This window comes from Pseudomonas flavocrustae, from assembly GCF_029872515.1.
In the GTDB taxonomy this organism is placed as follows: Bacteria; Pseudomonadota; Gammaproteobacteria; order Pseudomonadales; family Pseudomonadaceae; genus Chryseomonas; species Chryseomonas aestiva.
In genome coordinates, this window is record NZ_JAPDIQ010000007.1 from 54,702 (window position 1) to 111,831 (window position 57,130).

Here is a 57,130-nt window from a genome sequence, read left to right on the forward strand (position 1 = left end):
ACGGAGTCCGGTCATGGCACCCACAGTCACGCCACGGGCATCGGCCACGACAGCGGACAGGGCACCTTGGGCAGCCTCGTTGACTTCAGCGACGATAGCCTTCTTGTCTTCGAGTTTGATTGCCACGGGTTTAACTCCTGGATGTTACCGTTTCGCCCGATGGACTGGGCGGCGTTTTGGTGTCTGACTCGGTAACCGAATCGGGAGCACCATCTGCGTAGGCTAGGGTTTCCCCGGTTTAAGACCTGCGTCCCCTACGGTCTTGGACAGCCCCCGCCAGGCAGGGACCCCAATCTTGGCGCCGCGCCCGAAGGCACGGCGACTTGTATCCTGCTTAGGCTTCCAGGGAAGCCTGGTCGATCTGCAGACCCGGGCCCATGGTGGAGCTCAGGGTGATGCGCTTGACGTAGATGCCCTTGGAGGTCGAGGGCTTCAGGCGCTTCAGGTCGGCCAGCAGAGCTTCAACGTTCTGCTTCAGCTTCACGGGCTCGAAATCGATCTTGCCAACGGAAGCGTGGATGATGCCGTTCTTGTCAGTACGGAAACGCACCTGACCAGCCTTGGCATTCTTGACGGCGGTAGCGACGTCCGGGGTCACGGTGCCAACCTTGGGGTTGGGCATCAGACCGCGCGGGCCGAGCAGCTGGCCCAGCTGACCGACAACACGCATGGCGTCCGGCGAGGCGATGACCACGTCATAGTTCAGGTCGCCGCCCTTCATCTCGGCGGCCAGGTCGTCCATGCCGACTCGTTCGGCACCGGCAGCCAGCGCAGCTTCGGCGTTGGCACCCTGGGTGAACACGGCAACGCGAACCGACTTGCCAGTGCCATTGGGCAGCACGGTGGCGCCACGAACGACCTGGTCGGATTTACGCGGATCCACACCCAGGTTCACGGAGACGTCGATGGACTCCTTGAACTTGATGGTGGACAGCTCGGCCAGCAGGGCTGCAGCTTCTTCGAAGCCGTACTGCTTGCCAGCCTGGATTTTTTCGGCGAAAGCCTTTTGACGCTTAGTGAGCTTGGCCATTACACGCCCTCCACATTCAGACCCATGCTACGAGCGGAACCGGCGATGGTACGCACGGCGGCGTCCATATCGGCGGCGGTGAGATCGGCATTCTTGGCTTTGGCGATCTCTTCCAGCTGGGCGCGGGTGACGGTACCGACCTTCTGGCTGTTGGGACGAGCGGAACCGCTCTTGATGCCGGCAGCCTTCTTGAGCAGCACGGAGGCCGGGGTGCTCTTGATTTCGAAGGTGAAGCTACGGTCGCTGTACACGGTGATGATCACCGGGGTGGGCAGACCGGGCTCCATGCCCTGGGTGCGGGCGTTGAACGCCTTGCAGAATTCCATGATGTTGACGCCGTGCTGACCCAGCGCCGGACCGACTGGCGGGCTCGGGTTGGCTTGAGCGGCCTTAACCTGCAGCTTGATGTAAGCCTGAATTTTCTTAGCCATGTGCTACTCCAATGATGGGTTCGACGCCCCGCAGGGCTCCCCAATTACTTGCTATATCCCAGTGACGACAAAACCCCGCAGCCTGGGCTACGGGGTGAGGGATGCGAACAACCTAGACCTTTTCGACCTGGCTGAACTCGAGCTCCACAGGGGTCGACCGACCAAAGATCAGTACCGCCACGTGGATGCGGCTCTTTTCGTAGTTGACTTCTTCGACAACGCCGTTGAAGTCGGCGAACGGACCGTCCACCACCCGAACCGTCTCGCCTGCTTCGAACAGGGTCTTGGGCTTGGGCTTGTCGCTGCTGTCGGAGACACGACGCAGAATCGCGTCCGCTTCACGATCAGTGATGGGTGCCGGCTTGTCGGCAGTACCACCGATGAAGCCCATGACGCGAGGAGTGTCCTTGACCAGGTGCCAGGTCCCTTCGTTCATCTCCATCTGCACCAGAACGTATCCCGGGAAAAACTTACGCTCGCTCTTGCGCTTCTGGCCATTGCGCATTTCCACCACTTCTTCGGTGGGCACGAGAATGTCGCCGAACTCGTCTTCCATTTCGTGCAGCTTGACGCGCTCGATCAACGAACGCATGACATGCTTCTCGTAACCCGAGTAGGCATGCACGACGTACCAACGCTTAGCCACGGCGAACCCTTTCAACCAACAATCGTGGAAACCAGCCAACCGAGCAGGGAGTCGAGCCCCCACAACAACAAAGCCATCACGAGCACCACGGCAACCACGATCAGCGTGGTCTGAGTGGTCTCTTGCCGGGTAGGCCAGACAACTTTGCGAATCTCGGTACGGGCGTCTTTCAGCAAGCCAAAGAAGGCTTTCCCCTTGGCGGTCTGCAGGGCAATAAAGGCAGCGACAGCTGCCAGCACCAACAGACCTACCACTCGATACAGGATGGACTGAGCAGCGAAGTAGTGATTGGCAACAACACCAATCGCCACCAGAACGACAACCACCAGCCACTTCAGCGCATCGAAGCGCGACTCTTTGGCTTCCGCCTTGATGCTCATTGCATGAATCCTGTAAGGAGTGCCAGATGGGAATCTGGCAGGCCAGGAGGGAATCGAACCCCCAACCTGCGGTTTTGGAGACCGCCGCTCTGCCAATTGAGCTACTGGCCTGTAACTTGAATCAGGCCGACCATTATGCCGACCTGACAGACCAAGATCAATCGATTACTCGATGATCTTGGCAACCACGCCGGCGCCGACGGTACGACCGCCTTCACGGATGGCGAAACGCAGACCGTCTTCCATCGCGATCGGAGCGATCAGGGTGACAACCATCTTGATGTTGTCGCCCGGCATCACCATCTCGACGCCTTCCGGCAGCTCGCAGTTACCGGTCACATCGGTGGTGCGGAAGTAGAACTGCGGACGGTAGCCCTTGAAGAACGGGGTGTGACGACCGCCTTCTTCCTTGGACAGCACGTACACTTCGCACTCGAACTTGGTGTGCGGCTTGATGGTGTTCGGCTTGGCCAGAACCTGGCCACGCTCCACGTCTTCACGCTTGGTGCCACGCAGCAGCACGCCGACGTTCTCGCCAGCACGGCCTTCGTCCAGCAGCTTGCGGAACATTTCAACGCCGGTGCAGGTGGTCTTGACGGTGGCCTTGATGCCCACGATCTCGACTTCTTCCTGGATGCGGACGATGCCACGCTCGACACGACCGGTTACCACGGTGCCGCGACCGGAGATCGAGAACACGTCTTCGATCGGCATCAGGAACGGCTTGTCGATGGCACGCTCGGGCTCGGGGATGTACGAGTCCAGGGTCTCGACCAGCTTGCGCACGGCAGAGGTACCCATTTCGTTGTCGTCGTTGCCGTTCAGCGCCATCAGCGCGGAGCCGATCACGATCGGGGTGTCGTCGCCCGGGAAGTCGTAGGTGTTCAGCAGATCGCGAACTTCCATCTCGACCAGTTCCAGCAGCTCGGCGTCGTCAACCATGTCGGCCTTGTTCAGGAACACGACGATGTAGGGAACGCCTACCTGACGGGACAGCAGGATGTGCTCGCGGGTCTGCGGCATGGGGCCGTCAGCAGCCGAGCAAACCAGGATCGCGCCGTCCATCTGGGCAGCACCGGTGATCATGTTCTTCACGTAGTCGGCGTGGCCGGGGCAGTCGACGTGCGCGTAGTGACGGATCGCCGAGTCGTACTCAACGTGGGAGGTGTTGATGGTGATACCACGAGCCTTTTCTTCCGGCGCGTTGTCGATCTGGTCGAAACCACGAGCGGAACCGCCCCAGGTGTCGGCACAGACTTTGGTCAGCGCAGCGGTCAGAGTGGTCTTGCCATGGTCGACGTGACCGATGGTGCCCACGTTCAGGTGCGGCTTGTTACGTTCAAACTTTTCTTTAGCCATCGACACTCTCTCCCTTCACGAATTGAGCAAAGCAATGCCGCCATTAAAACAAAGGCAGATATTTGCATATCTGCCTTTTTAAGATGGAGCTCATGAGCGGATTTGAACCGCTGACCTCACCCTTACCAAGGGTGTGCTCTACCAACTGAGCTACATGAGCAAAACATTTGCCAGTCAAACTGGAGCGGGTAGCGGGAATCGAACCCGCATCATCAGCTTGGAAGGCTGAGGTTCTACCACTGAACTATACCCGCAGAGCCTAAGCGCTCTAACAATCTGGTGGAGGGGGAAGGATTCGAACCTTCGAAGTCTGCGACGTCAGATTTACAGTCTGATCCCTTTGGCCACTCGGGAACCCCTCCAAAGTGAGGCGGCATTTTCTTCATCTGCCCTCCTCTTGTCAAGGATCTTTTTAAAATCTCCTTAACAATCAATGCTTTCGCATCGCTCGCTAGCGTTATCAGCGAAAGCGGGCGCAGTTTATGCAATCGCAGCGGACCATGCAACCCCAAGACGTAAAAAAAGCTTAAAAAACAAAGGCCGCCCTAGCGGCGGCCTTTGTTTGCAGACAACCAGCCCTGCTTACAGCTGGGGACCGGCGGCCAGGATGCCTTCGGATACGCCGGAGAACTTCTTGAAGTTCTCGACGAACTTGCCAGCCAGCTCGCGCGCCGCCGCGTCATAGGCAGCACCATCCTGCCAGGTGTCGCGAGGATTGAGCAGGACGCTGTCCACGCCGGGAACGGCAACCGGGACGTCGAGGTTGATGACCGGGACGTGGCGCGTCTCGGTACCGATGAGGGCACCGCTCTGAATAGCTGCGATGACCGCACGGGTAGTCGGGATGTTGAAGCGCTTGCCGACGCCGTAACCGCCACCGGTCCAACCGGTGTTGACCAGGTACACCTTGGAGCCAAAGCCCTGGATGCGCTTGATCAGCAGATCGGCGTATTCAGCCGCCGGACGCGGGAAGAAGGGTGCGCCGAAGCAGGTGGAGAAGGTCGACTTGATGCCAGGACCGGAACCCATCTCGGTCGAGCCGACCAGGGCGGTGTAGCCGGACAGGAAGTGGTAGGCCGCCTGCTCATTATTAAGGATGGATACCGGGGGCAGGACACCGGTGAGGTCGCAGGTCAGGAAGATGACCGCGTTGGGCTCGCCACCCAGGTTGTGCTCGGCGCGCTTGTCGATCAGTTCGCGCGGATAGGCCGCCCGGCTGTTCTGGGTCAGGCTGTCGTTGGCATAGTCAGGGTGACGGGTCTGGGGATCCAGAACCACGTTTTCCAGAACGGCGCCGAACTGGATGGCCTTCCAGATGACCGGCTCGTTCTTCTCGGACAGGTCGATGCACTTGGCGTAGCAACCACCTTCCATGTTGAAGACGGTGCCCACACCCCAGCCGTGCTCGTCGTCACCGATAAGGTAGCGGCTCTGGTCGGCAGACAGGGTGGTCTTGCCGGTACCGGACAGACCGAAGAACAGGGTGACATCACCCTCCTCGCCTACGTTGGCCGCGCAGTGCATCGGCAGCACGTCCTTTTCCGGCAGCAGGAAGTTCTGCACCGAGAACATGGCCTTCTTCATCTCGCCGGCGTAGCGCATACCGGCGATCAGCACCTTGCGCGCCGCGAAGTTGATGATGACGGTACCGTCGGAATTGGTGCCGTCACGCGCGGGCTCACAGACGAACTCGGGCGCGTTGATGATCTCCCAGGCCGGCTTGGACTGGGGATTGTATTCGGCCGGATTGATGAACAGGCAGCGGCCGAACAGGTTGTGCCAGGCGGTCTCGGTACGCATGACGACGGGCAGGTAGTGCTCTACATCAGCGCCTACATGAACATGGGAGACGAATTGATCACGCTCGTCCAGGTAGGCGCTCACGCGCTCCCACAGCGGTGCGAACTTCTCCTCCGGAAAGGCACGGTTGATCGGCCCCCAGTGGATGGCATCGCGCGTGGAAGCTTCCTCGACGATAAAGCGATCTACCGGCGAACGCCCCGTGCGATGCCCCGTCTTGACGACCAGCGAGCCATTGGCGGCCAGCTCTCCTTCGCCACGTCGCAGGGACTCTTCCACTAACTGCGCGACGCTGATATCGGTATACACGTTGGCTTTCGTCATTTCGTTCCCCATGGCCCTGGGCCGTTCCTCATGCTTGTAGCTCTTACACGGCAGAACTACACGTTGCGGGATTATGCCAGAAAGCCTTCGGGCTTTTGCAACGGCTAGTGCCGGGTATTTCCCGGGGTTTGCGTGCCGCCGCCCGCAAAAATCTGCGCGATATCGGCAGCGTCGAATACCTGCTGTTCATTGCAAAACTGACAATCGACCCGAATTTGTCCGTCCTGTTCGTCGAGCAAGCTCTCGACGTCCGGCTGACCCATGCTGATCAGGGCATTGGCCGCGCGGTCACGGGAACAGCTGCAGCTGAAGGCCACCGGCTGCTCGTCGAACAGGCGTACCTTTTCCTCGTGGAACAGGCGGTGCAGGATCACTTCGTTGTCGAGACCCAGCAGCTCTTCGGCCGTGAGGGTATCGGCCAGGGTGACCACATGCTCCCAGCTGTCCTGGCGGGCCTGGGCATCCTTGATCCGCGACGGCGGCAATTGCTGGAGCAGCAGGCCGCGGGCGCGGCGGCCATCGGCGTTCAGCCAGAAACGGGTGGGCAGCTGCTCGGAGGTGGCGAAATAGCTGGACAGGCACTCAGCCAGATTCGCGCCCTCCAGCGGGACGATACCCTGGTAGCGCTGACCATGGCGCGGGTCGATGGTCAGGGCCAGAACGCCATCGGGCATGAGCTCGCTCAAGGAGGCGGACGTGGTGATCTCGGCCTCTTCGTAGCGTGCGATGCCGCGCACCTCGCGCTCACTGGAGCACTCGACCATGAGTAGCGGGATGGGACCGCTGGAGCGCGCCTGTAGCACCAGCAGCCCTTCGAACTTGAGGGTTCCACACAGCAGCGCGGCCGCCGCGAGCAGCTCCCCCAGTAGCTGGGCCACGGGCTCCGGATAGGCATGCTTGGCGAGGACCTCGACATAGCTGCGATCCAGGGTGGCCAGTTCGCCGCGGACATCGGTTTCGTCAAACAGGAAACGTTGGGTGAAATCGTGGGAAGTCATGAACTACCTATATAAGGAAGGAGGCCGCGAAGCGTGGCGTTCACGGCGCAGGCCAGAACCGGCGAGCGGACCTGGCCATTGAGAGGCTCCGGCGAGCCGCGACGAACTCAGTCGTCGAACGGATGGACGTACTCGCGGAACTGGTGGATCTGGCGCCGCTGCTTCTTGGTGGGACGGCCATCGGTCTGCACGCCGAGGTTGCCGGCCTTGCGGGCGGCCGCGGCCTGTTCGCGCGCCTTGAGGCTTTCCGGCGTCTCGGTGTAGAGCTGCTGAGCTTCGGGCGCACCCCGGCGGTTCTGCGACAGGGCGACGATCACCACCGTCTTTTCGTCATAGCCCTGACGGATGGTGAGAACGTCACCAATGCGCGGCTCCTTGCTCGGCTTGCAGCGCTCGCCACGGCACTGGATCTTGCCGCCTTCCAGGGCCGCCTTGGCCAGCGCGCGGGTCTTGAAAAAACGCGCAGCCCATAGCCATTTATCGAGGCGCATCCGTTCTTCAGTGTGATCTACTGCATACATCGAATAAAAAGCCCCCTGTTGGGTCTTAGACTCTTCTCAAGAACTCTAAACCATCGGACCGACGCTGCAAGCGCGCCTCTGGAGAGCCATGACCACATTCTTTCCTTCCGATCTGACTGGCCAGACCCGCTGCACGGGATGCCAGCAGTCGGAACCCCTGGGCTTCGACTTCGACTTCGCCTATCAGCCCATCGTGGATCTGGGCCAAGGCGCGGTCTTCGCCCGGGAAGCACTGGTGCGCGGACCAGGCGGCGAAGGCGCGCTGTCGGTGCTCAATCAGGTGACCGACAGCAACCGCTATCGCTTCGACCAGCTTTGCCGCACCAAGGCCATCGCCACCGCAGCAGCCCTGGGCATGCAGGAGAGTCTGTCGATCAACTTCCTGCCCAACGCCGTCTACCGCCCGGAACTGTGCATTCGCAGTACGCTGGCTGCCGCGCGCGAGCATGGCTTTCCGCTGGAACGGCTGATCTTCGAGACAGTGGAAACCGAACACGTCGCGAGTGACCATCTGACGCACATCCTGCGCGAGTATCAGCAATTCGGCTTCAAGACTGCCATCGACGACTTCGGCGCCGGTCATTCCGGCCTGACGCTGCTGGCCGAATTCCAGCCGGACCTGGTCAAGCTCGACATGGCGCTCATCCGCCACATCGACCGGGATCAGGTGCGGCGAACCATCGTGCGCAACCTGATCGTCATGTGCCGCGAACTGGGTACCCAGGTGATCGCCGAAGGGGTGGAGACCGTGGCCGAACGCGATTGCCTGCGTGACCTCGGCATCGAGCTGATGCAGGGGTATCTGTTCGCCAAACCAGCCTTCAAACAGCTCATTGATCCGCAACATTTAGGCGGAGGCCACTGATTTCAAGGAGCAGCGATGAGCAATTCCACCGAACCGGTCATTATCGGCCTGAGTGAATGGGTGGCCCTGCCCGATCTGGGCGTGGTGGGCCTGAGAGCCAAGATCGATACCGGCGCCAGTACCTCGGCGCTGCATGCAACGGAAGTCCAGCCGTTCATGCGCGGCAAGGAACGCTGGGTGAGATTCACCGTGCACCTGGGGACGCTGGTTCAGTCCCGTCATCGCCATTGCGAAGCCCCTCTGGTGGCGAAGAAGACCATTCGCAGTTCCAATGGCATCGCTCAGACGCGTTATGTCATCCGTACCCTGCTGGCCCTGGGCGAGTGCCAGTGGCCGGTGGAATTCACCCTGGCCTGCCGCAAGAGCATGCGCTATCGCATGCTGCTCGGGTCCAAGGCTTTGATCGATGGTGGCCTGCTGGTGAATCCGGCCGTCTCCTATGCGCAAGACAAACCCCAGTTGTCCCTTACTCCGGCTTCCGGTGCCCCATGAAAATCGCCGTCCTCTCGCGTAATCCCAATCTGTATTCCACCCGGCGCCTGGTCGAAGCCGGCGTCAGCCGCGGCCATGAGGTGGTCGTGGTCGACACCCTGCGCGCGTACATGAACATCGCCAGCCACAAGCCGCAGATCCATTACCGCGGCAAACCCCTGGAAGGCTTCGATGCGGTCATCCCGCGCATCGGTGCCTCGGTGACCTTCTATGGCTGCGCGGTGCTGCGCCAATTCGAGATGCAGGGTGTCTTTCCGCTCAACGAGAGCGTGGCCATCAGCCGTTCGCGCGACAAGCTGCGTTCCCTGCAGCTGCTCGCGCGCAAGGGCATCGGCCTGCCGGTGACCGGTTTCGCCCACTCGCCGGACGACGTGCCGGACCTGATCCAGATGGTCAACGGCGCCCCTCTGGTGATCAAGGTGCTGGAAGGCACCCAGGGTATCGGGGTGGTGCTGTGCGAGACCGAGAAGGCGGCCGAATCGGTGATCGAGGCCTTCATGGGGCTCAAGCAGAACATCATGGTGCAGGAATACATCCGCGAGGCGGGTGGCGCGGACATCCGCTGCTTCGTGGTCGGCGACAAGGTGATCGCCGCGATGAAGCGCCAGGCGGCGCCGGGGGAATTTCGTTCGAATCTGCATCGCGGCGGCACCGCCAGCCTGATCAAGATCACCCCCGAGGAACGCATGACCGCCCTGCGCGCGGCCCGGGCCATGGGTCTGAGCGTGGCCGGGGTGGATATTCTCAGATCCAATCACGGCCCGCTGGTGATGGAGGTCAATTCCTCGCCCGGCCTGGAAGGCATCGAGCAGACCACCGGCAAGGACGTGGCCGGGATCATCATCGAGTACCTGGAAAAGAACGCCGAGCCGGGGCTGACGCGGACCAAGGGCAAGGGCTGAGGCTTCTGTCTTGAGGAGCTGTTGGGCTTCGCTAGCGCTTAGCCCAACCTACCCCTCGGTCGATGGGCCGCACGTCAGGCGGATGCCGCTATCGCGGCCATGGGCCGCTCCTACAGGCCACAGCAGCAGGATCCGGTATCAGCTGGCGCTGCGCGGGAGCAGCAGGCCCAGGGGCAACAGTACCCGGGCTTCCACCCCACCACCTTCGCGATTGCGCAGTTCGGCGCTGCCGCCGTGCTGCGCGGCGATGCGCTTGACGATCGCCAGGCCCAGCCCGGAACCGCTGACGGTGCGGGCACGATTGCCGCGGGTGAAGGGATTGAAGATGTCCTGCAGGTCCTTGGGATCTATGCCGGGACCGCGATCCATCACGCTCAGGGCGACATAGGGCGCCGTGGCGGAGCCCGCCACCTGCCCGACCACCTCGATACCGCCACCGCCGCCGTGGCGCAGGGCGTTTTCCACCAGGTTGGTCAGCAGCCGCTTGAAGGAGATGCGCCGCACCGGCAAGGGTGGCAGCACGTCCAGCATCAGCCGTACCCGCTCCTCCTCCTGGTTGTAGGGCGCCACCACCTGGCGGGCCAGCTCGTTGATATTGGTGAGCTCTTGCGGTTCGTCGCGGCCATCGCGGACGAAGGCGAGGAACTGGTCGAGGATGGCGTTCATGTCCTCGATGTCGCGGATCATGTCCTCGGCCTCTTCGCGCTCGGCCGGTGGCATCAGCTCCACCGCCAGGCGCAGCCGGGTCAGGGGCGTGCGCAGGTCATGGGAGACCCCGGCCAACATCAGCTCGCGCTCGCGGCCGGCCTGCTCGACGTCCTCGGCCATCTGGTTGAAGGCGTGGTAGACGTCCTGAATCTCGCTGGGTGCATCGGTTTCCGGCAAGCGCACGCTGCGGCCCTTGCCCAGCTCGCGCGCCGCGTTCACCAGGCGGCGCAGCGGTTGGTTGAGCTGCCGGACGAAGACCCAGGCGGCGCCGGTGGACAGCAGGCCGATGGCGAAAAACCAGCCCAGCACGCTCCAGATGTGCTGCCCGCGCAAGGGATGGGCCATGAGCGGGATCTTGATCCAGTCCGGCCCCAGGGAGGGCGCCAGGACCCACATGGCCGGACCATGCTGGACCCGCACCCGCACCTCGGTCTCCTCGCCCAGTTCCTGCTTCATCTGGCGCTCGAAGATCTCGCTGTAGGGCCAGTGGTATTCCCCGGCCGGCACGGTCTCGGGTGATTCGTAGCGCAGGCCGGCGGCCTGGGCGATGCGCGGCCGCTCGGTTTCCGGGGTGGCCCAGTAGGCACGGAGGGTCAGGGCCGCGCCGTGGCTGTACTGACGATCGACCAGAACGTCCTCATTGAGCAGCAGATAGACCAGGGTCAGCGCCTTGGAAAACAGCACCGCGAGCAGGACCATCCACAGCGAGCGGGCGAAGAAACTCTGGGGAAACCAGCCGGGCGCCTTCATTGCCCGGACTTTCCGCGCAAAACGGCGCGAAAGCCATCACAACCTCCGGGGTTGCGGGGTCCAGATAGGCCACCCGAGACAGACACATTCGGATACATTTGCTCGTCCATTTCTTCCCTTCGACCTGGAGTTCTCTCGTGTCCGACATCTGCCAGACCGGCCTGGACATCGGCTTCGCTTCGCTCAGCTACGCGCAGATCGCCTTTCTCGGCGTGGTGCAGGGTATCACCGAGCTGCTTCCCATTTCGTCCACGGCGCACATGCGGGTGGTCCCTGCCCTGCTCGGCTGGCACGATCCCGGCTCGGCCTTTTCCGCCGCCATGCAGATGGCGGCCCTGGCAGCGGTGATCAGCTATTTCTGGCGCGATGTCAGCGGCGTGACCCGCGGCAGCCTGGCCGCCGTGCGCCAGCGCAACTTCGACAGCCCGGACTTCCTGCTGGCGGTGATGATCGTGCTGGCGACCATTCCCATCTGCATCGCCGGCCTGCTGCTGGCGCCCCTGCTCAATGCCTGCGGCTCGCCGCTGCGGGGCCTCAGCGTCATCGGCTATGCCTGCCTGGCCATGGCCGCCCTGCTGGCCCTGGCGGAGCGCATCTGTCGGCACAACAGAGACATCTCGCAGATGCGCCTGCGCGATGCGCTGATCGTGGGGATCGCCCAGGTCGGCGCGCTGATTCCGGGCGTGTCCCGCTCGGGCTCGACCCTGACCGCCGCCATGTTCCTCAATCTGCGTCGCGAGGAAGCCGCGCGCTTCTCCTTCCTGCTCGGCCTGCCGGCCATCGCCCTGGCCGGACTCAAGGAGCTGGTGGTGCTCTGGCACGCGCACATCCCGGCCGAGGCCTGGTCGCTGCTGCTGGTGGGATTGCTGGTGGCGAGCCTGTCGGCCTTTGCGGCGATCTGGGGGCTCATGCGCTTCCTGGAGCGCTTCTCGACCTGGCCCTTCATCATCTATCGCGCGCTGCTGGGGATCTTCCTGCTGGTCGGCGTGCATCAAGGCCTGTTCGCCTGAGCCACCCCCTAGCCGGGGCGCGATGCCCCGGCTACCCGCCTTACTTGCCGGCGCCGTCCGGCACGAAGACGTAGCCCACGCCCCAGACGGTCTGGATATAGCGCGGCTTGGACGGATCGGGTTCGATCATCCGGCGCAGGCGCGAGATCTGCACGTCGATGGAGCGCTCCAAGGCATCCCATTCGCGACCGCGGGCCAGATTCATCAGCTTGTCGCGGGTCAGCGGCTCGCGGGCGTGGTCGACCAGTGCCTTGAGCACGGCGAATTCGCCGGTGGTGAGCATGTGGGTCTCTTCGCCGCGCTTGAGTTCGCGGGTGGCCAGGTGCAGGGCGTAGTCGCCAAAGGTCACCACCTCGTCGGTACCGGCAGGAGCGCCGGGTACCACCGGGGCCTGACGGCGCAGCACGGCCTTGATCCGGGCTACCAGCTCCAGCGGGTTGAAGGGTTTGGCCAGGTAATCGTCGGCGCCCTGGTCGAGACCCTGGATGCGGCTGCCTTCGTCGCCCTTGGCGGTCAGCATGATGATGGGGATGCGGTTGCCGCTCTCGCGCAGTCGACCGCAGGCGGACAGGCCGTCTTCGCCAGGCATCATCAGGTCCAGCACGACCAGGTTGAAGACCTCGCGGGCCAGCAGGCGGTCCATCTGTTCGGCACTTTCGACCGTGCGTACGCGATAACCCTGTTCGGCCAGAAAACGCTCCAAGAGGCGGCGCAGCCGGGCGTCGTCGTCGACGACCAGAATCTTTTCACCTTCCGGGGCAACGGGGGTGCTCATAATATCTCCTTGTGATCTAGCACTGGATTATGCCGTAGGCCATCCGACCGCGGCATTGGGCCATTGTTAGCAGATTTTGCCCACGCTGGGGCGGCGGTGCCGGCACGGGAGGCAGGGCTCCGGCGGGCTCGGGTATACTGCGGCCCGCTTTTTCTCGTGCAAGCCAGGTAGCCCGATGGATATCAATAGCCGCATCGCCGAAGAGCTCGGCGCCCGCCCGCAACAGGTCGCCGCCGCCGTGGCCCTGCTCGACGAAGGGTCGACCGTGCCCTTCATCGCCCGTTATCGCAAGGAAGTCACCGGCAGCCTGGACGACACCCAGCTGCGTCATCTCGAAGAGCGGCTGCGCTATCTGCGCGAGCTGGAAGACCGCCGCGGCGCGGTGCTGGCCTCCATCGAGGAGCAGGGCAAGCTGACTCCCGAACTGGCCCGCGAGATCAATCTGGCCGACACCAAGACGCGCCTGGAAGACCTCTACCTGCCCTACAAGCAGAAGCGCCGCACCAAGGGCCAGATCGCTCTGGAAGCCGGCCTGGGCCCGCTGGCCGACGCCCTGCTGCAGGATCCGACGCTGACCCCGGAGACCGAGGCGGCCGCCTACGTCGATGCGGACAAGGGCGTGGCGGACAGCAAGGCTGCCCTGGAAGGCGCCAAGTACATCCTCATGGAACGCTTCGCCGAGGACGCCAACCTGCTGGCGCGACTGCGCGGCGTCCTGCAACAGGACGCCATCCTCAGCGCGCGCCTGGTGCCGGGCAAGGAGACCGAAGGCGCCAAGTTCAGCGACTACTTCGAGCATGACGAGTCCTTCAAGGCGGTGCCGTCGCATCGCGCCCTGGCGATCTTCCGGGGTCGCAACGAAGGCATCCTCAGCGCCGCGCTCAAACTCGGCGAAGAAGGCCCGGGCATCGCCCATCCCTGCGAAGGGCTGATCGCCGCGCACTTCGGCCTGAAGAACCAGGGCCGCGCCGCGGACAAATGGCTGGCCGAGGTGGTGCGCTGGACCTGGAAGGTCAAGCTCTATACCTCCCTGGAAACCGATCTGCTCGGCGAGTTGCGCGAAAAGGCCGAGGAAGAGGCTATCGCGGTCTTCGCCCGCAACCTGCACGATCTGCTGCTCGCCGCGCCGGCCGGCCCGCGCACCACCCTGGCACTGGACCCGGGTCTGCGCACCGGCTGCAAGGTCGCCGTGGTGGATGCCACCGGCAAGCTGCTGGCCACCGACACGGTCTATCCCCATGCGCCGCGCAATCAGTGGGACCAGACCCTGGCCACCCTCGGCGTGCTCTGCACCAAGCATGGCGTGGACCTGATCGCCATCGGCAACGGCACCGCCAGCCGCGAGAGCGACAAGCTGGCCGGCGAGCTGATCAGCAAGTACCCGGGCCTGGGCCTGACCAAGGTGATGGTCAGCGAAGCCGGTGCCTCGGTGTACTCGGCATCGGAACTCGCCGCCCGGGAATTCCCCGACCTGGACGTCTCCCTGCGTGGCGCCGTGTCCATTGCCCGCCGCCTGCAGGATCCGCTGGCCGAGCTGGTGAAGATCGAGCCCAAGTCCATCGGCGTCGGCCAGTACCAGCACGATGTTTCCCAGCTCAAGCTGGCGCGCAGCCTGGATGCCGTGGTGGAAGACTGCGTGAACGCCGTGGGCGTGGACGTGAATACCGCCTCCGCCGCCCTGCTGGCGCGGATCTCCGGTCTCAACGCGACCCTGGCGCAGAACATCGTGCAGTTCCGCGACGCCAATGGTGCCTTCGCCACCCGCGAGGCGCTGAAGAAGGTGCCGCGCCTGGGCGAGAAGACCTTCGAGCAGGCCGCCGGCTTCCTGCGCGTCATGAGCGGCGCCAATCCGCTGGATGCCTCGGCGGTGCACCCGGAGACCTATCCGCTGGTGCAGCGCATCGCGGCCGACACCGGCCGTGACATCCGCTCGCTGATCGGCGACTCGGCCTTTCTCAAGCGCCTGGATCCGAAGAAATTCACCGACGAGAGCTTCGGCCTGCCGACGGTGACCGACATCCTCCAGGAACTGGACAAGCCCGGTCGCGACCCGCGCCCGGAATTCAAGACCGCGGTGTTCCAGGACGGCGTGGAGAAACTCTCCGACCTCAAGCCCGGCATGGTGCTGGAGGGCGTCATCACCAACGTCACCAACTTTGGCGCCTTCGTCGACATCGGCGTGCACCAGGACGGCCTGGTGCACATCAGTGCGCTGTCGGAGAAATTCGTCAAGGACCCCTATGAGGTGGTCAAGGCGGGCGACATCGTCAAGGTCAAGGTGATGGAGGTGGACGTGCCGCGCAATCGCGTGGGCCTGTCCATGCGCATGGGCGACACTCCCGGCGAGAAGGTCGACGGCAAGCCCGGCGGTCAGGCCCGCGGCAACGGTGGCAAGCCCCGCGCCGACAAGGGCGCACCGCGTCAGAATCAACCGGCTCCGGCCAACCAGGCCATGGCGTCGCTGTTCGCCAATGCCAAGCAACTGAGGAAATAGCTATGAGCGGATCTCTCGCAGGCAAGGACAGCGCCTTCAGCACCCTGCTGGGCATGACCATCCACAAGGCGGAGGGTGGCGAGTCCGAGGTGCGCATGAGCGTGCAGGACAGGCTCATCAACCTGCACGGCAAGCTCCACGGCGGTGCCATCTTCTCGCTGATCGACACGGCCCTGGGCCAGGCCAGTCACAGTCTGTTCGACGGCCAGGCCGGCAGCGTGACCCTGGAGTGCAAGGTCAACTACGTGCGTGGCGTCAGCGACGGCGAGCTGGTCTGCCGCGCCCGGGTGATCCACCCGGGCCGCAAGACCCATGTGCTGGAAGCCCAGGTGCATCAGGGCGACAAGCTGATCGCCCTGGCCCAGGCGACCTTTGCCTGTCTGTGACCGGCCAGAGCGGGCAGCAGCGAAGCGGCGCATATCGCCCTTTGCCGCTGCCTGAGCTACGCTGGGAGACAACTGAGCGGGTTGCGGTCTGAGGCTTGAACCCGGACCGCAGCAGTGACTGCTGCCCCCGCGTCGGCCCTGGCCGGCAACCCTCATTTCAGTCGGTTTCTTCTACCCTGCCCGGGGCGAGTACCGCCAAAGGAAGTCAACTTGAGCGATATCCTGTCCCGCCGCCTGGCCCTGCTCGGCGCTGATCCCTCCCTCCTGACCGAATGCCTGCACGGCATCGAGCGCGAGACCCTGCGGGTGGACGCCCGTGGCGACCTGTCCCGACGTCCCCATCCCCAGGCGCTGGGCTCGGCCCTGACCCACCCGCAGATCACCACGGACTATTCCGAGGCGCTGCTGGAATTCATTACCCCCACCGGCACCCGCACACCCGAGGTGCTGGACGCGCTGGATCGGGTGCACCGAGCCGCGGTCGCCGAACTCGATGGCGAGCGCCTCTGGAGCGGTTCCATGCCCTGCGCGCTGCCGGCCGAGGACGAGATCCCCATCGCCGACTATGGCAGCTCCAACATCGGCCGGCTCAAGCACGTCTATCGCCGCGGCCTGGCCCTGCGCTACAGCCGTACCATGCAGTGCATCGCCGGCATCCACTACAACTTCTCGCTGCCGGAAGCGGCCTGGGAACTGCTGCGCCAGCAGGAGGGTGACGCCCGCGATGCCCGCGACTACCAGTCGGCTCGCTACATCGCCCTGATCCGCAATTTCCGCCGCTACAGCTGGCTGCTGATGTACCTGTTCGGCGCCTCGCCAGCGCTGGACGCGGGCTTCCTGCGTGGCCGGCCGCATCTGTTGCAGACCCTCGACGAGCGGACCCTGTACCTGCCCCATGCCACCAGCCTGCGCATGAGCGACCTGGGCTACCAGAGCAACGCCCAGGCCAGCCTGACGCCGGACTACAACGACCTGACCACCTACACCGAGAGTCTGAGACGCGCGGTGGGCACGCCCTACCCGCCCTACGCGGAGATCGGTACCCACCAGAACGGCGAGTGGGTGCAGCTCAACACCAACATCCTGCAGATCGAGAACGAGTATTACGCCACCATCCGCCCGAAGCGCGTCACCCGCAGCGGCGAGCGGCCGGTGCAGGCGCTGATGGCCCGTGGCGTGCAGTACATCGAGGTGCGCTGCCTGGACATCGATCCCTTCCTGCCGCTGGGCATCGATACCACCACCGCGCTGTTCCTCGACGCCTTCCTGCTCTATTGCGCCCTGGAAGGCAGCCCGCCACTCAACGGCGAGTGTCGCGAATGCACCGACAACTTCGCCAGCGTGGTGCGTGAAGGCCGCAAGCCCGGTCTGCGTCTGCAGCGCCATGGCGCCTCGGTGACCATGATCGACTGGGCGGCGGAGATGCTCGACCAGATCGAACGCTGCGCCGAGACCCTGGACGCCAGCCTGGGCGGCGATGCCCATCGCCGGGCCGTGGCGGTACAGCGGCAGAAGGTCGCCGACGTCCGCCTCACGCCTTCGGCGCGGGTGCTGCAGGAGTTGCGCGAACGCGGCGAGAGCTTTGCCGAATTCGGCCTGCGCCAGAGCGAGGCCCATGCGGCCTATTTCGCCAGCCATCCGCTGAACGAAGGCGAGCGCGAGGGCTATGCACAGATGGCGCGCCAGTCGCTGGAGGAACAGGCGGAGATCGAGGCGGCGCCCCAGGGGGATTTCGACACCTTCGTGGCGGCGTATCAGGCGAGTATCCTGGCGACGATCGGGGTGTAGGTAGGTTGGGTTGAGACGGCTCCATCGTCGAAGCCCAACGTTGTGGTGCCAAAGAGCTTGTTGGTGTCCTAGCTGTTCATTGAGCTCTGCTGGTGTTTCTTGTTTCGCCCACCCGGGCGACTCACTTTTGCCAGTCGCGGCCGCGCCGTTCCGGGGTCGCCTACACGGGCCTTCCATGGCCCGTTAGGCTTCTCGCCGCATCCCTGCGGCTCGACCCACTACACAGCACTGGCGTTCGCGGCGATTCGCCAGCCTGGAAGTTCTGGTTGCAGAGCCGTGAACCGCCCGTAGCCCGTAGCCCGTAGCGTGGACAACGGCGAAGCCTTGTCCACGAATAGCTGCGATGCCCACCAGTGGAAAACGCTGCGCGGTTTTCCACGCTACATCTTCAGACGCCAGCGGACGAATCGATGGTTGATGAGGGCGCCTTCCGGTATCGATGCAGGAAGGGCCAGCTACACCTTGGAGCGGCTTCGGTTCGGACTGGAGCTATCGCGGCCATGGGCCGCTCCTACAGGTGTGCCTAGAAGGTGTAGGAGCGGCCCATGGCCGCGATGACGAGCGGCTTGGTAGCGTTGGGCCTCGACGATGCAGCCGTCTCAGCCCAACCTACGAGCGCGCCCTTACAGGCCCTTCTCGAAGATCTTCGAGTTGCGCTGGAAGTTGTACAGCGACGCCCGTGCTGCCGGCAGACGTTCCACGCCGCTCGGTTCGAAGCCGCGCTCGCGGAACCAGTGGGCGGTCTTGGTGGTGAGCACGAACAGGGTGCCGAGGCCACGCTCGCGGGCGCGTTGCTCGATGCGCGCCAGCAGGGCGTCGCCGCGGCCGCCGTGGCGGTAGTCGGGGTTGACCGCGAGGCAGGCCAGCTCGCCCGCCGCCGAATCGGCGATGGGATAGAGCGCCGCGCAGGCAATGATCAGGCCTTCGCGTTCGACGATGCTGAATTGCTCGATCTCGCGCTCCAGCACCTCGCGGGAACGCCGCACCAGGATGCCCTGCTCTTCCAGCGGGCGGATCAGCTCCATCAGGCCGCCGACGTCGGCGATGGTCGCCTCGCGCAGGGTCTCGAAGGGTTCCTGGGCCACCAGGGTGCCGCTGCCGGCGCGGGTGAAGAGTTCGGTGAGCAGGGCGCCGTCTTCGGCGTAGCCGACGATGTGGCAGCGCCGCACACCGCCGCGGGTGGCCTGGGCGGCGGCGTCGAGCAGCTCGGCCTGGTAGGAGCTGCCCAGGCGCGCCAGATGGGTGGGGATCTGCTGCGGGCCGATCTCGCGGATCAGGGCGCCGTGTTCGTCCAGCAGGCCCGGTTCGGCACCGTAGAGCACCAGCTTGTCGGCACCCAGGTCGATGGCGGCGCGCATGGCGACGTCTTCGCAAGCCAGGTTGAAGGTCTCGCCGGTGGGGGAATAACCCAGGGGCGAGAGCAGCACGATGGTGCGCTCGTCGAGCAGCCGGCCGATGCCACGGCGGTCGATGCGGCGGACTTCGCCGGTGTGATGGAAGTCGACGCCGTCCTGTACTCCGACCGGGCGCGCGGTGACCAGGTTGCCGCTGGCGACCCGCAGCCGCGAGCCCTGCATGGGCGAGGCGGCCATGTCCATGGACAGGCGTGCCTCGATGGCGCTGCGCAGGCTGCCGACGGCATCGATCACCGCTTCCAGGGTCGGGCCGTCGGTGATGCGCAGGTCGTTGTAGAAGCGCGGCTCGATGCCGCGGGCGGCCAGGCGCGATTCGATCTGCGGACGGGAGCCGTGCACCAGCACCAGGCGCACGCCCAGGCTGTGCAGCAGCACCAGGTCGTGGACGATGTTGCCGAAGTTGGGGTGGGCGACGCCATCACCGGGCAGCATGACGACGAAGGTGGCGTCGCGGTGGGCGTTGATATAGGGCGAGGCGTGGCGGAGCCAGTTGACGTAATCGTGCATCGAGACGAAGACCCTTGGTGGATAGGCGGGAGGGTGAACGAGGGCAGGCAGGGCGTTCAGCGTCGTCGCAGCACGGGGGTTCCTCGACAGGGAGCGGATGGGCAGGCAGCGTCAGTAGACCGTCCGGAGTTTACAAAAAGTCACGCCGGGCGCGCGGATCTGTTCATCGGACAGCCGCGGCCTTGCCCAGGCAGTAGTGGCCGATCAGTTGCTGCAGCAGCCTGACGGTGGGCGTGATCCGCGCCAGCGCCAGGTGTTCCTCGGGCTGGTGCGCGCAGCTGATGTCGCCGGGACCGAGGACCAGCACCTCCTGGGTGATCGCCTGCAGATAGGGTGCCTCGGTGGCGAAGGCCACGGCGTCGGCGGTGTGCCCGGTCAGGCGCTCGGCCAGGCGCACCAGCTCGGCCTCGGCCGGCTGCTCGAAGGGCGGCACGGCGGGAAACAGCGGCTGGTAGTCGATCCGCACCCCGAAGCGTTCGGCAACCGGCAGCAGCCGTCCGCGGATGGCCTGGCGCAGGGCTTCGGGCTGCATGCCCGGCAGCGGGCGCAGGTCGAACTCCAGGGCGCACTGGCCGCAGATGCGATTGGGGTTGTCGCCGCCATGGATGCAGCCCAGGTTGAGGGTCGGCTGGGGCACCAGGAACAGTGGATTGCGGTATTCGCGCTGCCACTGGGCGCGCAGGTCGAGCAGCTCGCCCATCACCGCCTGCATGGCCTCAAGGGCGCTGTGGCCCAGACTCGGATCGGAGGAATGGCCGCTCTGCCCGAGGATGTCGATGCGCTCCATGAGGATGCCCTTGTGCAGGCGGATCGGCCGCAGTCCGGTCGGCTCGCCGATCACCGCGGCGCGGCCCAGCGGGCGGCCGGCGTCGGCCAGCACCCGGGCGCCGTCCATGGAGGATTCCTCGTCGCAGGTGGCGAGCACGATCAGCGGCTGGCGCAACTGGCGCGGATCCAGTTCGCGCACCGCTTCGAGGATCAGCGCGAAGAAGCCCTTCATGTCGCAACTGCCCAGGCCGTACCAGCGATCGTCGGCTTCGCGCAGACGCAGGGGATCGGCCTGCCAGAGCGCCGCGTCATAGGGCACGGTATCGGTATGGCCGGCCAGCACCAGGCCGCCCGGCCCGCTGCCCAGGGTGGCGATCAGGTTGAACTTGCCCGGGGTCACCTCCTGGGTCTCGCAGGCGAAGCCCAGGGCGCCGAACCAGTCGCTCAGGCGGGCGATGACGCCGGCGTTGGACTGGTCCAGCGCCGGCTGGGTGCAGCTCACCGAGCTTTCGGCGATGAGGGTCGAGAACAGAGCTTTCAGCGCGGGCAGGGTCATGCGGGGTCTCCTGGTCACGCCTCCATCATGGCGCCATCCGCTGCGCGATGAAACCTTCATGCGCCAGGGGGGCGGGACGGGCTAAACTAGCGCCCACGTTCTCGCCGTCCGTCGTCATGACGCGCTCGGCACGGAGCCGGACCGTTCTCTTCCGGCGCCAGGATCCTCCAATGGCCAAAGAAACCGAAATCAAGCTGCGCGCCAGTGCGGCCACCCTCGACGCCCTGCGCGCTCATCCGTTGTTGAAGAAGCGCTGCAAGGAGGGCTGGCAGCGCCACGAACTCTCCAACTGCTATTACGACACCGACACCCGCGACCTGGCCCATGCCAAGGTCGCCCTGCGCGTGCGGCGCGATGGCGAGCGCTTCATCCAGACGCTCAAGAGCCGTGGCCAGAGCCTGGCCGGGCTGTCCGAGCGCAACGAATGGGAATGGCCGCTGGCCGATGCCACCCTGGACACCGCGCTGTTCGACGACAGCTGCTGGCCGGCGGAGCTGGCCGACCTGGACCTGCGCCGCCTGCAGCCGGTGTTCGACACCGACTTCGTCCGCGACGCCGCGGAAATCGCCTGGGGCCGGGGCAAGGCCCGCACTATCATCGAAGTCGCCTTGGACCAGGGCGAGGTGCGCGCCGGCGAGCAGCGCGAAGCCATTGCCGAGGTCGAGCTGGAATTGCGCCAGGGTGAACCGGCCGCGCTGCTGGAACTGGCCGAGCAGCTGGCCGCCGAATTCCCGCTGATGCCCTGCGACATCAGCAAGGCCGAGCGCGGCTATCGCCTGCACGATGCCTCGAGCTATACCCTCTATCTGTCCGCGCCGGAACTGGACGCCGAGACGCCGCTGGACGAGGCCGTCGCCCGCCTCGGCTGGCACCTGCTGGCCGGCAGCCAACGCCTGGCCGAACAGTATCGCTGGAACGGCCACTGGCGCCTACTGGTGGACTGGGTGCACCAGCTGATCGACCTGCGCGCTCTGCTCGGCAGTCTCGGCCAGGCCGCCCCGCGGGCCACCAGCCGCGACCTGCGCCAGGCCCTCGACGAGTTGCTCGCCGACTGGCGACCGCTGGCCGCCATCGGCCAGGACGACGAGGAGGCCCGCCGCCAGGCACCGCAGCGCTTCGCCGCCGAACTGGAACAGCCGCGCTGGGGCCTGTTCTCCCTGCGCGCCGCACGCTGGCTGCATGAGCGCGCCTGGATCCAGGGTCGCACCGGCCGTGGCGAACGCCAGGGCGTGACGCCCCTCGGCCAATGGCTGCCGCGCTTCCTGGCCCAGGAAGCGGCCGAGTTGCCGCTGCTGCGCGCCATCACCGAACCCGAGCTGATCCAGCAGCAGCTGCCGCGGCTGGAGCGGATGCAGGTCTGGCTGCACCTGGCGCGTGGCGCCCTGGACCTGCCCGAAGCCGATCGGCTGTATGGCGAGCTGGGCAAGCTGGCGCCGCTGAGCGCCCACGGCGATCTCGCCGGGGTCGCCGAACAGGCGCGCCTGGTCTATGGCCTGGCGCCCTGGAAAGCCCTGGCCTGAGCCGCCGGACGGCGGGAACGCCTGGCGCATCCGGCCGTCCATCCTGATGGCACAAGGCCGCGAGCGATTCCTTAATACAAAATCGCTATGCTGGAGGAGGCGACCAACCTGGCGGGTACGGCAGGCGGGTCGCCCCCGGTCAGACGCCGGGTGTCACCCCGGTGCGACCACCTTTCCAAGGAGTCCAGATGTCCGCCATAGCTTCCCCTTCCGCTGATCGTTGGCTCGACCTGGGCGACATCCTGCGCGAGCTGGTCAGCCAGCAGCGGATCGATCAGCAGACCGCCGAGCAGTGTCTGCTCCTGCGCCGTGGCTCGGCCAATCCGCAGCAGCATCCGCTGGAATTCCTCGCGGCGCAAAGCGTGGACGACCTCAGCCGCCCGGGGCGCAAGCTGGATCTGGACAGCCTCACCCGCTGGCTCGCCGAGTATTCGGGTCAGCCCTTCTACCGCATCGATCCGCTCAAGGTGGACGTGGCCTCGGTCACCCCGCTGATGTCCTACGCCTTCGCCCAGCGCAACAAGATCCTGGCCGTGGCGGTGAGTCCGGACGAGGTGACGGTGGCCAGCGCCCAGCCCTTCGTGCACAGCTGGGAGAGCAACCTCACCCATGTGCTGCAGCGGCCGATCAAGCGCGTGGTGGCCAGCCCCGCGGACATCACCCGCTACACCCAGGAATTCTTTCGCCTGGCCCGCTCGGTCACCGGTGCCTCGGCGGTGGAGCAGAAGACCAGCGGCGTCGGCAACTTCGAGCAGCTGGTCAATCTCGGCGCCGCCGATGGCGAGCCGGATGCCAACGATGCCCACATCGTCAATATCGTCGACTGGCTGTTCCAGTACGCCTTCCAGCAGCGCGCCAGCGATATCCACGTCGAGCCGCGCCGCGAACAGGGTGCGGTGCGCTTTCGCATCGACGGGGTGCTGCACACCGTCTACCAGTTCCCCGCCCAGGTCACCCTGGCGGTGGTCAGCCGGATCAAGAACCTCGGCCGCATGAACGTCGCCGAGAAGCGCAAGCCCCAGGACGGCCGGATCAAGACGCGCATGGCCGGCGAGAAGGAAGTCGAACTGCGCCTGTCGACCATGCCCACCGCCTTCGGCGAAAAGCTGGTGATGCGGATCTTCGACCCGGACGTGCTGCTCAAGAGCTTCGACCAGCTCGGTTTCTCCGCCGACGACCTGCGCCGCTGGGCCGGCATGACCGGGCAGCCCAACGGCATCATCCTGGTCACCGGCCCCACCGGTTCGGGCAAGACCACCACGCTGTACACCACCCTCAAGCAGCTGGCCACGCCCGAGGTGAATGTCTGCACCATCGAAGACCCCATCGAGATGGTGGAAGACGCCTTCAACCAGATGCAGGTGCAGCACAACATCGAGGTGACCTTCGCCAGCGGCGTCAGGGCGCTGATGCGGCAGGACCCGGACATCATCATGATCGGCGAGATCCGCGACCTGGAAACCGCCGAGATGGCCATCCAGGCGGCGCTGACCGGGCACTTGGTGCTTTCCACCCTGCACACCAACGACGCCCCCAGCTCAGTGAGCCGGCTGATCGAACTGGGCGTGCCCTACTACCTGATCCGCGCCACGGTGCTGGGCGTCATGGCCCAGCGGCTGGTGCGCACCCTCTGCCCGGCCTGCAAGACGCCCACCGAGCTGGACCCGGCCGCCTGGCAGGAGCTGACCAAGCCCTGGAACGCGCCGCTGCCGACCGGCGCCATGCAGCCGGTAGGTTGTCCGGAATGTCGCGACACCGGCTATCGCGGTCGTGCCGGGGTATACGAAATCCTCACCCTCTCCGATAGTCTGCGCGAACTGGTGACGGCGGATACCGACATCACCGCGCTGCGGCGGCAGGCGTTCAAGGAAGGCATGCGCAGCCTGCGCCTGTCCGGCGCGCAAAAGATCGCCGCCGGCTTCACCACCGTGGAAGAAGTCTTGCGCGTCACGCCCCAGAGCGAACGTTAAGGCCCCAGCAGCCCGCGAGCGGAACAAGGATAGCAGCCGTGCAGACAACCGTCGTGAACCCTGCCGTGGGTGCCGAGGACGCCGAGCAGCGACGCCGTCGCCAGGAGGTCCTGGCGGCCTATGGCCTGCTCGACGGCCAGCCGGAGCCGGCGCTCGACGACCTGGTGGAGCTGGCCGCTACCCTCTGCGAAACCCCCATCGCCGCGGTCAACCTGCTGGGCGAACAGCAGCAGCTGTTCATCGCCGAACGCGGCCTGGGTGTAGCGGAAATCCCCCTGGCCCTGTCCTTCTGCCAGTACCTGCACGCTGCCCGGGAAGCGCGGCAGATCGAAGACCTGAGCCAGGACCCGCGCTTCATCGACAACCCCCTGGTAAGGGATCCGGCCGGACTGAGATTCTATGCCGGGGCCCCGCTGCGGACGGCCGAAGGCGTCTTTCTCGGCACGCTCTGCGTTCTCGACTGGCAACCTCGCGAACTGAGCGCCGCGCGCCTGACCGGCCTCGAACGCCTGGCGCGCCAGGTGCTGCGCCTGCTCGAGGCCCGGCTGCAGGCGGCGGCGCCGGCGCGGCACAGCACCCTCGACGAAACCCACTACCGCGCCCTGATGGACGTCAATCCGCAGATCATCTGGTTCGCGCGGCCCGATGGCAGCTTCGAATACGCCAATCGCTACTGGTACGAATACAGCGGCCTGAGTCCGGCCAACGTGGTCGCCGATCCCGATCTCTGGACCGATGCCATCCATCCCCAGCAGCGTCCGCAGCTGTTGCGGCGCTGGCGCGAGGTGCGCGAGCAGAGAGTCGCCGGCAGCCTCGAATTGCAGCTGCGCGACGCCGAGGGCCACTACCGCTGGTTCGAAACCCGCACCATGCCCTTCACCAACGCCAGCGGCGAGATCGAGCACTGGGTCGGCGTGGCCCAGGACATCGACAGCCGCAAGCGGGCGGAAACGGCGCTGCGGGAGAGCGAGGCCTTTGCCCATCTGCTCCTCGAATCGACCCACGAAGGCTTTTGCGCCCTGGATCGCGAAGGGCGCGCCACCCTCTGCAACCGCGCCTTCCGGCAGATGCTCGGGCTGCCCGAGGAGCGCGACATTCTCGGCGAACGCCTGGACACCCGCCTCAGCTCCGCCCGCAGCGAGGATGGCGCCCGGGCGCTGCAGCGCGCCGCCAGCGAAGGCGCCACCCTGCACCTGTCCGCCGACGCCCTGCTGCGCGAGGACGGCAGTCTGCTGCCAGTGGAATGGCGCGCCCAGCCGCTCTGGCGCGACGGCGAGGTCCAGGGCGCCATCTGCACCTTCGTCGATCTCAGCGAACGCATCCGCAGCCATGATCGCCAGCGCTTTCTGCTCGAACTGGGCGACCTGCTGCATGGCGTGACCCACACCGGCGAAGTCGCCTCGGTGCTGGGCGACAGCCTCGGCCATCTGCTGGCCGTGCAGCGCATCGGCTATGCCCGGGTCGGTCGCGACGGCAGCCTGACCATCGACAGCGACTGGCTCGAACAGGGGCGAACCCATCGTCTCAACCTGCCCAGCCTGGGTCACTGGCACACCTCGGCGGTGCAGGAATTGCGCCGCGGCATCATCGTCAGCGTGGAAGACAGCGCCCAGGACAGCCGCCTGGGCGAGATGCGCGCCCAACTGGTGGACCATGGCGTACGCGCCGGCCTGGTGGTGCCGCTGCTGGCCGAGGAACAGCTGGTCGGTCTGCTGTTCCTCTATGCCGATACGCCGCGTCACTGGACCATCGGCGACGTGGCCCTGGTGCGCGAGGTGGCCGAGCGCATCCGCATCGTCATCGAACGCACCGCCGCGGCCGACGCTCTGCGCCTGGCCGAGCAGCGCATCGCCCTGGCCATGGACGTCGCCGACCTCGGTGTCTGGGACTATGACATCGACCGCGACCTGATCAGCTGGGATACCCGCCTCGCCCATCTGGTCGGAGCCGGCGAGCGTCGTTGCACGATGCGCGGCGCGGCCCTGCTGCACGCCCTGCATCCGGCCGATGCGCCCCGGGTACGCGCCTATGTGACGGCCGCCATCCAGGGCGGTGGCAATGCCTATGACCTGCGGCTGACCTTTCGGGTACGAGGTTCGCGCCAGGGCGAGCCGGTATGGCTGAGCATCCGCGGGCGTGAACGCCTGGAGCCCGGTGGGCGCCGGCGACTGGTGGGTATCGCGCGCGACATCACCCGCGAACGCCACGACGCCGATCGCATCAGCGAGACCAATCGCCAGTTGCGGCGGCAGATCGAGGAGCGCCGCGAAGCCGAGGCCCGCCAGCATGCCCTGATCGAACTGGGCGATCGCCTGCGCGAAGGCGATCCGGAAAGCGCCGGGGTCGCCGCCGCCCTGGAACTGGTCGGTACGCGGCTGGGCCTGCGCCGGGTCGGCTATGCCCGTCTGGACGAGAGCAGCGGCGCCTTCTTCCCGCAGCAGCTGTGGACGCCCAACGGCAGCTTCGACCAGGCCCTGGCCTATCCGCTGCTCGCCTCCGACCACCTGGGCAACCAAGACGGCGCAGCGCCCCTGGTCATCGACGATGTCAGCCAGGATCCGCGCGCCCAGGCCAATGCCCAGCGCCTGCTCGATCTGGAGATCGCGGCGCTGGTCGACATCCCGCTCTACGAGGATGGCCGCCTGCGCGCGCTGTTCGTCGCCCATGACCAGCGCGCCCGGCTGTGGACGGAAGGTGAGGTGCAATTCCTGCGCGACGTCACCGACCGGCTCTGGTCGGCCATCTGCCGGCAGCGCTCCCAGGACGCCCAGCGCGAGAGCGAGGGCCGCTTCCGCCTCATGGCCGACAGTGCTCCGGTGCTGATCTGGGCCTGCGATGCCGACGGCCAGCTGCAATTCGTCAACCAGCGCTTCGCCAGCGAATTCGATCTGCACGACGCCGATCTGCACGACCAGGGCTGGAGCGCCCTGCTCCCGGACAGCGAATGTCCGGCCTTCGAAGGTGCCTTCAAGCAGGCCGTCGCCACCCACAGCGCCCTGCGCGCCGAGGTGCGGGTGCGCAATGCGCAGGGCGAATGGCGCTGGCTGCGCCTGGAAGGCACCCCGCGCCTGGAGCTCGATGGCGAATTCCACGGTCTGGTGGGCTGTGGCGTGGACGTCACCGAGGCGCGGCAGACCACCGACCAGCTGGAACAGCGCATCGCCGAGCGGACCCAGGAACTGGGGCGCAGCCACGCGCGGCTGATCGCCGAAATCTACGAGCGTGAGCGCACCGAGGAAGCCCTGCGCCAGTCGCAGAAGATGGAAGCCATCGGCCAGCTCACCGGCGGCATCGCCCATGACTTCAACAACATGCTCACCGGCATCGTCGGCGCCCTCGACCTGATCCGCCTGCGAATCGCCAACGGCCGCACCCAGGACCTGGACCGCTACATCAATGCCGCGGTCAATTCGGCCGACCGCGCCGCCGCCCTCACCCATCGCCTGCTGGCCTTCGCCCGCCGCCAGACCCTGGATCCGCAGCCGGTGGACGTGCACCAGCTGGTCGCTTCGCTGCAGGATCTGCTGGTGCGCACCGTGGGCGAAAACGTCGCCCTGCGCCTGGATCTCGCACCGGTCGCCTGGCTCGCCTACAGCGATACCCACCAGCTGGAAAACGCCCTGCTCAATCTGGTCATCAATGGTCGCGACGCCATGCCCGCCGGCGGCGAGCTGTGCATCGCCACCGCCAACCTCAGCCTGGACGCCGAGGCGGCCGCGCGCGAATCCCTGACTCCGGGCGACTATGTCCGGCTGAGCGTGGCCGACACCGGTACCGGCATGCCACCGGAGGTCAAGGCCAAGGCCTTCGAGCCCTTCTTCACCACCAAGCCGGCCGGCCAGGGCACGGGCCTCGGCCTGTCGATGATCTACGGCTTCGTCAAGCAGTCCGGCGGCACCGCGCGCATCGATACCGAACAGGGCGAGGGCACCACCATCAGTCTCTATCTGCCACGCCACCCCGAGGTGGCGGCGGCCAGCACCGATCAGCCGACGCTCAAGGTCGCGCCCCGTGCCGAGGCCGGCCAGACCGTGCTGGTGGTGGAAGACGAATACGCCGTGCGCATGATCGTGCTGGAGGTGCTCGCCGAACTGGGCTACACCGCCCTGGAGGCCAGCGATGCCGACGGCGCCCTGCCGATCATCGAGAGCGATCAGCGCCTGGACCTGCTCATCAGCGATGTCGGCCTGCCCGGCATGAACGGTCGCCAGCTCGCCGAGATTGCCCGTGGCCGGCGGCCCGAGCTCAAGGTGCTGTTCATCACCGGCTATGCCAAGAACGCCAAGGTACGCGGCGAATTCCTCGGCGAGAACATGGACATGCTGATCAAGCCGTTCGACATCGACGCCCTGGCCGAACGCATCCACAGCATGATCCAGCGCTAGGCTGATGCAGAGTTCTGGAACTCAGCGGACGTCTGAGCTCTCTATAGGAGACCTCAAGAAGGAGATCTCATCCATGCGCCTGAAGAAGCTTGCTCTGGTTTCCCTGATCGGTCTGCCGCTGCTGGCCGCGACCACCGCCGCCAATGCGGACGCGCGGTTCTGGCGGCATGCCGCGACCCTGGGGGCGACCTCCGGCTCGTTCTATACCACCAGCCGTGACGACCACAAGATCGTCGCCGCCACCCAGGACGACGCCAGCTCCTACCTGGCCAGCAATGGCCAGATCCGCGGCCCGTACCTGGAAGCCGCGCTGCGCGACATGCGCGCCGCCGAGCCGGGCCTGCAGGCCAGCGACAACGACCTCGCCATGCGTATCCTGACCCAGTAAGGTCCAGGCAAAAAAGAACCCCGCGCGGCTTAGCCGGCGGGGTTCTTTTTTGCCTGGAATCCGGGCGGCGAAAGATGCCTCAGCTTTCGCTGGCCGCGCGATAACCCTCGGCGTCGAGCAACCTGTCCAGCTCGGCCGCATCCTGCGGTTTGAGCTTGAAGAACCAGGCGCCATAGGGCTCGCCATTGACCTGCTCGGGCGCGTCGGCCAGCGCCTCGTTGACGGCGATCACCTCGCCGCCCACCGGGGCATAGATGTCCGAGGCCGCCTTGACCGACTCCACCACCCCGGCCTGGTCACCGGCGGCGAGGGTCTTGCCGACTTCCGGCAGTTCGATGAAGACCACATCGCCCAGGGCTTCCTGGGCGTGGTCGGAAATGCCGACGGTCACGCTACCGTCGGCTTCCAGGCGGGCCCATTCGTGGCTGGCGGCATAACGCAGGTCGGCGGGAATCTGGCTCATGAGAGGTCCTCGGGGCTGGCACGGTTAAAAGGCAAGGGTAGCCTGCCGACCCCGGGGACCGCCATCGCCGGCCGGGCTTATTTGGGGCCGATGCTGGCGCAGCTGCTGCTGTCGACGTACTTCTTCAGGGTCGCCCACTGGGGTCGATCCACGCCGTTGATGGGTTCCACCGCCAGGTTGTAGTTGCCCCAGCCGGGGCCGGCGGCCCAGTAGCTGGCCGGAATGCAGTGCTGCTTGAGATAGGCCAGCATGTTGTCCATGGCCACCAGCCAGCGCGGATCGTCGTCCGGCACGCCGAATTCACCGATGTAGCCCTGCTTGCCGTTCTTCTTCAGCCAGTCGACGAAGGGCTTGACGCGATTCACCCCGACCATGGGGTCGAAACCGCTCATGTCCTTGCTGGCGTACTGGCCGCCGCCGTCATTGTCGAAGTAGACGTGGGCGGAAAAGATCAGCTTGTTGGCCGGGTCCTTGAGCGCCAGCAACGGATCGTTCCACTGCGGCCAGCGAGCGGCGCTGGACCAGCCGTTGCCCTCGACGATGATGGGATGGACGCTGTCCACGGTACGAATGCCGTTGATGCCGTGCTGGGCGGCGGTCGGCCAGAAGGCCACGGCATCGTGGGGCTCGTTCATGATGTCGTAGCCAAAGAGCGCCGGATGCTTGCCGAAGCGGAAAGCCAGGCGATAGGTCACGTCCCAGTAGTTGAAATAGCTGACCTTGCCGGCGCCGATGACCTCGCCGCGATAGCGCGCATAGTTGTGCAGGTCGAGGATCACCTTGACGCCGTATTTCTGGGCGTAGTTGAGCGTCTGGGTGACCAGGGCGCCATAGTCCGGATCCAGCGTGGCATTCAGCCTGGGCTGGATGCGCTCCCAGATGATCGGAAAGCGCACCAGCTTGATGCCCTTGGCGCTCCAGTCCTTGAAGTGCTGTTCGCTGGGGAAGATGTAGTTGCGGTTGTTGAGACCGGGCAGCACCTGGCTGGCGAAGCCGGCACCGGAAAAGTTGAGGCCGACCAGTTCGACCGCCTGGACCGAACCTAGCAAGGCGCTGCTCAGGGCCAGGGTACCGGCCAGCCGCAGGGAAAACTGGCGCAAGCGCCGGGTAAGGGATTGCATGACTGCACCTGTGAAAGAGAAAGACTCCCCGCCCCCGCAAGCTAGCGGGTTCTGGCGTAGGCGAGCTCAGGCGACCGCGTCCGGTTGCGGCGCCACTGGGTGCGACTTCGTCGTCATTGTTGGGGCAGCTATCGGCGTCCCAGCCGCCAGCTTTAGAGATTTTTTCCTGCAAAAACAGCCGGTTACGCATTAATTCGCGTCAGATAGCCGCCACTTTTCCATAGGCGCCAGCGCAGTCAGGCTAACGCCTTGAATCGACACGACTTTCTGTATCCGTAAAAGGACGGGTGAGGAGCCGCAGCACGCAAAAAGACCGATAGACCAAAAGGAGTCATTTCCAAAACCGCTCGGAACGAGCCTGCCTGTTGTGCTCCAGAACCGGGCCCGGAACGTTCCCCGGACGCCGCGCTCTATCCTGCGAGCCCTTCGCGAGAGCCCCGCCATGTCCCTGAGCGCGCCCCATCCCTTGCGTACCCTGGCCCTGACCTTGGCCGTCGTGATCCTGGTCGGCTGCGGCGAGACCGCGCGGCTGCAGCGCGAAGCCGGGTATGGCCCGACCCCCACCTTGCCGGAGCCCCACAAGACCCTGCTGCCGACCATCAACGTGGCGCCGGCGATCGGTTGGCCCGAGGGCGGCAAGCCCATTGCCGCGCCCGGCACCCAGGTCCAGGCCTTCGCCCGTGGGCTGGACCATCCGCGCTGGCTCTATGTGCTGCCCAATGGCGATGTGCTGGTGGCGGAAAGCAATGCGCCCGGGCGCGATGATTTTCCCGGCATCAAGAACTGGATCGCCGGCCTGCTCATGAAGAAGGCCGGCGCCGGGGTACCCAGCGCTGACCGCATCACCCTGCTGCGCGATGGCGACGGCGATGGCGTCGCCGAGACCCGCATGGTCTTCGCCGAGCACCTGCATTCGCCCTTCGGCATGGCGCTGGTGGGCGAGGACTTCTATGTCGCCAACGCCGATGCCCTGGTGCGCTTCACCTACCGCCCCGGGGCGACTCACCTGGAAGGTCCGCCGGTGACGGTCACCGACCTGCCGGCCGGCATCAATCACCACTGGACCAAGAACGTCATCGCCAGTCGCGACGGCAGGAAGCTCTATCTCACCGTGGGCTCCAACAGCAACGTCGGCGAAAACGGTCTGGACATCGAGCAAGGCCGCGCCGCCATCTGGGAGCTGGACCGCGCCAGTGGCCAGAAGCGCCTGTTCGCCACCGGCCTGCGCAATCCCAATGGCCTGGACTGGGAGCCCACCACCGGCAAGCTGTGGACGGTGGTCAACGAGCGCGACGAGATCGGCAGCGACCTGGTGCCTGACTACGCCACCTCGGTGCAGGATGGCGGCTTCTATGGCTGGCCCTACAGCTACTGGGGCAAGACCGTGGACAGCCGGGTGCAGCCGCCCCGTCCGGATCTGGTGGCCAAGGCGCTGACCCCCGACTATGCCCTGGGCACCCATACGGCCTCCCTGGGCCTCGCCTTCGCCAGCGCCGACAGCCAGTTGCCGACGGCTTTCCGCCAGGGGCTGTTCGTCGGCCAGCACGGTTCCTGGAATCGTGATCCCAAGAGCGGCTACAAGGTCATCTTCGTGCCCTTCCAGGACGGCAAGCCCAGCGGCCCGCCGCGGGACCTGCTGACCGGTTTCCTCAATGGCAAGGAGGAAGCTCAGGGGCGGCCGGTCGGGGTGGTCAACGATGGTCGTGGCGGCCTGCTGGTGGCCGACGACGTCGGCAACACCCTCTGGCGGGTCAGCGCCCAGCGCCCCTGAGCGTTGTTAATCCGCCCTTAAGCGCCTTGGCCTAGGCTGGAGGCTGACCATCCCGGAGGTGGTCACCGCTCTTGCCGAGGCCGGCCCGGAGCGGTACAACCGCTCAACCGCCTGGGAAAATCCGATGAGAATACTGCTGGCCGAAGACGACATGCTGCTGGGCGACGGCATCCGCGCCGGTCTGGCGCTGGAAGGCGATACCGTCGACTGGGTGACCGATGGCCAGGCCGCCCAGGCGGCGCTGGAAACCGATCCCTTCGATCTGGTGGTGCTCGACATCGGCCTGCCCCGCCGTTCGGGACTCGAGGTCCTGGCCGCCCTGCGCAAGCGCGGCGACGCCACCCCGGTGCTGATCCTCACCGCCCGCGACAAGGTCACCGACCGGGTCACCGGCCTGGACACCGGCGCCGACGACTACCTGACCAAGCCCTTCGATCTGGACGAACTGCTCGCCCGGGTGCGCGCCCTTACCCGGCGCAGTGCCGGCCGGGCGCTGCCGCAACTGGAACACAACGACCTGCGGGTCGATCCGGCCACCCACCGGGTGACCCTGGCCGGTCAGCCGGTCGAACTGGCACCGCGCGAATACGCCCTGCTGCGCCTGCTGCTGGAAAACATGGGCAAGGTGCTCTCGCGCAATCGCCTGGAACAGGCGCTCTATGGCTGGGACGGCGACGTCGAGAGCAATGCCATCGAGGTCCATATCCATCACCTCAGGCGCAAGCTCGGCACCAGCCTGATCCGCACCGTGCGCGGCATCGGCTACGGCATCGACCAGCCCGAGCGGCCGGCTCCATGACCGACGGCCCGGCCGTCTCGCTGCGGCGGCGTCTGCTGACGCTGCTGCTGTGTGGCATCTTCGCCTGCTGGCTGATCGCCGCCCTGGTGACCTACCAGCTGGTGCTGCGCCAGGTGAATCGCCTGGCGGATGAAGACATGCTCGACTTCGGCTCGGCCGCCCTGCACCTGGCCACCCTGAGCGAGGGGGGCGACCACAGCCTGCCGCCCGCGGCGCGCGCCCTGGAACGCAGCCGCACGGCCATCGCCGACCTGCCGCTGTTCAAGCGCCGCAACGCCCTGGGCTATCTGCTGCAGGCCGGTGACCAGCGCCTCGGCACCCCCGCGCCGCCCGCCGGCCTGGCCGACCAGCCACCCGGTTTCAGCAGTCTGCTGGCCGACGGGCAGCACTGGCGCGTGCTGCGCCTGAGCAGCGGCGACGGGCGCATCTGGATCTACGAGAACCTGGCCGATCGCCGCGGCGCCACCAACCTGCTGCTGCTCGGCTCGCTGTTTCCCCTGGCGCTGGCCCTGCCAGTGCTGGCCGCACTCATCTGGTTCGGCGTTACCCGCGGTCTCGACCCCCTGCGCCAGCTGGCGGCGCAGATCAAGCAGCGTTCCGCCCAGCGCCTGGAGCCCCTGGCGCTGAATCAGGTTCCCCTGGAAGCCGCGGTCCTGGTCGAGGAGATCAACGCCCTGCTGCAGCGCCTGGACGGCGCCCTGGAAGCCGAGCGGCGCCTGACCAGCGACGCCGCCCACGAGATCCGCACGCCCCTCGCCAGCTTGCTGACCCACACCCAGGTCGCCCTGAGGTCCAGCGATCCCCAGGCCCACGCCCGCGGCCTGGTGCAGGTGCGCCGCAGCGCCGAACGCATCTGCCAGCTGATGGAGCAGATCCTGCTCCTGGCCCGCCTGGACAGTGGTGCCCTGCAGGAGCAGTTCGTCCCGGTCCATCTCGGCCGGCTGGCGGCGGATACCCTGTCGGAACTCGCGCCCCTGGCCATCGAGAAGAACATCGACCTGGTGCTGGAGGATCAGGAGGTCAAGTTGTCCGGCATTCCCACCTGGCTGAGCGTGCTGCTCACCAACCTGGTGGGCAACGCCATCCGCTACACCCCCAGCGGGGGTCAGGTACTGGTGCGGGTCGTCGAGGACGTGCCCGGCCGGGTACGCATCAATGTCTGCGACAGCGGCCCCGGGGTCAGCCCGGAAGAGCGGGCGGTGATCTTTACCCGTTTCTACCGCAGCGAGAGTGCCGGTCAGAACGTCGGCAGCGGCCTGGGCCTGCCCATCGTCAAACGTATCGTCGAAATCCATGGCGGCAGCCTGCACCTGGGCGAAGGCCTGCAAGGACGCGGGCTGGGGGTGTACGTCGAGCTGCCCGGCCTGGCCTGATCCGGCCAGCTACGACCAAGGCCATCTTTTATCCGGGCCGGCCTAGGGCTTACAGTGCAGGGATTCGCCACAAGCGAATGCAGTCCTGCATTCTGGAGAGCCCGGCCCATGTCCATGATCCTGTACCACACTCCCGCCTCGCCCTTCGGTCGCAAAGTCGTGGTGATGCTCCACGAGACGGACCTGATCGAGCAGGTGGAAGTGGAAATCGTCCAGCAGACGCCGCTCAATCCCAATCGCGATGTTCTCGATACCAATCCGGCTGGCAAGATTCCCGCCTTGCGCCTGGCCGATGGCACCTGCCTGCACGACAGTCGCGTCATCCTCGACTACCTGGACACCCTGCACGAGCGCACCCCGCTGATCCCGCGCCAGGGTCCGGAGCGCTGGCGCCGCCTGACCCTGGCTTCGCTGTGCGACGCCATGATGGAAGCCGCGGTGCAGATCCGCTACGAGAGCTTCATGCGCCCGCCGGGCATGCAGTGGAAGCTCTGGCTGGACAACCAGCAGGAGAAGATCGCCCGGGCGCTGGACTACTTCGAGCGCGAGGCGATCGCCGAGCTGGACGGCGAATTCGACGTGGCCTGCCTGGGCATGGCCTGCCTGCTGGGCTATCTGGACTTCCGCATCCCCACCTTCGCCTGGCGCAGCGACTGCCCGCGCATCGCCGCCTGGTACGCCCGTACCGGCGAGCGCCCCTCGCTGCAGACGACCCGCCCCTGAGCCGGCGCTAGGCCTGCTGCCAGAGCCGCTCCAGGTTGCGAAAACCCCACTCCTCCGGATCCTCCCGCCGCACGATGCGCTCATCGGCGGGTGGCCGGGCGAGATCCAGCAGCCGCTGCGGCAGCGGGGTACGCGAGCGGGCGGAAAAGAACACCCGCACCTGCGGGGTCAGCAGGCTGTCCGGGTGCTGCTCGACCACCACCGCCAGCTGCTCGTTGCTCAGTCGGACCAGGGAACCGATCGGATAGATGCCCAGCGTCTTGACGAAGGCCTGGAACACCCGCGGATCGAAATGCCCCTTCCACTCCGCCATGCGCCGGATCGCTTCGGCGGGACTCCAGGCGGTCTTGTAGGGCCGGGTCGAGGAGATGGCGTCGTAGACGTCGCAGACCGCGGCGATGCGCGACAGCAGACTGATCTGCGTACCGGCCAGGCCATGGGGATAGCCGCTGCCATCGAATTTCTCATGATGGTGCAGGCAGACGTCGATGACCTCCGCGGTCGCACCCCACTGCTGCAGCAGGGCGACGCCCTCCGCGGGATGCCGCTGCATCACGGCAAATTCCGCCTCGGTCAGCTTGCCCGGCTTGTTGAGCACCTCGAGCGGGGTGCGCATCTTGCCCACGTCATGCAGCAGGCCGGCCTGGCCAGCCAGTTGCACCTGGTCCGCCGGCAGCTCCATCTGCCGTGCCACCGCCGTCATGAGGGCACAGACCGACACCGAATGGATGTAGGTATACTCGTCGGCCGTGCGCAGCCGCGTCAGGCTGATCAGCGCCGTGGGATGCCGCAGCACCGACGCCGAGATCTGCTCGACCACGGTCGCCACCTCGCTCAGCTCGATGGCCTGGCCCAGGCGCACGTCCTGGAACAGCCGCGCCACCTCCTGCTTGGCGTGGGCGCTCACGGCGGAAGCCTGGGCCATTTCCTGCGGACAGCTCAGGGCGGCGCCTGGCGCGGTGCCGACAACCGGGACCGGAGCGGCGACTGGGGGCACCTCGGGAGCAATGGCCGGCGCGGCGACGGGCTCGGAGAGCAGCACCGGATCCACTGCGGGCGGGCACTCCGCTGGCGGCGGGCAATCCAGCCCCTTGGCGATATCGATCCACACCGCGGTCACGGCGCTGTCCTTGATCTTCTGCAGGTCGCGCGGTTCCTGGAGCAGGAACCGCGCCTTCCAGAACGGATGGTCGATCCAGCTGCCTTCGAATCTGTGGATGTACATGCCGAGGCAGACCTCGGCACTGGTAACCTTCTTGAGCATGGCGTTCACTTCGCAGCTGATCGGCAGCAGCCATCCAGAGCAGATGATCGCAAAATGCTATGTCACGCCAAAGACTATCGCCCCAAGTTCTAGACGAGAGAATCCATGCACCTCCTGACCGGTATCACCGTCTCTGCGCTGCTCCTGCTGAACACCCTGGTCATGATCGGTCCGCTGCTGGCCTTCGCCCTGATCAAGCTGCTGCCCATCGTTGCGCTGCGCGACCTCTGCTCCCGGGTGGTCACCGCCATCGCCGAGACCTGGGCCGAGATCAACAAGGTCATCTTCGCTCGGCTCACCCCTACCGTCTGGGACATCCGCGGCACCGAGACGCTCAACCGCGACAGCTCCTACCTGGTCATCTGCAACCACCAGTCCTGGGTCGACATCCCCGCGCTCATCGAGACCTTCAACGGCAAGGTGCCCTACTTCAAGTTCTTCCTGAAGAAGGAGCTCATCTGGGTGCCCTTCCTGGGGCTTGCCTGGTGGGGCCTGGATTACCCCTTCATGAAGAGATACACCCGCGCCCAACTGGCCCGCCGCCCGGAACTCAAGGGCGCGGACCTGGCCATTACCCGCCGTGCCTGCGAGAAATTCCGCCGCCAGCCAGTGACCATCGTCAATTACCTGGAAGGCACGCGCTTCAGCGCCGCCAAGCATGCCGAGCAGCACTCGCCCTATCGCCACCTGCTCAAGCCCAAGGCCGGCGGCATGGCCTTCGTCCTCGCCGCCATGGGCGAGCAGCTGGACACCCTGCTGGATGTCACCCTGGTCTATCCGGACGGTCGCGTGCCCGGCTTCTGGGACCTGCTCTGCGGACGCGTCAAACGCGTTATCATCGATATTCGCGCGCGACCTCTGGATCCGGCGCGCTGGGCGGGTGACTACAGCGAAGATGCGGAATTTCGCGCAGGCTTCCAGCAGTGGGTCAGCACGCTCTGGGCAGAGAAGGACCAGCGGATCGAGGCGCTGCTAGATTCCCGCTCGCGCTGATCGAGCGGGGCACCCTGCCGCGTGCAGACAGTCAGAGAGCGGGTAGTCGGCTGTCTCGACAAGGATCTCCCATGCCCACCCCGACGCTGGATACCACCACGACCCGCTGGCTTCCCTGGCTGATCGCCGTCGCCTTCTTCATGCAGTCGCTGGACGCGACCATCGTCAACACCGCCCTGCCGCGCATGGCCGCCGACCTCGGCGAGAATCCGCTGCGCATGCAGGGGGTGGTGATCGCCTACCTGCTCACCGTCGCGCTGCTGATTCCGGCCTCCGGCTGGATCTCCGATCGCTTCGGCAGTCGCCGCGTCTTCTTCACCGCCATCGCTCTCTTCACCTTTGGCTCGCTGCTTTGCGCCCTGGCGCCCAGCCTCAACCTGCTGATCGCCGCCCGGGTGATCCAGGGACTCGGGGGTTCGCTGATGCTGCCGGTGGGGCGCCTGGTGATCCTGCGCGTCTATCCGCGCAGCGAGCTGGTGCGCATCCTCAGCTTCATCACCATTCCCGGCCTGATCGGTCCCCTGGCGGGCCCGGCACTGGGCGGCTGGCTGGTGGAAGCCGTGTCCTGGCACTGGATCTTCCTGATCAACCTGCCGGTGGGCATCCTCGGCTGCCTGGCCACCCGCCGCCTGCTGCCGGATCTGCGCAGCCCCCTCCCGCAACGCTTCGATGGCCTGGGCTTCCTGCTCTTCGGCACCTCCATGATCCTCATCAGCGTCGCCCTGGAAGGCCTCGGCGAACTGCACCTGCCCCATGTGCGGGTGGTGCTGCTGCTGATGGGCGGCATGGCCTGCATGGTCGCCTACTGGTTGCGCGCCCTGCACCACGACCAGCCGCTGTTCTCCGCCGAGCTGTTTCGCATCCGCAGCTTCGCGGTGGGCATCTTCGGCAATCTCTTCGCCCGCCTCGGCAGTGGCGCCCTGCCCTTTCTCATCCCGCTGCTGTTCCAGGTGGGCCTCGGCTATTCGCCGACCCAGGCCGGTCTGCTGATGATGCCCCTGGCGCTATCGGCGATGCTGGCCAAGCCCATCGCCGGCCCGCTGATCGGGCGGCTCGGCTATCGGCGCCTGCTGGTGGGCAACACCCTGCTGCTGGGGTGCCTGATCGCCAGCCTCGCCCTGATCGGCCCTGGCACGCCCTTCGTCTGGCTGCTCATCCACCTGGGTATCCTCGGCGCGGTGAACTCCATGCAGTTCACCGCCATGAACACCATCACCCTCATCGACCTGCACGACCAGCAGGCAGCCAGCGGCAACAGCCTGCTGTCGGTGGTGATGCAACTGGCCATGAGCTTTGGCGTCGCCTGCGCCGCCGCCCTGCTGGGCGGTTTCCAGGACGACTATGGCGACACCGAGGTGCTGTCCGCCTTTCGCGCGACCTTTCTCAGCGTCGGCGCCCTGTCGATGCTGGCGGCGGCGATCTTCCTGCAGGCCTCGCGCGAGACCGGCCGGCGGGTCAAGCCGCTGGCGGCCGAGCCGGAAAAGAGCGCGCAGAACGTGGAGTGAAGCGGCCGGCCACGCCGGTCCAATCGGCAGAAACGAAAAACCCCGGCCTGGCCGGGGTTTTTCGTGAGCTTCGGGCGCTGTCAGGTGTCAGACGACCTGTACGCGCTCTGCCTGCATGCCCTTCTGGCCTTGCACGACTTCGAAGCTGACCTTCTGACCTTCAGCCAGGGTCTTGAAACCAGTGCCTTCGATGGCGCGGAAGTGCACGAACACGTCCGGACCGCTCTCGGGAGTGATGAAGCCATAGCCTTTGGTTTCGTTGAACCACTTGACGGTACCGTTCTGACGATTCGACATGACGGGTGTTGCTCCTTGGAAGCACGAGTTTGTTATTGACACTGGCTGGCGCGGTAATGCGTTGCATTGACCAGACGCCCGGTACTGAGTTGCAAGGAGTAACAAGAATCGAGCAGCAAGGGGTGGACGAAGAGCCTACCGCCTCAGGTCACGATCGACGGCGACCCAAGCAAACACAGTTCTCGAACTCTACGCCATATTTTTCTGGAAAGCGATTACCCTCCGGAGGGCGAAATCCTTTTTGACAAGGGCTGTTTTGTCACCTCGCGCAAGGTACTGTCGAGCTGGTTTTCGACCACCCGGACAGCCCGGCAAAACCGCAGCCAGACTGCTTCGCCGCAGTCTGGCGTAGCTCTCGAAAGGCCTCGGACCCGTTGCTCCGCCCTGAAATCCCCCTGCAAGGAATACCGATGAACGTCACCCCTGTGGAACTGCTGATCAGCGATTGCGATGGCGTGCTGGTCGACAGTGAAATCCTCGCCGAACGGGTCGTCCTCGACGGCCTGGCCGCCCATGCACCGCGCGCTGAACTCGAGGCCCTGCTGCACGGCACCTTCGGCCTGACCACCCGGGATATCTTCGCCCTGGTCGAACAGCGCTTCGGCATCACCCTGCCGCCGGCACTGTTCAGCGACCTGCGCGCCCAGGCGGAAACGCTGATCGCCACCAGCGTCGAGCCCATTCCCGGGGTGAAGCGGGCCCTGGAGAGCATCGACCTGCCGCTGGCGGTCGCCTCCAACAGCCTCAGGCACAGCGTCGAATCCTCGGTCCGCCGGGCCGATCTGGTGGCGCGGTTAGCGGGCCACATCTTCAGCGCCGACATGGTCGCCCAGCCCAAGCCGGCACCCGATGTCTATCTGCTCGCGGCCAGGACCCTGGGCGTCGCGCCAGAGCGCTGCCTGGTGATCGAAGACAGCGCCACCGGCGTGCGTGCGGCCCTGGCCGCCGGCATGCGCGTCATCGGCTTCACCGGCGCCAGCCATATTCCGCCGAGCCACGGCGAGACCCTGAGCGCCCTGGGCGTCACCGCCCTGATCGCCCACATGGACGAATTGCCCGCGACCGTCGCCCGCCTCCGCGCCGCCGCCAGCGGCGGGCAATGAAAAAGGGGCCCTCAGGGCCCCTTCGCTTTCCGCGTCAGCGGAATCAGGACAGGACCGCCCCTACCGCCTTGGGCAGTGCCACCGGTGCCAGATCGGCCGTCGCGTTCCAGGTCGCCTCGCTCAGCTGGGTTTCCAGCAGCTGGCGATGGATCGCCTCACGGTGCTGCTGCAGGACGATGTCCAGGGCGCGGCTGGGCGTCAGTTCGACGTCGTCGAAGGTGACGATCTGACCCGGCTCCATGGCCCGCTTCAGCACGCTGTGCTTGAGCAGGCCGATCGGCAGGTGATCCGGGCACTCGGCGATCTTCACCGCTTCGCCGCGCACGCTGTAGCCACCGATGCCGCGCTCGATGATGTCGCCAGCTGCCATGGGCTTCTTCATGATGGCGGCCACACTCAGGGTCGGCGTGGTGGAGTTGTTTAGCAGGATCTTGCCGCCGGCGATCACGCGACGCAGGGTCTTGCCGACTTCCAGGGAGCACAGGTGGAAGGGGCGTACCAGGACATAGTACGGACCCTTGCCCAGCTTGAAGTATTCGATGGCACCGGCCTGGTCTTCGTCATGACGACCGACGACGAAGACGCCACCCGCGGAGTAGCCGCTCGGGATCACGTAATCGACGATGGGCGTGCCCAGTTGCTCGGCCATCTGCGCCAGGATGTTCGCGCTGTCCTGCAGGTTGGTCGAGTTGAGGCCTTCCAGACCCTGGCGGGTGATGGTGGCGCCATAGTTGTTGCCCACCACCACCTGCTCGATCTGCACCTTGGTGCCATCGGTGAAGGAGGTGGTCTGGTCGACGCTGGTGCCCTGGCGCGCGGACCAGTAGGCCATGTCTTCCGGCGTCGGATTATGGTTCAGATAGCCCTTCATGTTGCCGTAGACCAGCGGCTTGAAGCCCATCTGCACGGCTTCTTCGTGCAGTGCCGCCAGCGAACCCGGCTGGTCGCCCTCGGCCTCGGTCAGGAACCCCTTGCCGGCCAGGTAGGAACCGGTCGTCACCTGCAGTTCGGCATTGATGGTGACCACCTTGATGCCGGCCTCGAAGGCGCGCTCGATGATCTCGGTACCGTGGTAGGGGTCGCCACTGCATTCCACCAGCAGATCGCAATGATCGACGAGATCCGCCACCGACTGGGTGAGCGCCTCGGTCAGCGGATAGTCGGTAACCGTGGCGATGGGCCGGCGGGTCAGGACTCGGGTCACGGTCATGTCGTCATAGTGACGGCTGATGAGCCGGGCCAGGCAGCGCGAGATCATGCCGGTACCGACGATGCCGATACGGGTGACAGGGGATTGGGAGGACATAGGATCGATTCCTTTCAAAGAGAATGTCGGTGGCGAGCAAGACCACCATGCGAAGTGCCGACCCCAACTGCGTGTCCGATCTCTTGCAAATGGAAAAACCGCTTCCATCAGAAATTCTATGACTGGGATCAATCTTTCCGTGCGACTCGAAGCCAAATCAAAAATTCATGACTTCGTAACAGATAGCGACCAATGGCCGCAGATCGCCACCTTTTTCCTAGCCGTACCGTGACGGCGGTTCAACTCGTCGGTTCTGCGCGCTCCGCACCATCAGCACCGCGCGCCCAATAGCCGCGGCGGAACAGGTCACGTTCGCCCAGCGCCAGCAACAGCACCAGGAAGCCCAGCATCGCCACGCTGATGCTGACGATAAGCTCCAGCAGGCCGACCGGCTTGGGCAACAGGAAAGTCAGCAGGGCCACCGCACTGCCGGCGCTGAACCAGCGCAGCAGCAGCGACAGGTGCAGTCCCGCCAGGGCGTGGCGATAAAGCGCCAGCGCCATGAACACGGCCTGCAGGAAGGCCCCGGTGGTAAAGGAATAGGCCAGCCCCTGGGCGCCGAACGGCTGGTACACAGCTGCGTCCAGTGCCACGGTGATGAAGGAGCTGGCCAGGGTGGTATAGAGGAAGGTGCGGGCGCGCTGCTGCGACAGCAGGGCACGCCCCCACAGCAGGGCCAGGCCCATCCAGGGCAGGCCGAGGGCATAGGCCACCACCAGGGTCGCGGTCGCCGCGCTCTGCTCGGCGCCAAAGGCTCCGCGCTCCAGCAGCACCTTGACCACCGGCTCCGAATAGCTGAACAGCACCACGGCGGCCGGCACCAGGAACAGCAAGGTGCCGAGCAGCGCCTTGCGCATCAGCGCGCTGTACTTGTCGACATTGCCCTCGTTCCAACTGCGGGTCAGCTCGGGAAAGATCATCGCCAGGATGGACAGCGCATAGAGCGTCAGCGGAATGGTCACGATGCGGTAGGAGAAGGACAGCATGGTGATATTGCCCTCGGCCAGCAGCGAGGCGAAGAAGCGCTCCGCCAGCATGCAGCCCTGCTGAGCGCCGGCGGCGAGCAGCACCGGCGCGAAGGTCACGGCGAAGGGACTGCCCTCGGGCTTCTCGAAGGCTACCGAGCGCTGGCTGAGATAGCCCAGCCGCTGGTGCTGGATGACGATCAGCAGCACCTGGGGCAGCAGCATGCCGGTGAACAGCGCGATGCCACTCGGTTGCAGGATGACGATGGCCAGGATGGCGCCCAGATTGAGCATCAGGGTGCGGGTCATCGGCAGGATGAAGATGCGATCCAGGTTGAGCAGCGCGCCCTGGCAATAGAGGATGGCCTGCACGCAGATCAGCAGGGTGCCGACGGCGAAGACCAGCTTGCCGGTCTCGACCTGCTCATCGCTCCAGCCCGGGGCCAGGGCATGCATCAGCCAGGGACTGGCGAGGACACCGATCACCGACAGCAGCAGGCCGAACAGGCCGATGCGCCAGTACAGCCAGCGACCGACCTGCTCGTACTGGGCGTTGCAGCGGTCACGGATGCGTTGCAGATAGGGAATCATGGCATCGCGCAGGGCGAGGCCGAAGAAGCTCTCGAAGAACACCGGCAGGATGAGCGCGACAAAGATCAGGTCGGCTTCCCAGCTCACGCCGAATTGCCGGGCGATCAGCAGGTCGCGCAGGAACCCCAGCAGGAAGCTGGCGACGGTGATGGCCAGGATGATAAGCGTCGAACTCACGCCCGCACCTCGGTCGGCCACGACAGGCCAAGCGCAGTAATACGCAGACGGATAGGGAAGGCGTGCATTGAGCGGTCTCGTTCCGTGAGCCGGAGGTAATCCGGAGAATGGCGAGCAGGGCTGCCCGTTTGGTCCAGACTCAGAGACCAGCTTCCGCGCTTAAGTTTCCCGAAGCAATTCCAGAGACACGCAGAAATGTCGAACGATTGGCAAATTGCCATGACTGGCTGGCGCCTGACCGCCGAGCGGTAGTCCTTGCAATCGCCGCGCAAGCCGAATACTGTATATATAACCAGATACAGAAACGAGGTGACGCATGGCCGTCGAAGTGTTGTATCGCAGCAGCCGAGATCCGGAGCGCCTGTTCATGGATAAAGCCGAAGCCGATCGTCACGACAAGATGTTGGAACTGGCCGAGTCGCTCGCCAGCGTGCTGGACAAGGCCGTACCCGGTCTTGCCGAAAAGCAGTGCGAAGACCTGGGGCTGTTCATGGCCCGCAATCGCGAGGTCTTCGCCCGCGCATTTCGCAACCAGCCGGATGCATTGGGCGAGTTGGACCTGCCCAGCTAGCAAGGGGCGCCGCCCCTCGGGTAGCCTGGGAAGAGATCTGAGCCGGAGAAAGCCTCTTGTCCCTTCCCATCATCTTCGATACCGATCCTGGCGTGGACGACGCCCAGGCCATCGCCCTGCTGTTTGCCGATCCCGCTTTCGAGGTGATCGGCCTGACCACCACCTTTGGCAACGTGCCGGTCACCACGGCGACCCGCAACGCCCTGCTGCTCACCGAGCTGGCTGGCCGGGACACGCCCGTCGCCGCGGGTGTCGCCGAACCCCTGGTCAAGCCGGCCGGCAACCATGCCCTGCATGTGCATGGCCAGGATGGCCTGGGCAATCAGCAGCTCCCCGCGCCGAGCCAGGCGCCCCACGCCCTGGACGCCGCGCGTTTCATCGTCGAGCAGACCCGCCTGCGACCGGGTGAGATCACCCTGGTGGCGGTCGGGCCGCTGGGCAACCTGGCCCTCGCCCTGGCGCTGGATCCCACGGTCGCCGAGCGCGTCCGCGAGGTGGTGGTGATGGGCGGCGCCATCGTCGAGCCGGGCAACGTCACGCCGGTGGCCGAAGCCAACATCTTTTCCGATCCCCATGCCGCGGCGCGGGTCTTCGCCGCGCCCTGGCCGCTGACCCTGGTCGGCCTCGACGCCACCCACCGCGCCGTCCTCGACCCGCCCCGCCTGCAGCGCATCGCGGCGCGCCAGGGCGCCCTCGGTGAGGTGCTCGCGCGCAGCTATGATTTCTATGCGGACTTCTACCGCAGCGTAAAGGACATCGACGGCTGCCATCCCCATGACAGCTGCGCCCTCGCCTACCTGCGCCGTCCCGAGCTGTTCCACACCGCGCGCGGCCATCTCAGCGTCGGTACCGAAGGCCTGGCGGAAGGCCAGACCTTCTTCGCGCCCGAGGGTCGCGCCTACCTGGACGGGCGCTGGTCCGGCAATCCGCTGGTAACGGTCTGCCTGGGCATGGACGGCGCCGCCATGGTCGCCTGGATGGAAGAGGTCCTGACCGCAACCGAGCGGTAAGGGGTAACACGCCGCCGTTCGGGCTCCAGGCGATCGGCAGGCGAAAAAAAGGCCCCTTACGGGGCCTTTTCTACATCCGGGATCAGTTGACCTTGGGATCCAGTTCGCCGCGCGCATAACGCTCGAACATGGCATCCAGGGAGATCGGCTTGATCTTGGAGGCCTGGCCGGCGGTGCCGAAGGCTTCGTAACGGGCGATGCAGACTTCGCGCATGGCGGTCACGGTCTTGGCCAGGTACTTGCGCGGATCGAACTCGCTGCGGTTCTTGGCCATGAACTCGCGGATGGCACCGGTGGACGCCAGACGCAGGTCGGTGTCGATGTTGACCTTGCGGACCCCGTACTTGATGCCTTCGACGATCTCTTCGACCGGCACGCCGTAGGTTTCCTTGATGTCGCCACCGTACTCGTTGATGATCTTCAGCCACTCCTGGGGCACCGAGCTGGAGCCGTGCATGACCAGATGGGTGTCCGGGATGCGCGCATGGATTTCCTTGATGCGCTGGATCGACAGGGTGTCCCCGGTCGGCGGCTTGGTGAACTTGTAGGCGCCGTGGCTGGTGCCGATGGCGATGGCCAGGGCATCGACCTTGGTGGCCTTGACGAACTGGGCGGCTTCTTCCGGATCGGTCAGCAGCTGGCTGTGATCCAGGGTGCCTTCGGCGCCCACGCCGTCTTCTTCACCGGCCATGCCGGTTTCCAGGCTGCCCAGGCAACCCAGCTCGCCTTCCACGGACACGCCGCAGGCATGGGCGAAGGCCACGGTCTGCTGGGTGACGCGCACGTTGTAGTCGTAGTCGGACGGCGTCTTGCCGTCGGCCATCAGCGAGCCGTCCATCATCACCGAGGAGAAGCCCAGCTGGATCGAGCGCTGACAGATGTCGGGAGTGGTGCCGTGGTCCTGGTGCATGACCACCGGGATGTGCGGGAATTCTTCCACCGCGGCCAGGATCAGGTGACGCAGGAAGGGAGCGCCGGCGTACTTGCGGGCACCGGCGGAGGCCTGGACGATGACCGGCGAATCGGTCTTGTCGGCGGCTTCCATGATGGCGCGCATCTGCTCGAGGTTGTTGACGTTGAAGGCCGGAACGCCGTAGCCGAATTCGGCGGCGTGATCCAGCAGCTGACGCATGCTGACGAGTGCCATTGGTGATTATCTCCCTACAAAGGCGGTGGTGGCGCCAGCCTGCATGAGCGGCTGGCAGGGTTCAAGCGGCCGACCCCTGGCCGCCCTGGATTAATCGGTTCAGCTGACATTCGCCCGTTCAAGGCGTCCGGCAGCCGCGGCCGATGAGGTCGTTGTTGGCGATCCAGTAGACGAGGCCCTGGTCGCCACGGATGTGGAAAGCCACCAGCCCGTCGGTGTAGGACTGGCCATCGGTGGCCGGTTCGCGGTTGAGATGGCGGATCAGGCCATCGCCTTCCAGCTTGAGGTCGACGATGGACTGGCTGCGATCCACATAGCGCCAGTCGAAGGCCGCCTTGGAATCGCAGACCCAGTGGGTCCAGCCGCCGGTCTGCTGCGCGCCGCGGCCGGCGCAACCGGCCAGCAGGGCGAGACCCAGCAGCCCGAGGGCGAGCGTGCGCCCCTTCACTGGGCGCAACCGCTGGCAGGACGGCTGGCGTTGCCGGTGAGCGTATCGACGCGCTCGCCGTTCTGCGCCGTGGGCGTGGCGGCCGCCGCGGGCGGCGGCGCGAACACCGCGCAGGCCTTGTCGGCATTGCCACCGGCGCAACCGGCCAGCATCAGGACAGCGGAACAGACGAGCAGCGGCATACGCATGGCGATTACTCCTGGGCGCGTTGCTGGAGGACTTCGACGGCCGGCAGGACCTTGCCCTCGACGAATTCGAGGAAGGCGCCGCCCCCGGTGGAGATATAGGAGACCTTCTCGCCGATGCCGTATTTGTCGATGGCGGCCAGGGTGTCGCCACCACCGGCGATGGAGAAGGCGTCGCTGTCGGCGATGGCCTGGGCCAGGGTGCGGGTGCCTTCGCCGAACTGGTCGAATTCGAAGACGCCGACCGGACCGTTCCAGAGGATGGTCTTGGCCGATTTGAGCAGGTCGGCGAATTGCTGGGCGCTGACCGGGCCGATGTCGAGGATCATGTCGTCGTCGGCCACGTCGTTGATCGACTTGGTGACGGCTTCGGCGGTCTCGGCGAATTCCTTGGCGACCACCACGTCCACCGGCAGCGGCACGCTGACCTTGGCGGCGATGGCCTTGGCGGTGTCCACCAGATCGGCTTCGTACAGCGACTTGCCGACCTTGTAGCCGGCCGCGGCCAGGAAGGTGTTGGCGATGCCGCCGCCGACGATCAGCTGGTCACAGATCTGCGCCAGGGAATTGAGCACGTCCAGCTTGGTGGACACCTTGGAGCCGGCGACGATGGCTGCCATCGGCCGGGCCGGATTGCCCAGCGCCTTGCCCAGCGCGTCCAGCTCGCCGGCCAGCAGCGGACCGGCCGCGGCAACCTTGGCGAACTTGGCCACGCCGTGGGTCGAGCCTTCAGCGCGGTGGGCGGTGCCGAAGGCGTCCATGACGAAGATGTCGCACAGGGCGGCATAGTGCTTCGCCAGGTCGTCGGCGTTCTTTTTCTCGCCCACGTTGAAGCGCACGTTCTCCAGCAATACCAGTTGACCCGGCTCGACCTGGACGCCGTTCAGATAGTCCTTCACCAGCGGCACGTCACGACCCAGGGCCTTGCTCAGATAGGCGGCGACCGGTGCCAGGCTGTTTTCCTCGCTGAATTCGCCCTCGGTGGGACGGCCCAGGTGCGAGCAGACGATCACCGCGGCACCCTTTTCCAGGGCCAGCTTGAGGGTCGGCAGGGCGGCGACCAGGCGGGCATCGCTCTTGATCTGGCCTTCCTTCACCGGAACGTTGAGGTCTTCGCGAATCAGGACGCGCTTACCCTTCAGATCGAGGTCGCTCATTTTCAACACGGACATACAGGCAATCCCTTAGTTGTGCTTGTTTCAGGTGGGCTTGGCGATGCGCAGCCAATGGCCGGCGACGTCGAGCATGCGGTTGGCGAAGCCCCATTCGTTGTCGAACCACACCAGCAGATTGACCAGCCGGGGGCCGGAAACGCGGGTCTGGCTGCCATCGACGATAGCGGAATGGGGATCGTGGTTGAAATCGCAGGAGGCGTGGGGCAACTCGGTGTAGTCGATCAGCCCGGCCAGGGGACCGCTCCGGGCGGCGTCACGCAACAGGGTGTTGAGGGCGGGCGCCGTGGTGTCGCGGCCGACGATGCAGGTGATGTCCAGGCAGGAGACGTTGACTGTGGGTACGCGCACGGCGCGGGCCTGGATGCGCCCGCCGAGCTCGGGCAGCAGCCGTTCGATGCCGCGCGCCAGGCCGGTCGCCACCGGGATGATCGACTGGAACGCGGAACGCGTCCGCCGCAGATCTTCGGCATGGTAGGCGTCGATCACGGGCTGGTCGTTCATGGCCGAGTGGATCGTGGTGATGGAGACGTACTCCAGACCCAGTGTTTCGTGCAAAAGTTTCAGTACCGGGACGCTGCAGTTGGTGGTACAGGAGGCATTCGAGACCAGCGTCTCGTCACCGCGCAGGGCCTGCTGGTTGACTCCGTAGACCACGGTGGCGTCCACGTCGGTCTCGCTGACCATGGGCTGGGAGAACAGCACCCGCGGCGCACCGGCGGCGAGAAAGCGTCCGGCCTCGGCGCGGGTGCTGAAGGCGCCGGAGCATTCCAGCACCAGATCGACGTCGAGCGCCCGCCAGTCCACCCGCTCGGGCTCAGCTTCGCGGCGGATTTCCAGGGCCTGATCGCCGATGCGCAGGCGCTCACCCTCCAGCGCGACCCGGCCGGGAAAGCGGCCATGGGTGGAGTCGAAGCGGGTGAGGTATTCCAGGCTGGGCCGGTCGGCCAGATCGTTTAGGGCGACGATGGCGAGCTGGGTGGCCACGCCACGCTCGTGCAGCGCACGCAACACGCAACGACCGATGCGACCGTAGCCGTTGAGAGCGAGGCGATAGCGAGCGGAACTCATGCGTGAACGGACCCGGGCGCAAGCGAAAGGCCGATTATGCGGCGGTTCGACGACGAATGGGAGTCGCCAGGGTAGTCAGGTCGACTTTCGCACTACAAAAAGGCGCTCTCCTTGGCAGACAGGAAAGAAATCCGCCGCCTGGCCCGACATGCCTGCCGCAGCGACAACGGATCGCGGTCTGCAGGGAAGCCAAGCAGGTAGTGCCAGGGGTTGCGGGGCTACCTGACGCTTCGCCCATGGCCTGGCGAAAACCCTCATCCGAGGGCGATAGATCAAAGGCATGACCCAGATCAAAAACCCCACTTGTTGTGTTGTAGAAATTAAAAAACACCATATGTAGTATCTGGACCGAACTTGAGGCCCAAGCCGCGCTCGAAGGAAAAGACCCGCGCCGCTCTGGCAAACGCCGGCTGGCGACAGGCTTTTTCCTTTGAATTCGCCCCACTACGGACAGGAGTCAGCCATGACCATCACCATCTACAGCAAGCCCGCCTGCGTGCAGTGCAACGCCACCTATCGTGCCCTGGACCGTCAGGGCATCACCTACCAGGTGGTGGATATCGAGCAGGACGCCCAGGCGCGCCAGACCGTGGAATCCCTGGGCTATCGCCAGGTGCCGGTGGTAGTGGCCGGTAACGACCACTGGGCCGGCTTCCGCCCGGACAAGCTCGGCCAGCTGGTGGCCTGAGGCCGGGGCCATGGGCGAGCTGCTGTATTTCTCCAGCACCTCGGAGAACACCCACAGATTCGTCGAGAAACTCGGGCTGCCGGCGCGGCGCATTCCCCAGGATCCCGCCGCCGAACCGCTCAAGGCCCGCGAGCCCTACATCCTGGTTTTGCCGACCTATGGCGGTGGGGGCAGCAAGGGCGCGGTGCCCAAGCCGGTGATTCATTTTCTCAACGATCCGCACAATCGCGCCCTGATCCGCGGCGTCATTGCCGCCGGCAACACCAACTTCGGCGAGGGCTACTGCCTGGGTGGACGCATCGTCGCCCAGAAATGCGCGGTGCCCCTGCTCTACCAATTCGAATTGCTCGGCACGACGGAGGATGTCGACCGGGTGCGCACGGGAGTGAACGACTTTTGGCAACGGCAGGCCTGACCCCGACCGGCAGCGACGCGGACTATCACGCACTCAATGCCATGCTCAATCTCTATGGTCCCAACGGCGAGCTGCAACTCGACAAGGACCGCCAGGCGGCGCGGCAGTACTTCCTGCAGCACGTCAACCAGAACACGGTGTTCTTCCATAACCTGGACGAGAAACTCGGCTATCTGGTGGACAAGGGCTACTACGAGGCGGCGGTGCTGGAGCAATATGCGCCGGCCTTCGTGAAGGCGCTGTTCGAGCGCGCCTATGCCTACAAATTCCGCTTCCAGAGCTTTCTCGGCGCCTTCAAGTACTACACCAGTTACACCCTCAAGACCTTCGACGGCCAGCGCTACCTGGAACGCTACGAAGACCGGGTGTGCATGGTTGCCCTGAGTCTGGCGCGCGGTGACGAACAGCTGGCCGAGTCCCTGGTGGACGAGATGATCAGCGGCCGTTTCCAGCCGGCCACCCCGACCTTTCTCAACGCCGGCAAGCGCCAGCGCGGCGAGCTGGTGTCCTGCTTCCTCCTGCGCATCGAAGACAACATGGAGTCCATCGGCCGCGCGGTGAATTCGGCGCTGCAGCTGTCCAAGCGTGGCGGTGGCGTGGCCTTCCTGCTGAGCAACGTGCGCGAGGTCGGGGCGCCGATCAAGCGCATCGAGAACCAGTCCTCGGGCATCATCCCGATCATGAAGCTGCTGGAAGACGCCTTCTCCTATGCCAACCAGCTGGGTTCGCGCCAAGGCGCCGGCGCCGTCTACCTCAACGCCCATCACCCGGACATCCTGAGATTCCTCGACACCAAGCGCGAGAACGCCGACGAGAAGATCCGCATCAAGACCCTGTCTCTCGGCGTGGTCATTCCGGACATCACCTTCGAGCTGGCCAAGCGCAATGCCGACATGTACCTGTTCTCGCCCTATGACGTGGAACGGGTCTATGGCGTGCCCTTCGCCGATATCAGCGTCAGCGAGAAATACGCGGAGATGGTGGCCGATGCGCGCATCCGCAAGCGCAAGATCAACGCCCGGGAATTCTTCCAGACCCTGGCGGAGATCCAGTTCGAGTCCGGCTATCCCTACCTGATGTTCGAAGACACGGTGAATCGCGCCAACCCCATCGCTGGACGCATCAACATGAGCAACCTCTGCTCGGAGATCCTCCAGGTCAACACTCCCAGCCGCTTCGACGAAGACCTGGGCTATGAGCACATCGGCCAGGACATCTCCTGCAACCTGGGTTCGCTGAACATCGCCCGCACCATGGATTCACCGGACCTGGGCCGCACCGTGGAAACCGCCATCCGCGGTCTCACCGCGGTCTCGGAAATGAGTGACATCCGCTGCGTGCCCTCGGTGGCCGCCGGCAACGCCGCCTCCCACGCCATCGGTCTGGGCCAGATGAACCTGCACGGCTACCTGGCCCGCGAGCACATCCACTACGGCTCGCCGGAAGGCCTGGATTTCACCAACCTGTACTTCTACACCGTCACCTACCACGCGGTGCGTGCCTCCAATCGCCTGGCCATCGAACGTGGCCAGAGCTTCCAAGGCTTCGCCGACTCCAAGTACGCCAGCGGCGCCTATTTCGACCAGTACACCGAGGGCGACTTCACCCCCCGTACCCCACGGGTGGCCGAGTTGTTCGAGGTCGCCGGCATCCGCCTGCCGACCCGCGCCGACTGGCAGGAACTCAAGGCCTCGGTGATGCAGCACGGGCTGTTCAACCGCAACCTTCAGGCCATCCCGCCCACCGGCTCGATCTCCTACATCAACCACTCCACCTCGAGCATCCACCCCATCGTCGCCAAGGTAGAGATCCGCAAGGAAGGCAAGCTGGGCCGCGTCTACTACCCGGCGCCCTACCTGGCCGACGACAACCAGGAGTATTACCAGGACGCCTACGAGATCGGCCCGGAAAGGATCATCGACACCTATGCCGAGGCCACCCGCCATGTCGACCAGGGGCTGTCGCTGACGCTGTTCTTCCGCGACACCGCCACTACCCGTGACATCAACCGGGCGCAGATCCATGCCTGGAAGAAGGGCATCAAGACGCTCTATTACATCCGCCTGCGCCAGGCCGCCCTGGAAGGCACCGAGGTGCAGGGCTGCGTGTCCTGCAGCCTGTGAGGAAATCATCATGAACGCACCCGTCAACGCGCCGCGCCTGAAGCTCATCAACGCCATCAACTGGAACCGCATCCAGGACGACAAGGACCTGGAGGTGTGGAACCGCCTGACCGGCAACTTCTGGCTGCCGGAAAAGATCCCGCTGTCCAACGACATCCCCTCCTGGGCGACCCTGACGCCCAAGGAGCAGCAGCTGACCATCCGCGTCTTCACCGGCCTGACCCTGCTGGACACCATCCAGAACGCCGTGGGCGCGCCAACCCTGCTGGCCGATGCCGTCACCCCCCACGAGGAAGCGGTGATCGCCAACATCGGCTTCATGGAGGCGGTCCATGCGCGCTCCTACAGCTCGATCTTTTCCACCCTCTGCTCGACGCCGGATGTGGACGAGGCCTATCGCTGGAGCGAGGAGAATCCCTATCTGCAGACCAAGGCCGACCTGATCCTGGCGCGCTACCACGCCGAGGACCCGCTGCTGCGCAAGGTGGCCAGCGTCTTCCTGGAGTCCTTCCTCTTCTATTCGGGCTTCTACCTGCCGATGTACTGGTCCAGCCGCGCCAAGCTGACCAATACCGCCGACCTGATCCGCCTGATCATTCGCGACGAGGCGGTGCACGGCTATTACATCGGCTACAAATTCCAGCAGGCCCTGGCCAGGGAAAGTCCGGAGCGCCGCCAGCAGGTCAAGGACTTCGCCTACGAGCTGCTGCAGGACCTCTACGACAACGAGGTGGCCTACACCGAGGACCTCTACGACAGCGTGGGCTGGAGCGAGGACGTGAAGAAATTCCTCCACTACAACGCCAACAAGGCGCTTATGAATCTGGGCTTCGAAGCGCTGTTCCCCAGCAGCATGACCGACGTCAGCCCGGCGATCCTCGCCGCCCTGTCGCCCAGCGCCGACGAGAACCACGACTTCTTCTCCGGCTCGGGCTCGTCCTATGTCATTGGCAAGGCGGTGAGTACCGAAGACGAGGATTGGAATTTCTGAGCCAACCCGCTGCTCCGGCAAGCCCCCTCTCCCTTGGGGAGAGGGCGTCCCTCGCGACAAAGTCCCAGTGGAAAAGGCTGCGCCGTTTTCCACGCTACTACGCTAATAAGTAGTACGGCTTATCGCGGCCATGGGCCGCTCCTACAGGGCAGCGCTGCTTTTGTAGGAGCGGCCCATGGCCGCGATAGCACAGCTGCTCTATCAGACGCCCGCCCACGACCGCGATAGCTCTCTACCTCAGCGGCCCCGTCCGAAAACGGCCAGTCGCCGCTACCTGGCGGTGCTAACCTGCCGCCATGAACGCCTTCCCCGATATACCCGCCTTCGAACGCGCCCGCCTGGCGCGGGACCCGCGTTTCGATGGCCTGTTCTACACCGCGGTGCTCACCACCGGCATCTACTGCCGACCGGTGTGCCCGGCGCAACCGCCACGCCCGGAAAACGTCAGCTACTACCCCAGCGCCGCGGCCGCCGAGGCCGCCGGCTATCGCCCCTGCCTGAGATGCCGCCCGGAACTCTCCCCTGCCGGCGGCCACTGGCAACGCGGTGACGCCACCCTGGCGCGTGCCCTGCGACTGATGGACGAAGGCCTGGAGGAAGGCGGTCTGCCCGCCCTCGCCGCCCGCCTCGATCTCAGCGAACGCCAGTTGCGCCGGCTGTTCGTCGAGCGCCTGGGCGCCGCGCCCCTGGCGGTGCTCACCACCCGCCGGCTGCTGTTCGCCAAGCAATTGCTCAGCGAGACCCGGCTGCCGATCACCGAGGTGGCCCTGGCCGCCGGCTTCGGCAGTCTCAGACGCTTCAACACCGCCTTTCGCGATGCCTACGACCTGGCCCCCAGCCAGGTGCGCAAGGGCCAGGCCGCGGCTTCGCCGGTGCTGGTCCTGCGCCTGGCCTATCGTCCGCCCTATGATTTTGCCGCCCAGCTGGATTTCCTTCGCGGTCACGCCCTGCCCGGAGTGGAGGTGCTGGACGACACCAGCTACGCCCGGGTGATTGGCACGCCCGAACAGCCGGGCTGGCTGCGCGTCTCGGTCTGGGATGACGACACGCCGGCGCTGCGCCTGGAATTGCACGGTGCCGCACCCGGCGAACTGCAGGCGGCAGTGGCACGCATCCGCCGCATGTTCGATCTGGACGCCGATCCCGAAGCCATCGCCCAGGGCCTTTCCGTCGACCCGACCCTGGCCGAACTGGTGGCGCGCCGGCCCGGCCTGCGCCTGCCCAGCGGCTGGGATGGCTTCGAGATCGCCGTGCGCGCCGTCATCGGCCAGCAGGTCAGCGTGGTGGCGGCCACCACCATGACCGCCCGGGTGGTGCAGCGCTTCGGGCGGCCCTGGGGCGAGCCCGGCCACGAGGCCAGTCGTCCGCCAGCCGGTCTGCACCACTTCTTTCCCACGGTGGAGGCCCTGGCCGATGCCGCCCTGGAAGACCTCACCGGCCTCGGCCTGATCCGCGCCCGCGCCGGTACCCTCGGCACGGTGGCCCGGGCCTTGCGTACCGGCGAGGTGGACTTCGACACCGGGCGCACCCTGGACGACTTTGCCCGGCGCTGGATCGCGCTCAAGGGCATAGGTCCCTGGACCGCCCAGTACATCGCCCTGCGCGCCCTCGCCCATCCCGATGCCTGTCCGGTGGAAGACCTGGTGTTGCAGAAACGCCTGGCGCCGCCCGGCGAGCGCCTGACCGCCAAGGCCCTGTACGCCCGCGCCGAAGCCTGGCGACCCTGGCGCGCCTACGGGGTGATGCAGGTCTGGCGCGAGGCCACCTGGAAGGCACCTGCCGACGCCCCCGCCGAACCCGTACCCACCCGTCTCGCCAAGGAGTCGCCCCGATGATCGCCTACTGCCTGCTGGACAGCCCCATAGGAACGCTTACCCTGGCCGCCGACGACAGTGGCCTGCGCGTGGTGGAGTTTCCCGAGAATCGCTACCTGGCCAAGCGCGATGCCAGCTGGAGCGCCGCCGACCATCCGATCCTCGACCTGGCCCGCGCGCAGCTCGGCGAGTATTTCGCCGGCCAGCGTCAGACCTTCGAGCTGCCGCTGGCACCGCGCGGCACCCCCTTCCAGCTGGCGGTCTGGCAGGCCCTGGCGGAGATCCCTCACGGCCAGACCTGGAGCTATGGTCAGCTCGCCAGCCACCTAGGGCGGCCCCAGGCGATGCGCGCGGTGGGCGCCGCCAACGGGCGCAATCCGTTGCCCATCGTGCTGCCCTGCCACCGGGTGATAGGGGCGTCCGGCGCCCTGACCGGCTTTGGTGGCGGCCTGCCGACCAAGCAATTCCTGTTGGAACTGGAAGGCGCCTTGCCAGCGCCGCGGGATCTCTTCGCGGCGTCCTAGCCCGCCACCGCGCCAGAACCTGGCTGATAAAAGGCTCTAGCATGCGCCTTCCAGCGCTTGAGTCGGTGCACTTCTGTAGCGCAAACTGGAATTTTCCATTCGCAAGGATGCGATGCGATGTCCAGCTCAGCCAACGCCCCGACCTTCACCCTGACGCTGGACGGCGTCGCCCACGATTTCCAGGTGCTCGCCTTCGACGGCCACGAAGCCATCGGCCAGCCCTATCGCTTCCAGCTCGAGCTGGTCAGCGAGCGCCCGGACTGGCCGCTGGAGTCACTGTTGCAGCGCTCCGCCTTTCTCGCCCTGGGTGCAGGTGACCGGGGCATCCACGGCCAGCTCGCCGCCGTGGCCCAGGGCGATTCCGGTCGACGCCTGACCCGCTATCGCGCCGAGCTGGTGCCACGCCTGGCCCAGTTGGCTCACCGCGTCAATTCCCGCCTCTTCCAGGGGCGCAGCGTCCCCGAGATCCTCGCGCAGCTCCTCGAGGAGCACGGCATCCTCGATGGCGACTATCGCTTCGCCCTGGGACCGACGCGCTATCCGCCGCGCGCCTACTGCGTACAGTACGGAGAGAGCGATCTGGCCTTTCTCACCCGGCTCTGCGAGGAAGAGGGCCTGCACTTTCACCACCAGCATCGTCGCGACGGTCATGTGCTGGTCTTTGGCGATGACGCCACCAGCTTTGCGCAGCTGGGCGCCACCCGCTATCGGCCCGGCAGCGGCCTGGTGGCGGACGAGCCCGCGATCAGTCACCTGGCGGTCGCGCTGCAGATCCGCAGCAGCGCCAGCCTCCTGCGCGCTCATGATCCGCTGCAACCTCGGCTGCGCCTGCAGAGCAGTACGGACGCCGCGGCCCAGCCCGCGCTGGAGGACTATGGCTTTCCCGGGCGCTTCACCGATCGCGCACGCGGGCAGCGCCTGAGCAGCCGGCGCCTGGAACGTCTGAGAGGCGACGCCCTCCAGGCCCAGGGCACGAGCGACCAGCCCAGCCTGGTGAGCGGGCACTTCCTGCCGCTGGAACAGCATCCGCGCGCCGACTGGAATCAGCTCTGGCTGTTGACCGAGATCCAGCACCAGGGCCGGCAGCCGCAGGTCCTCGAGGAAGACGTTGCCGACCGGATCCCGGCCGACGGCTTCGCCCAGGGCTATCGCAACAGCTTTGTCGCGCGGCCGTGGGCGCTGCCCTTCCGCCTGCCCCTGCGCCATCCCAAACCCCGGCTGCTGGGCGCCCAGAGCGCCGTGGTCACCGGACCGACCGGCGAGGAAATACACTGCGATGCCCTGGGCCGAATCAAGGTGCAATTCCACTGGGATCGCGAAGGCCAGGCGGATGAGCACAGCAGTTGCTGGCT

51 protein-coding genes and 4 tRNA genes (2 of these 55 only partly in view) are annotated in these 57,130 nt (G+C 65.8%); 27 read left to right on the plus strand and 28 right to left on the minus strand.

The annotated features are described in order from the left end of the window. The 13 genes from rplJ to OMP44_RS16210 all read right to left on the minus strand — a co-directional run. A protein-coding gene (rplJ, locus tag OMP44_RS16150) for a 50S ribosomal protein L10 (protein WP_017641868.1) crosses the window boundary here: on the minus strand, positions 1-126 show its 5' portion. 375 nt of this gene lie to the left of the window's left edge; 126 of the gene's 501 nt are visible here — the first part of the coding sequence; it begins with the start codon at positions 124-126; its stop codon lies off the left edge, out of view. 208 nt (positions 127-334) lie between these two features. Continuing rightward, on the minus strand, positions 335-1,030 hold the full coding sequence (gene rplA / locus OMP44_RS16155) for a 50S ribosomal protein L1 (RefSeq protein ID WP_133860555.1): 696 nt from the start codon (positions 1,028-1,030) through the stop codon (positions 335-337). After that, complete coding sequence (gene rplK, locus OMP44_RS16160) at positions 1,030-1,461, minus strand: 50S ribosomal protein L11 (RefSeq protein WP_133860554.1); 432 nt, start codon at positions 1,459-1,461, stop codon at positions 1,030-1,032. Before rplK ends, rplA begins: the two co-directional genes overlap by 1 nt. A 112-nt stretch (positions 1,462-1,573) precedes the next feature. Next, positions 1,574-2,107 (minus strand): transcription termination/antitermination protein NusG, encoded by a 534-nt coding sequence (gene nusG, locus OMP44_RS16165; protein ID WP_026083932.1) that lies wholly within the window; start codon positions 2,105-2,107, stop codon positions 1,574-1,576. An 11-nt stretch (positions 2,108-2,118) separates the two neighbouring features. Beyond that, positions 2,119-2,487 carry a preprotein translocase subunit SecE gene (gene secE / locus OMP44_RS16170; protein ID WP_280309697.1) on the minus strand — a complete coding sequence of 123 codons (369 nt, stop codon included), beginning with the start codon at positions 2,485-2,487 and terminating at the stop codon, positions 2,119-2,121. A gap of 35 nt (positions 2,488-2,522) precedes the next feature. Further along, positions 2,523-2,598 (minus strand) — tRNA-Trp (locus tag OMP44_RS16175). A 54-nt stretch (positions 2,599-2,652) separates the two neighbouring features. Further along, positions 2,653-3,846, minus strand: coding sequence for an elongation factor Tu (gene tuf / locus OMP44_RS16180; protein WP_133860552.1), 1,194 nt, complete (start codon positions 3,844-3,846; stop codon positions 2,653-2,655). Positions 3,847-3,930: 84 nt separating this feature from the next. Further along, positions 3,931-4,006: transfer RNA gene (locus OMP44_RS16185), tRNA-Thr, on the minus strand. 20 nt (positions 4,007-4,026) lie between these two features. Next, a tRNA-Gly gene (locus tag OMP44_RS16190) sits at positions 4,027-4,100 on the minus strand. 23 nt (positions 4,101-4,123) lie between these two features. Further along, positions 4,124-4,208 (minus strand) — tRNA-Tyr (locus tag OMP44_RS16195). A gap of 220 nt (positions 4,209-4,428) precedes the next feature. Next, positions 4,429-5,970, minus strand: a complete 1,542-nt coding sequence (locus OMP44_RS16200; RefSeq protein ID WP_133860551.1) for a phosphoenolpyruvate carboxykinase — start codon at positions 5,968-5,970, stop codon at positions 4,429-4,431. A 104-nt stretch (positions 5,971-6,074) separates the two neighbouring features. Beyond that, entirely contained in the window at positions 6,075-6,968 is an 894-nt protein-coding gene (hslO, locus tag OMP44_RS16205) for an Hsp33 family molecular chaperone HslO (RefSeq protein WP_280309699.1), read from the minus strand. Between the two features lie 107 nt (positions 6,969-7,075). After that, positions 7,076-7,489, minus strand: a complete 414-nt coding sequence (locus OMP44_RS16210) for an RNA-binding S4 domain-containing protein (protein ID WP_443218242.1) — start codon at positions 7,487-7,489, stop codon at positions 7,076-7,078. An 88-nt stretch (positions 7,490-7,577) separates the two neighbouring features. Here OMP44_RS16210 and rimA point away from each other — a divergent pair, with 88 nt between their 5' ends. The 3 genes from rimA to rimK are packed head-to-tail and all read left to right on the plus strand — an operon-like array spanning position 7,578 to position 9,748. Beyond that, positions 7,578-8,354, plus strand: a complete 777-nt coding sequence (rimA, locus tag OMP44_RS16215; RefSeq protein WP_133860548.1) for a S6 modification regulatory phosphodiesterase RimA — start codon at positions 7,578-7,580, stop codon at positions 8,352-8,354. A gap of 15 nt (positions 8,355-8,369) precedes the next feature. Then, the gene (rimB, locus tag OMP44_RS16220) at positions 8,370-8,846 is read left to right on the plus strand and encodes a retropepsin-like aspartic endopeptidase RimB (RefSeq protein WP_280309705.1); all 477 of its coding nucleotides are present in this window, start codon (positions 8,370-8,372) and stop codon (positions 8,844-8,846) included. After that, the gene (gene rimK / locus OMP44_RS16225) at positions 8,843-9,748 is read left to right on the plus strand and encodes a 30S ribosomal protein S6--L-glutamate ligase (RefSeq protein WP_280309706.1); all 906 of its coding nucleotides are present in this window, start codon (positions 8,843-8,845) and stop codon (positions 9,746-9,748) included. Before rimB ends, rimK begins: the two co-directional genes overlap by 4 nt. A 138-nt stretch (positions 9,749-9,886) precedes the next feature. Here rimK and OMP44_RS16230 read toward each other — a convergent pair whose 3' ends face one another. Continuing rightward, positions 9,887-11,206 (minus strand): ATP-binding protein, encoded by a 1,320-nt coding sequence (locus tag OMP44_RS16230; protein ID WP_133860547.1) that lies wholly within the window; start codon positions 11,204-11,206, stop codon positions 9,887-9,889. Between the two features lie 137 nt (positions 11,207-11,343). Between OMP44_RS16230 and uppP the strand changes: the two genes are divergently transcribed. Continuing rightward, entirely contained in the window at positions 11,344-12,216 is an 873-nt protein-coding gene (gene uppP / locus OMP44_RS16235; RefSeq protein WP_133860546.1) for an undecaprenyl-diphosphatase UppP, read from the plus strand. Between the two features lie 40 nt (positions 12,217-12,256). On the opposite strand, the gene ompR is transcribed toward uppP, so the two are convergent. After that, on the minus strand, positions 12,257-12,991 hold the full coding sequence (ompR, locus tag OMP44_RS16240; RefSeq protein WP_027598251.1) for an osmolarity response regulator transcription factor OmpR: 735 nt from the start codon (positions 12,989-12,991) through the stop codon (positions 12,257-12,259). Between the two features lie 175 nt (positions 12,992-13,166). Between ompR and OMP44_RS16245 the strand changes: the two genes are divergently transcribed. From OMP44_RS16245 to gshA, 3 genes are all read left to right on the plus strand, one after another. Beyond that, positions 13,167-15,485, plus strand: a complete 2,319-nt coding sequence (locus tag OMP44_RS16245) for a Tex family protein (RefSeq protein ID WP_280309711.1) — start codon at positions 13,167-13,169, stop codon at positions 15,483-15,485. Positions 15,486-15,487: 2 nt separating this feature from the next. Beyond that, complete coding sequence (locus OMP44_RS16250; protein ID WP_052504088.1) at positions 15,488-15,871, plus strand: PaaI family thioesterase; 384 nt, start codon at positions 15,488-15,490, stop codon at positions 15,869-15,871. 210 nt (positions 15,872-16,081) lie between these two features. Beyond that, positions 16,082-17,659, plus strand: coding sequence for a glutamate--cysteine ligase (gshA, locus tag OMP44_RS16255; RefSeq protein ID WP_263259105.1), 1,578 nt, complete (start codon positions 16,082-16,084; stop codon positions 17,657-17,659). 623 nt (positions 17,660-18,282) lie between these two features. Here the strand turns inward: gshA and argA are convergent. Beyond that, a complete protein-coding gene (argA, locus tag OMP44_RS16260; RefSeq protein ID WP_133860543.1) occupies positions 18,283-19,581 on the minus strand; it encodes an amino-acid N-acetyltransferase in 1,299 nt (432 codons plus the stop codon). A 163-nt stretch (positions 19,582-19,744) separates the two neighbouring features. Further along, positions 19,745-20,905, minus strand: coding sequence for an acetylornithine deacetylase (gene argE / locus OMP44_RS16265; protein WP_273861667.1), 1,161 nt, complete (start codon positions 20,903-20,905; stop codon positions 19,745-19,747). A 170-nt stretch (positions 20,906-21,075) separates the two neighbouring features. Here argE and OMP44_RS16270 point away from each other — a divergent pair, with 170 nt between their 5' ends. The 4 genes from OMP44_RS16270 to OMP44_RS16285 all read left to right on the plus strand — a co-directional run bounded on the left by OMP44_RS16270 (position 21,076) and on the right by OMP44_RS16285 (position 29,168). Then, positions 21,076-22,425 carry a CYTH domain-containing protein gene (locus OMP44_RS16270; RefSeq protein ID WP_273861666.1) on the plus strand — a complete coding sequence of 450 codons (1,350 nt, stop codon included), beginning with the start codon at positions 21,076-21,078 and terminating at the stop codon, positions 22,423-22,425. 188 nt (positions 22,426-22,613) lie between these two features. Continuing rightward, positions 22,614-24,395, plus strand: coding sequence for a type IV pilus assembly ATPase TfpB (gene tfpB / locus OMP44_RS16275; protein ID WP_017639492.1), 1,782 nt, complete (start codon positions 22,614-22,616; stop codon positions 24,393-24,395). Positions 24,396-24,433: 38 nt separating this feature from the next. After that, positions 24,434-28,780, plus strand: a complete 4,347-nt coding sequence (locus OMP44_RS16280; RefSeq protein ID WP_187980945.1) for a PAS domain S-box protein — start codon at positions 24,434-24,436, stop codon at positions 28,778-28,780. A 73-nt stretch (positions 28,781-28,853) separates the two neighbouring features. Further along, a complete protein-coding gene (locus tag OMP44_RS16285) occupies positions 28,854-29,168 on the plus strand; it encodes a DUF2388 domain-containing protein (RefSeq protein ID WP_017639490.1) in 315 nt (104 codons plus the stop codon). Between the two features lie 79 nt (positions 29,169-29,247). Here the strand turns inward: OMP44_RS16285 and gcvH are convergent, their stop codons facing one another. Then, a complete protein-coding gene (gcvH, locus tag OMP44_RS16290) occupies positions 29,248-29,631 on the minus strand; it encodes a glycine cleavage system protein GcvH (RefSeq protein ID WP_133860538.1) in 384 nt (127 codons plus the stop codon). 77 nt (positions 29,632-29,708) lie between these two features. Continuing rightward, the gene (locus tag OMP44_RS16295; protein ID WP_187980943.1) at positions 29,709-30,752 is read right to left on the minus strand and encodes a glycoside hydrolase family 5 protein; all 1,044 of its coding nucleotides are present in this window, start codon (positions 30,750-30,752) and stop codon (positions 29,709-29,711) included. Between the two features lie 442 nt (positions 30,753-31,194). Between OMP44_RS16295 and OMP44_RS16300 the strand changes: the two genes are divergently transcribed. The 4 genes from OMP44_RS16300 to OMP44_RS16315 all read left to right on the plus strand — a co-directional run bounded on the left by OMP44_RS16300 (position 31,195) and on the right by OMP44_RS16315 (position 35,418). Beyond that, positions 31,195-32,523, plus strand: coding sequence for a PQQ-dependent sugar dehydrogenase (locus tag OMP44_RS16300; RefSeq protein ID WP_187980942.1), 1,329 nt, complete (start codon positions 31,195-31,197; stop codon positions 32,521-32,523). Positions 32,524-32,647: 124 nt separating this feature from the next. Further along, a complete protein-coding gene (locus OMP44_RS16305; protein WP_133860536.1) occupies positions 32,648-33,322 on the plus strand; it encodes a response regulator in 675 nt (224 codons plus the stop codon). Then, a complete protein-coding gene (locus OMP44_RS16310; protein WP_280309724.1) occupies positions 33,319-34,695 on the plus strand; it encodes a sensor histidine kinase in 1,377 nt (458 codons plus the stop codon). The genes OMP44_RS16305 and OMP44_RS16310 overlap by 4 nt, the downstream gene beginning before the upstream one ends. Before the next feature lie 108 nt (positions 34,696-34,803). Beyond that, positions 34,804-35,418, plus strand: a complete 615-nt coding sequence (locus OMP44_RS16315; RefSeq protein WP_133860534.1) for a glutathione S-transferase family protein — start codon at positions 34,804-34,806, stop codon at positions 35,416-35,418. 7 nt (positions 35,419-35,425) lie between these two features. On the opposite strand, the gene OMP44_RS16320 is transcribed toward OMP44_RS16315, so the two are convergent. Then, complete coding sequence (locus OMP44_RS16320) at positions 35,426-36,682, minus strand: HD-GYP domain-containing protein (RefSeq protein WP_280309727.1); 1,257 nt, start codon at positions 36,680-36,682, stop codon at positions 35,426-35,428. A 105-nt stretch (positions 36,683-36,787) separates the two neighbouring features. Here OMP44_RS16320 and yihG point away from each other — a divergent pair, with 105 nt between their 5' ends. Continuing rightward, positions 36,788-37,675 (plus strand): 1-acylglycerol-3-phosphate O-acyltransferase, YihG family, encoded by an 888-nt coding sequence (gene yihG, locus OMP44_RS16325; protein ID WP_187980940.1) that lies wholly within the window; start codon positions 36,788-36,790, stop codon positions 37,673-37,675. A 71-nt stretch (positions 37,676-37,746) separates the two neighbouring features. After that, on the plus strand, positions 37,747-39,180 hold the full coding sequence (gene mdtD, locus OMP44_RS16330) for a multidrug transporter subunit MdtD (protein WP_133860531.1): 1,434 nt from the start codon (positions 37,747-37,749) through the stop codon (positions 39,178-39,180). Positions 39,181-39,267: 87 nt separating this feature from the next. On the opposite strand, the gene OMP44_RS16335 is transcribed toward mdtD, so the two are convergent. Continuing rightward, complete coding sequence (locus OMP44_RS16335; protein WP_133860530.1) at positions 39,268-39,477, minus strand: cold-shock protein; 210 nt, start codon at positions 39,475-39,477, stop codon at positions 39,268-39,270. Positions 39,478-39,887: 410 nt separating this feature from the next. On the opposite strand from OMP44_RS16335, the gene OMP44_RS16340 reads away from it, so the two are divergent. After that, positions 39,888-40,580: an HAD family hydrolase gene (locus OMP44_RS16340; protein ID WP_273861661.1), complete on the plus strand. Its 693-nt coding sequence runs from the start codon at positions 39,888-39,890 to the stop codon at positions 40,578-40,580. A 43-nt stretch (positions 40,581-40,623) separates the two neighbouring features. Here the strand turns inward: OMP44_RS16340 and OMP44_RS16345 are convergent, their stop codons facing one another. Together OMP44_RS16345 and OMP44_RS16350 are read right to left on the minus strand one after the other, a co-directional pair. Next, complete coding sequence (locus OMP44_RS16345) at positions 40,624-41,838, minus strand: NAD(P)-dependent oxidoreductase (protein ID WP_178083894.1); 1,215 nt, start codon at positions 41,836-41,838, stop codon at positions 40,624-40,626. 287 nt (positions 41,839-42,125) lie between these two features. Further along, a complete protein-coding gene (locus tag OMP44_RS16350) occupies positions 42,126-43,619 on the minus strand; it encodes a lipid II flippase MurJ (protein ID WP_273861660.1) in 1,494 nt (497 codons plus the stop codon). Positions 43,620-43,935: 316 nt separating this feature from the next. On the opposite strand from OMP44_RS16350, the gene OMP44_RS16355 reads away from it, so the two are divergent. Together OMP44_RS16355 and OMP44_RS16360 are read left to right on the plus strand one after the other, a co-directional pair. Then, entirely contained in the window at positions 43,936-44,190 is a 255-nt protein-coding gene (locus OMP44_RS16355) for a YebG family protein (RefSeq protein ID WP_007161283.1), read from the plus strand. 56 nt (positions 44,191-44,246) lie between these two features. After that, complete coding sequence (locus OMP44_RS16360; RefSeq protein WP_208693104.1) at positions 44,247-45,200, plus strand: nucleoside hydrolase; 954 nt, start codon at positions 44,247-44,249, stop codon at positions 45,198-45,200. A gap of 82 nt (positions 45,201-45,282) precedes the next feature. On the opposite strand, the gene fba is transcribed toward OMP44_RS16360, so the two are convergent. The 5 genes from fba to epd form a co-directional block, all read right to left on the minus strand. Continuing rightward, entirely contained in the window at positions 45,283-46,347 is a 1,065-nt protein-coding gene (fba, locus tag OMP44_RS16365) for a class II fructose-bisphosphate aldolase (RefSeq protein WP_059316498.1), read from the minus strand. A gap of 118 nt (positions 46,348-46,465) precedes the next feature. Next, positions 46,466-46,795 carry an MliC family protein gene (locus OMP44_RS16370; protein WP_133860525.1) on the minus strand — a complete coding sequence of 110 codons (330 nt, stop codon included), beginning with the start codon at positions 46,793-46,795 and terminating at the stop codon, positions 46,466-46,468. Further along, complete coding sequence (locus tag OMP44_RS16375; protein WP_133860524.1) at positions 46,792-46,983, minus strand: hypothetical protein; 192 nt, start codon at positions 46,981-46,983, stop codon at positions 46,792-46,794. The genes OMP44_RS16370 and OMP44_RS16375 overlap by 4 nt, the downstream gene beginning before the upstream one ends. Before the next feature lie 5 nt (positions 46,984-46,988). After that, positions 46,989-48,152 (minus strand): phosphoglycerate kinase, encoded by a 1,164-nt coding sequence (locus OMP44_RS16380; RefSeq protein WP_133860523.1) that lies wholly within the window; start codon positions 48,150-48,152, stop codon positions 46,989-46,991. A gap of 27 nt (positions 48,153-48,179) precedes the next feature. Next, positions 48,180-49,223, minus strand: a complete 1,044-nt coding sequence (gene epd, locus OMP44_RS16385) for an erythrose-4-phosphate dehydrogenase (protein ID WP_273861659.1) — start codon at positions 49,221-49,223, stop codon at positions 48,180-48,182. 463 nt (positions 49,224-49,686) lie between these two features. Here epd and nrdH point away from each other — a divergent pair, with 463 nt between their 5' ends. From nrdH to OMP44_RS16420, 7 genes are all read left to right on the plus strand, one after another. After that, positions 49,687-49,911: a glutaredoxin-like protein NrdH gene (gene nrdH, locus OMP44_RS16390; protein WP_133860521.1), complete on the plus strand. Its 225-nt coding sequence runs from the start codon at positions 49,687-49,689 to the stop codon at positions 49,909-49,911. A gap of 10 nt (positions 49,912-49,921) precedes the next feature. Further along, positions 49,922-50,326 carry a class Ib ribonucleoside-diphosphate reductase assembly flavoprotein NrdI gene (nrdI, locus tag OMP44_RS16395; RefSeq protein ID WP_027598230.1) on the plus strand — a complete coding sequence of 135 codons (405 nt, stop codon included), beginning with the start codon at positions 49,922-49,924 and terminating at the stop codon, positions 50,324-50,326. After that, entirely contained in the window at positions 50,308-52,449 is a 2,142-nt protein-coding gene (gene nrdE, locus OMP44_RS16400) for a class 1b ribonucleoside-diphosphate reductase subunit alpha (protein ID WP_280309742.1), read from the plus strand. The genes nrdI and nrdE overlap by 19 nt, the downstream gene beginning before the upstream one ends. Positions 52,450-52,459: 10 nt before the next feature. Continuing rightward, the gene (gene nrdF, locus OMP44_RS16405) at positions 52,460-53,440 is read left to right on the plus strand and encodes a class 1b ribonucleoside-diphosphate reductase subunit beta (RefSeq protein WP_280309743.1); all 981 of its coding nucleotides are present in this window, start codon (positions 52,460-52,462) and stop codon (positions 53,438-53,440) included. A gap of 296 nt (positions 53,441-53,736) precedes the next feature. Then, the gene (locus OMP44_RS16410) at positions 53,737-55,275 is read left to right on the plus strand and encodes a DNA-3-methyladenine glycosylase 2 (RefSeq protein WP_273861656.1); all 1,539 of its coding nucleotides are present in this window, start codon (positions 53,737-53,739) and stop codon (positions 55,273-55,275) included. Beyond that, positions 55,272-55,778: a methylated-DNA--[protein]-cysteine S-methyltransferase gene (locus OMP44_RS16415; RefSeq protein WP_133860516.1), complete on the plus strand. Its 507-nt coding sequence runs from the start codon at positions 55,272-55,274 to the stop codon at positions 55,776-55,778. Before OMP44_RS16410 ends, OMP44_RS16415 begins: the two co-directional genes overlap by 4 nt. 117 nt (positions 55,779-55,895) lie before the next feature. Then, positions 55,896-57,130, plus strand: partial view of a type VI secretion system Vgr family protein gene (locus OMP44_RS16420; RefSeq protein WP_273861655.1) — the 5' portion only. It continues 631 nt past the right edge of the window; 1,235 of the gene's 1,866 nt are visible here — the first part of the coding sequence; the start codon lies at positions 55,896-55,898; its stop codon lies beyond the right edge, outside the window.

Bases quoted from the DNA above. Each gene is read 5' to 3' on its own strand.
- rplA (WP_133860555.1), bottom strand. From the start codon at position 1,030: ATGGCCAAGCTCACTAAGCGTCAAAAGGCTTTCGCCGAAAAAATCCAG.
- rplK (WP_133860554.1), bottom strand. From the start codon at position 1,461: ATGGCTAAGAAAATTCAGGCTTACATCAAGCTGCAGGTTAAGGCCGCT.
- secE (WP_280309697.1), bottom strand. From the start codon at position 2,487: ATGAGCATCAAGGCGGAAGCCAAAGAGTCGCGCTTCGATGCGCTGAAG.
- tuf (WP_133860552.1), bottom strand. From the start codon at position 3,846: ATGGCTAAAGAAAAGTTTGAACGTAACAAGCCGCACCTGAACGTGGGC.
- OMP44_RS16200 (WP_133860551.1), bottom strand. From the start codon at position 5,970: ATGACGAAAGCCAACGTGTATACCGATATCAGCGTCGCGCAGTTAGTG.
- hslO (WP_280309699.1), bottom strand. From the start codon at position 6,968: ATGACTTCCCACGATTTCACCCAACGTTTCCTGTTTGACGAAACCGAT.
- OMP44_RS16210 (WP_443218242.1), bottom strand. From the start codon at position 7,489: ATGTATGCAGTAGATCACACTGAAGAACGGATGCGCCTCGATAAATGG.
- rimA (WP_133860548.1), top strand. From the start codon at position 7,578: ATGACCACATTCTTTCCTTCCGATCTGACTGGCCAGACCCGCTGCACG.
- rimB (WP_280309705.1), top strand. From the start codon at position 8,370: ATGAGCAATTCCACCGAACCGGTCATTATCGGCCTGAGTGAATGGGTG.
- rimK (WP_280309706.1), top strand. From the start codon at position 8,843: ATGAAAATCGCCGTCCTCTCGCGTAATCCCAATCTGTATTCCACCCGG.
- OMP44_RS16230 (WP_133860547.1), bottom strand. From the start codon at position 11,206: ATGAAGGCGCCCGGCTGGTTTCCCCAGAGTTTCTTCGCCCGCTCGCTG.
- ompR (WP_027598251.1), bottom strand. From the start codon at position 12,991: ATGAGCACCCCCGTTGCCCCGGAAGGTGAAAAGATTCTGGTCGTCGAC.
- OMP44_RS16245 (WP_280309711.1), top strand. From the start codon at position 13,167: ATGGATATCAATAGCCGCATCGCCGAAGAGCTCGGCGCCCGCCCGCAA.
- OMP44_RS16250 (WP_052504088.1), top strand. From the start codon at position 15,488: ATGAGCGGATCTCTCGCAGGCAAGGACAGCGCCTTCAGCACCCTGCTG.
- argA (WP_133860543.1), bottom strand. From the start codon at position 19,581: ATGCACGATTACGTCAACTGGCTCCGCCACGCCTCGCCCTATATCAAC.
- argE (WP_273861667.1), bottom strand. From the start codon at position 20,905: ATGACCCTGCCCGCGCTGAAAGCTCTGTTCTCGACCCTCATCGCCGAA.
- OMP44_RS16270 (WP_273861666.1), top strand. From the start codon at position 21,076: ATGGCCAAAGAAACCGAAATCAAGCTGCGCGCCAGTGCGGCCACCCTC.
- tfpB (WP_017639492.1), top strand. From the start codon at position 22,614: ATGTCCGCCATAGCTTCCCCTTCCGCTGATCGTTGGCTCGACCTGGGC.
- OMP44_RS16285 (WP_017639490.1), top strand. From the start codon at position 28,854: ATGCGCCTGAAGAAGCTTGCTCTGGTTTCCCTGATCGGTCTGCCGCTG.
- gcvH (WP_133860538.1), bottom strand. From the start codon at position 29,631: ATGAGCCAGATTCCCGCCGACCTGCGTTATGCCGCCAGCCACGAATGG.
- OMP44_RS16295 (WP_187980943.1), bottom strand. From the start codon at position 30,752: ATGCAATCCCTTACCCGGCGCTTGCGCCAGTTTTCCCTGCGGCTGGCC.
- OMP44_RS16300 (WP_187980942.1), top strand. From the start codon at position 31,195: ATGTCCCTGAGCGCGCCCCATCCCTTGCGTACCCTGGCCCTGACCTTG.
- OMP44_RS16305 (WP_133860536.1), top strand. From the start codon at position 32,648: ATGAGAATACTGCTGGCCGAAGACGACATGCTGCTGGGCGACGGCATC.
- OMP44_RS16310 (WP_280309724.1), top strand. From the start codon at position 33,319: ATGACCGACGGCCCGGCCGTCTCGCTGCGGCGGCGTCTGCTGACGCTG.
- OMP44_RS16315 (WP_133860534.1), top strand. From the start codon at position 34,804: ATGTCCATGATCCTGTACCACACTCCCGCCTCGCCCTTCGGTCGCAAA.
- OMP44_RS16320 (WP_280309727.1), bottom strand. From the start codon at position 36,682: ATGCTCAAGAAGGTTACCAGTGCCGAGGTCTGCCTCGGCATGTACATC.
- yihG (WP_187980940.1), top strand. From the start codon at position 36,788: ATGCACCTCCTGACCGGTATCACCGTCTCTGCGCTGCTCCTGCTGAAC.
- mdtD (WP_133860531.1), top strand. From the start codon at position 37,747: ATGCCCACCCCGACGCTGGATACCACCACGACCCGCTGGCTTCCCTGG.
- OMP44_RS16335 (WP_133860530.1), bottom strand. From the start codon at position 39,477: ATGTCGAATCGTCAGAACGGTACCGTCAAGTGGTTCAACGAAACCAAA.
- OMP44_RS16340 (WP_273861661.1), top strand. From the start codon at position 39,888: ATGAACGTCACCCCTGTGGAACTGCTGATCAGCGATTGCGATGGCGTG.
- OMP44_RS16345 (WP_178083894.1), bottom strand. From the start codon at position 41,838: ATGATCTCGCGCTGCCTGGCCCGGCTCATCAGCCGTCACTATGACGAC.
- OMP44_RS16355 (WP_007161283.1), top strand. From the start codon at position 43,936: ATGGCCGTCGAAGTGTTGTATCGCAGCAGCCGAGATCCGGAGCGCCTG.
- fba (WP_059316498.1), bottom strand. From the start codon at position 46,347: ATGGCACTCGTCAGCATGCGTCAGCTGCTGGATCACGCCGCCGAATTC.
- OMP44_RS16375 (WP_133860524.1), bottom strand. From the start codon at position 46,983: ATGCGTATGCCGCTGCTCGTCTGTTCCGCTGTCCTGATGCTGGCCGGT.
- OMP44_RS16380 (WP_133860523.1), bottom strand. From the start codon at position 48,152: ATGTCCGTGTTGAAAATGAGCGACCTCGATCTGAAGGGTAAGCGCGTC.
- epd (WP_273861659.1), bottom strand. From the start codon at position 49,223: ATGAGTTCCGCTCGCTATCGCCTCGCTCTCAACGGCTACGGTCGCATC.
- nrdH (WP_133860521.1), top strand. From the start codon at position 49,687: ATGACCATCACCATCTACAGCAAGCCCGCCTGCGTGCAGTGCAACGCC.
- nrdI (WP_027598230.1), top strand. From the start codon at position 49,922: ATGGGCGAGCTGCTGTATTTCTCCAGCACCTCGGAGAACACCCACAGA.
- nrdF (WP_280309743.1), top strand. From the start codon at position 52,460: ATGAACGCACCCGTCAACGCGCCGCGCCTGAAGCTCATCAACGCCATC.
- OMP44_RS16410 (WP_273861656.1), top strand. From the start codon at position 53,737: ATGAACGCCTTCCCCGATATACCCGCCTTCGAACGCGCCCGCCTGGCG.
- OMP44_RS16415 (WP_133860516.1), top strand. From the start codon at position 55,272: ATGATCGCCTACTGCCTGCTGGACAGCCCCATAGGAACGCTTACCCTG.